The sequence below is a fragment of the Catenulispora subtropica genome, assembly GCF_039531675.1.
In the GTDB taxonomy this organism is placed as follows: Bacteria; Actinomycetota; Actinomycetes; order Streptomycetales; family Catenulisporaceae; genus Catenulispora; species Catenulispora subtropica.
On record NZ_BAAAQM010000001.1, the window covers coordinates 362570 to 420240 of the forward strand.

46 protein-coding genes, 1 tRNA gene and 1 pseudogene (2 of these 48 running past the window's edge) are annotated in these 57671 nt (G+C 71.3%); 19 read left to right on the forward strand and 29 right to left on the reverse strand.

The features are described from left to right. Positions 1 to 1359: the 3' portion of a phosphoenolpyruvate carboxylase gene (ppc, locus tag ABD466_RS01570; RefSeq protein ID WP_425558504.1), read on the forward strand. It extends 1419 nt beyond the left edge of the window; only the last 1359 of its 2778 coding nucleotides appear in the window; the start codon falls outside the window, past its left edge; its stop codon occupies positions 1357 to 1359. A gap of 129 nt (positions 1360 to 1488) precedes the next feature. On the opposite strand, the gene ABD466_RS01575 is transcribed toward ppc, so the two are convergent. Then, on the reverse strand, positions 1489 to 1614 hold the full coding sequence (locus ABD466_RS01575) for a hypothetical protein (RefSeq protein WP_344655055.1): 126 nt from the start codon (positions 1612 to 1614) through the stop codon (positions 1489 to 1491). A gap of 138 nt (positions 1615 to 1752) precedes the next feature. Between ABD466_RS01575 and ABD466_RS01580 the strand changes: the two genes are divergently transcribed. After that, positions 1753 to 2088: a DUF1330 domain-containing protein gene (locus ABD466_RS01580; protein WP_344655056.1), complete on the forward strand. Its 336-nt coding sequence runs from the start codon at positions 1753 to 1755 to the stop codon at positions 2086 to 2088. Here ABD466_RS01580 and ABD466_RS01585 read toward each other — a convergent pair. From ABD466_RS01585 to ABD466_RS01625, 9 genes are all read right to left on the reverse strand, one after another. Then, entirely contained in the window at positions 2081 to 2719 is a 639-nt protein-coding gene (locus ABD466_RS01585; protein WP_344655057.1) for a response regulator, read from the reverse strand. The two genes, ABD466_RS01580 and ABD466_RS01585, sit on opposite strands and share 8 nt — an antisense overlap. A 7-nt stretch (positions 2720 to 2726) precedes the next feature. Beyond that, the gene (locus ABD466_RS01590; RefSeq protein ID WP_344655058.1) at positions 2727 to 3935 is read right to left on the reverse strand and encodes a sensor histidine kinase; all 1209 of its coding nucleotides are present in this window, start codon (positions 3933 to 3935) and stop codon (positions 2727 to 2729) included. Continuing rightward, positions 3935 to 4750: an ABC transporter permease gene (locus ABD466_RS01595; protein ID WP_344655059.1), complete on the reverse strand. Its 816-nt coding sequence runs from the start codon at positions 4748 to 4750 to the stop codon at positions 3935 to 3937. Before ABD466_RS01595 ends, ABD466_RS01590 begins: the two co-directional genes overlap by 1 nt. Position 4751: 1 nt before the next feature. Beyond that, a complete protein-coding gene (locus ABD466_RS01600; protein WP_344655060.1) occupies positions 4752 to 5672 on the reverse strand; it encodes an ABC transporter ATP-binding protein in 921 nt (306 codons plus the stop codon). A gap of 120 nt (positions 5673 to 5792) precedes the next feature. Continuing rightward, the gene (gene pth / locus ABD466_RS01605; RefSeq protein ID WP_344655061.1) at positions 5793 to 6389 is read right to left on the reverse strand and encodes an aminoacyl-tRNA hydrolase; all 597 of its coding nucleotides are present in this window, start codon (positions 6387 to 6389) and stop codon (positions 5793 to 5795) included. Positions 6390 to 6416: 27 nt separating this feature from the next. Then, the gene (locus tag ABD466_RS01610; RefSeq protein WP_344655062.1) at positions 6417 to 7049 is read right to left on the reverse strand and encodes a 50S ribosomal protein L25/general stress protein Ctc; all 633 of its coding nucleotides are present in this window, start codon (positions 7047 to 7049) and stop codon (positions 6417 to 6419) included. 130 nt (positions 7050 to 7179) lie between these two features. After that, positions 7180 to 8160, reverse strand: coding sequence for a ribose-phosphate diphosphokinase (locus ABD466_RS01615; protein WP_344655063.1), 981 nt, complete (start codon positions 8158 to 8160; stop codon positions 7180 to 7182). Positions 8161 to 8223: 63 nt separating this feature from the next. Next, entirely contained in the window at positions 8224 to 9750 is a 1527-nt protein-coding gene (gene glmU, locus ABD466_RS01620; RefSeq protein ID WP_344655064.1) for a bifunctional UDP-N-acetylglucosamine diphosphorylase/glucosamine-1-phosphate N-acetyltransferase GlmU, read from the reverse strand. A 125-nt stretch (positions 9751 to 9875) separates the two neighbouring features. Next, positions 9876 to 9947, reverse strand: a tRNA-Gln gene (locus ABD466_RS01625). Positions 9948 to 10142: 195 nt separating this feature from the next. Here ABD466_RS01625 and ABD466_RS01630 point away from each other — a divergent pair. Next, the gene (locus ABD466_RS01630) at positions 10143 to 11099 is read left to right on the forward strand and encodes an acyl-CoA desaturase (protein ID WP_344655065.1); all 957 of its coding nucleotides are present in this window, start codon (positions 10143 to 10145) and stop codon (positions 11097 to 11099) included. Between the two features lie 965 nt (positions 11100 to 12064). Here the strand turns inward: ABD466_RS01630 and ABD466_RS01640 are convergent. The 8 genes from ABD466_RS01640 to ABD466_RS01675 form a co-directional block, all read right to left on the reverse strand. Then, entirely contained in the window at positions 12065 to 12826 is a 762-nt protein-coding gene (locus ABD466_RS01640; RefSeq protein ID WP_344655066.1) for an AMP-binding protein, read from the reverse strand. Between the two features lie 77 nt (positions 12827 to 12903). Further along, complete coding sequence (locus ABD466_RS01645) at positions 12904 to 14904, reverse strand: ATP-binding protein (protein WP_344655067.1); 2001 nt, start codon at positions 14902 to 14904, stop codon at positions 12904 to 12906. Positions 14905 to 15033: 129 nt separating this feature from the next. After that, positions 15034 to 16626, reverse strand: a complete 1593-nt coding sequence (locus ABD466_RS01650; protein ID WP_344655068.1) for an acyl-CoA carboxylase subunit beta — start codon at positions 16624 to 16626, stop codon at positions 15034 to 15036. 122 nt (positions 16627 to 16748) lie between these two features. After that, the gene (locus ABD466_RS01655) at positions 16749 to 19199 is read right to left on the reverse strand and encodes a cell wall-binding repeat-containing protein (protein WP_344655167.1); all 2451 of its coding nucleotides are present in this window, start codon (positions 19197 to 19199) and stop codon (positions 16749 to 16751) included. 111 nt (positions 19200 to 19310) lie between these two features. Then, positions 19311 to 20114 carry an SDR family NAD(P)-dependent oxidoreductase gene (locus ABD466_RS01660; protein ID WP_344655069.1) on the reverse strand — a complete coding sequence of 268 codons (804 nt, stop codon included), beginning with the start codon at positions 20112 to 20114 and terminating at the stop codon, positions 19311 to 19313. A 111-nt stretch (positions 20115 to 20225) separates the two neighbouring features. After that, entirely contained in the window at positions 20226 to 20867 is a 642-nt protein-coding gene (locus tag ABD466_RS01665) for a DJ-1/PfpI family protein (RefSeq protein WP_344655070.1), read from the reverse strand. A 10-nt stretch (positions 20868 to 20877) separates the two neighbouring features. Then, positions 20878 to 21858 (reverse strand): GlxA family transcriptional regulator, encoded by a 981-nt coding sequence (locus tag ABD466_RS01670; protein WP_344655071.1) that lies wholly within the window; start codon positions 21856 to 21858, stop codon positions 20878 to 20880. A gap of 72 nt (positions 21859 to 21930) precedes the next feature. Further along, complete coding sequence (locus ABD466_RS01675; protein WP_344655072.1) at positions 21931 to 23058, reverse strand: hypothetical protein; 1128 nt, start codon at positions 23056 to 23058, stop codon at positions 21931 to 21933. Positions 23059 to 23143: 85 nt separating this feature from the next. Here ABD466_RS01675 and hisC point away from each other — a divergent pair, with 85 nt between their 5' ends. Continuing rightward, positions 23144 to 24214, forward strand: coding sequence for a histidinol-phosphate transaminase (gene hisC, locus ABD466_RS01680; RefSeq protein WP_344655073.1), 1071 nt, complete (start codon positions 23144 to 23146; stop codon positions 24212 to 24214). Between the two features lie 61 nt (positions 24215 to 24275). Here the strand turns inward: hisC and ABD466_RS01685 are convergent, their stop codons facing one another. Both ABD466_RS01685 and ABD466_RS01690 read right to left on the reverse strand, forming a co-directional pair. Then, the gene (locus ABD466_RS01685) at positions 24276 to 25856 is read right to left on the reverse strand and encodes a multicopper oxidase family protein (protein WP_344655074.1); all 1581 of its coding nucleotides are present in this window, start codon (positions 25854 to 25856) and stop codon (positions 24276 to 24278) included. Continuing rightward, on the reverse strand, positions 25853 to 26260 hold the full coding sequence (locus ABD466_RS01690; protein WP_344655075.1) for a hypothetical protein: 408 nt from the start codon (positions 26258 to 26260) through the stop codon (positions 25853 to 25855). The genes ABD466_RS01685 and ABD466_RS01690 overlap by 4 nt, the downstream gene beginning before the upstream one ends. A 194-nt stretch (positions 26261 to 26454) precedes the next feature. Between ABD466_RS01690 and ABD466_RS01695 the strand changes: the two are divergent. The 8 genes and pseudogenes from ABD466_RS01695 to ABD466_RS01730 form a co-directional block, all read left to right on the forward strand. Beyond that, positions 26455 to 26963: pseudogene (locus ABD466_RS01695) on the forward strand (DUF501 domain-containing protein); the annotation flags it as partial. A gap of 15 nt (positions 26964 to 26978) precedes the next feature. Further along, the gene (locus ABD466_RS01700; protein WP_344655077.1) at positions 26979 to 27935 is read left to right on the forward strand and encodes a Ppx/GppA phosphatase family protein; all 957 of its coding nucleotides are present in this window, start codon (positions 26979 to 26981) and stop codon (positions 27933 to 27935) included. Positions 27936 to 28281: 346 nt separating this feature from the next. After that, complete coding sequence (locus ABD466_RS01705; protein WP_344655078.1) at positions 28282 to 29619, forward strand: NAD(P)/FAD-dependent oxidoreductase; 1338 nt, start codon at positions 28282 to 28284, stop codon at positions 29617 to 29619. Between the two features lie 326 nt (positions 29620 to 29945). Then, positions 29946 to 30344: a type II toxin-antitoxin system HicB family antitoxin gene (locus ABD466_RS01710; RefSeq protein ID WP_344655079.1), complete on the forward strand. Its 399-nt coding sequence runs from the start codon at positions 29946 to 29948 to the stop codon at positions 30342 to 30344. Positions 30345 to 30364: 20 nt separating this feature from the next. After that, positions 30365 to 31108 carry an alpha/beta hydrolase gene (locus ABD466_RS01715; RefSeq protein ID WP_344655080.1) on the forward strand — a complete coding sequence of 248 codons (744 nt, stop codon included), beginning with the start codon at positions 30365 to 30367 and terminating at the stop codon, positions 31106 to 31108. Between the two features lie 96 nt (positions 31109 to 31204). Next, on the forward strand, positions 31205 to 32476 hold the full coding sequence (locus tag ABD466_RS01720; RefSeq protein ID WP_344655081.1) for a class I SAM-dependent methyltransferase: 1272 nt from the start codon (positions 31205 to 31207) through the stop codon (positions 32474 to 32476). Between the two features lie 77 nt (positions 32477 to 32553). Then, entirely contained in the window at positions 32554 to 33066 is a 513-nt protein-coding gene (locus ABD466_RS01725) for a SigE family RNA polymerase sigma factor (RefSeq protein WP_344655082.1), read from the forward strand. Positions 33067 to 33144: 78 nt separating this feature from the next. Continuing rightward, a complete protein-coding gene (locus ABD466_RS01730; RefSeq protein ID WP_344655083.1) occupies positions 33145 to 34248 on the forward strand; it encodes a hypothetical protein in 1104 nt (367 codons plus the stop codon). Positions 34249 to 34326: 78 nt separating this feature from the next. Here ABD466_RS01730 and ABD466_RS01735 read toward each other — a convergent pair whose 3' ends face one another. Then, positions 34327 to 35610 (reverse strand): PP2C family protein-serine/threonine phosphatase, encoded by a 1284-nt coding sequence (locus ABD466_RS01735; RefSeq protein WP_344655084.1) that lies wholly within the window; start codon positions 35608 to 35610, stop codon positions 34327 to 34329. 205 nt (positions 35611 to 35815) lie between these two features. On the opposite strand from ABD466_RS01735, the gene ABD466_RS01740 reads away from it, so the two are divergent. Further along, on the forward strand, positions 35816 to 39208 hold the full coding sequence (locus ABD466_RS01740; RefSeq protein ID WP_425558505.1) for a HAMP domain-containing protein: 3393 nt from the start codon (positions 35816 to 35818) through the stop codon (positions 39206 to 39208). Beyond that, positions 39205 to 39825, forward strand: a complete 621-nt coding sequence (locus ABD466_RS01745; protein ID WP_344655085.1) for a response regulator — start codon at positions 39205 to 39207, stop codon at positions 39823 to 39825. Before ABD466_RS01740 ends, ABD466_RS01745 begins: the two co-directional genes overlap by 4 nt. 189 nt (positions 39826 to 40014) lie before the next feature. Here ABD466_RS01745 and ABD466_RS01750 read toward each other — a convergent pair whose 3' ends face one another. Beyond that, on the reverse strand, positions 40015 to 40962 hold the full coding sequence (locus ABD466_RS01750; RefSeq protein WP_344655086.1) for an EamA family transporter: 948 nt from the start codon (positions 40960 to 40962) through the stop codon (positions 40015 to 40017). Between the two features lie 39 nt (positions 40963 to 41001). Beyond that, on the reverse strand, positions 41002 to 42162 hold the full coding sequence (locus ABD466_RS01755) for a LacI family DNA-binding transcriptional regulator (protein WP_344655087.1): 1161 nt from the start codon (positions 42160 to 42162) through the stop codon (positions 41002 to 41004). A gap of 92 nt (positions 42163 to 42254) precedes the next feature. On the opposite strand from ABD466_RS01755, the gene ABD466_RS01760 reads away from it, so the two are divergent. The 3 genes from ABD466_RS01760 to ABD466_RS01770 are packed head-to-tail and all read left to right on the forward strand — an operon-like array spanning position 42255 to position 45327. Beyond that, on the forward strand, positions 42255 to 43415 hold the full coding sequence (locus tag ABD466_RS01760) for a Gfo/Idh/MocA family protein (RefSeq protein ID WP_344655088.1): 1161 nt from the start codon (positions 42255 to 42257) through the stop codon (positions 43413 to 43415). Between the two features lie 8 nt (positions 43416 to 43423). Further along, positions 43424 to 44500 carry a dihydrodipicolinate synthase family protein gene (locus tag ABD466_RS01765; RefSeq protein WP_344655089.1) on the forward strand — a complete coding sequence of 359 codons (1077 nt, stop codon included), beginning with the start codon at positions 43424 to 43426 and terminating at the stop codon, positions 44498 to 44500. Then, positions 44497 to 45327, forward strand: coding sequence for a sugar phosphate isomerase/epimerase family protein (locus tag ABD466_RS01770; RefSeq protein ID WP_344655090.1), 831 nt, complete (start codon positions 44497 to 44499; stop codon positions 45325 to 45327). Before ABD466_RS01765 ends, ABD466_RS01770 begins: the two co-directional genes overlap by 4 nt. Here the strand turns inward: ABD466_RS01770 and ABD466_RS01775 are convergent, their stop codons facing one another. Beyond that, the gene (locus ABD466_RS01775) at positions 45328 to 47193 is read right to left on the reverse strand and encodes a putative Ig domain-containing protein (RefSeq protein WP_344655091.1); all 1866 of its coding nucleotides are present in this window, start codon (positions 47191 to 47193) and stop codon (positions 45328 to 45330) included. A 269-nt stretch (positions 47194 to 47462) separates the two neighbouring features. On the opposite strand from ABD466_RS01775, the gene ABD466_RS01780 reads away from it, so the two are divergent. Beyond that, positions 47463 to 50453: a helix-turn-helix transcriptional regulator gene (locus ABD466_RS01780; RefSeq protein ID WP_344655092.1), complete on the forward strand. Its 2991-nt coding sequence runs from the start codon at positions 47463 to 47465 to the stop codon at positions 50451 to 50453. 32 nt (positions 50454 to 50485) lie between these two features. Beyond that, positions 50486 to 51565 carry a LacI family DNA-binding transcriptional regulator gene (locus ABD466_RS01785; protein ID WP_344655093.1) on the forward strand — a complete coding sequence of 360 codons (1080 nt, stop codon included), beginning with the start codon at positions 50486 to 50488 and terminating at the stop codon, positions 51563 to 51565. On the opposite strand, the gene ABD466_RS01790 is transcribed toward ABD466_RS01785, so the two are convergent. The 5 genes in view from ABD466_RS01790 to ABD466_RS01810 are tightly spaced (at most 14 nt apart) and all read right to left on the reverse strand, a layout consistent with a single transcriptional unit that may run on beyond the window. Continuing rightward, positions 51555 to 52331 carry a sugar phosphate isomerase/epimerase family protein gene (locus ABD466_RS01790; protein ID WP_344655094.1) on the reverse strand — a complete coding sequence of 259 codons (777 nt, stop codon included), beginning with the start codon at positions 52329 to 52331 and terminating at the stop codon, positions 51555 to 51557. The genes ABD466_RS01785 and ABD466_RS01790 overlap by 11 nt on opposite strands. Further along, on the reverse strand, positions 52328 to 54181 hold the full coding sequence (locus ABD466_RS01795) for a DUF2264 domain-containing protein (protein ID WP_344655095.1): 1854 nt from the start codon (positions 54179 to 54181) through the stop codon (positions 52328 to 52330). The genes ABD466_RS01790 and ABD466_RS01795 overlap by 4 nt, the downstream gene beginning before the upstream one ends. After that, a complete protein-coding gene (locus ABD466_RS01800; protein WP_344655096.1) occupies positions 54181 to 55890 on the reverse strand; it encodes a heparinase II/III domain-containing protein in 1710 nt (569 codons plus the stop codon). Before ABD466_RS01800 ends, ABD466_RS01795 begins: the two co-directional genes overlap by 1 nt. Positions 55891 to 55904: 14 nt before the next feature. Beyond that, the gene (locus ABD466_RS01805; RefSeq protein WP_344655097.1) at positions 55905 to 57575 is read right to left on the reverse strand and encodes a type 2 periplasmic-binding domain-containing protein; all 1671 of its coding nucleotides are present in this window, start codon (positions 57573 to 57575) and stop codon (positions 55905 to 55907) included. 13 nt (positions 57576 to 57588) lie between these two features. Continuing rightward, positions 57589 to 57671, reverse strand: the 3' end of a protein-coding gene (locus tag ABD466_RS01810; protein WP_344655098.1) for a carbohydrate ABC transporter permease. The gene runs 817 nt beyond the window's last position; 83 of the gene's 900 nt are visible here — the last part of the coding sequence; its start codon lies off the right edge, out of view; it ends in the stop codon at positions 57589 to 57591.

The window sequence follows — 57671 nt, forward strand, 5'->3', positions numbered from 1 at the left end:
GTGAAGACGTTCGGGGTGTTCACGGCGATCCGGTCCGCGTTCGAGAAGTACGGGCCGGACGTCATCGAGTCCTACATCGTCTCGATGACGCGGGGCGTGGACGACCTGTTCGCGGCCGTCGTGCTGGCGCGCGAGGCGGGTCTGGTCGACCTGCACGCGCGGACGGCGGCGATCGGGTTCGTGCCGCTGCTGGAGACGCCGGACGAGTTGAAGGTGGCCGGCCAGATCCTCGACGACCTGCTGTCGGATCCGTCGTACGCGGCGATCGTCGCGGCGCGGGGCGGCGTGCAGGAGGTCATGCTCGGCTACAGCGACTCCAACAAGATGGGCGGGATCGCCACCTCGCAGTGGGAGATCCACCGTGCCCAGCGCGAGCTGCGGGACACCGCCCTGCGGCACGGCGTCCGCATCCGCCTGTTCCACGGCCGCGGCGGGACCGTGGGCCGGGGCGGCGGTCCTTCGCACGACGCGATCCTGGCGCAGCCCTGGGGCACGCTCGACGGCGAGATCAAGGTGACCGAACAGGGTGAGGTCATCTCCGACAAGTACGCGATCCCGGCGCTGGCGCGGGAGAACCTGGAGCTCACGCTCTCCGCGACCTTGGAGGCGACGGTCCTGCACCGGGCGCCGCGACAGTCGGCGGAGGACCTGGCGACGTGGTCGGCGACGATGGAGGGAGTCTCCTCCGCGGCGCAGGACCGCTACCGGCAGCTCGTCGAGCACCCCGATCTGCCCGCCTACTTCTTCGCCTCGACCCCGGTCGACCTCCTGGGTGACCTGCACCTGGGTTCGCGACCGTCACGGCGCCCGGACTCGTCGGCGGGGATCGACGGACTGCGGGCGATCCCGTGGGTCTTCGGGTGGACGCAGTCCCGCCAGATCGTGCCGGGCTGGTTCGGGGTCGGGACCGGGCTCGCGGCGGTCCGGCAGAACCCGGAGTTCGCGGGCGTCGACTGGCAGGACATGTACGAGCGCTGGCATTTCTTCCGCAACTTCCTGGGCAACGTCTCGATGACCCTGGCGAAGACGGACCTGCGGATCGCCAGGCACTACGTCGAGACGCTGGTGCCGGCGGAACTGCACCACTTCTTCGAGACGATCACCGAGGAGTACGAGCGGACGGTCGCCGAAGTCCTGCGCGTGACCGGGGAATCGGAGCTGCTCGGACGGAACGCCACGCTGGCGCGCACCCTTCGAGTGCGCGACATGTACCTGGACCCGATCTCGTACCTGCAGGTGTCGCTGCTGAAGCGCCAGCGCGAGGCGATGCGGACGGGACTGGCCGTGGATCCGGATCTGGGGCGGGCGTTGCTGTTGTCCGTGAACGGGATCGCGGCCGGGCTGAAGAACACGGGGTGAGGCGCGGCGCACCTGGTGCGCCGAATGATGCAGCCGCCGGTCGGGGATCCGATCCGGCGGCTTCGTCGTGCGGTCGAGGGGGAGCGAGTGGGGCGAGGGGCGCCGAGGAGGCCGACCGGGGAGAGGTGGTTAGCGGCTCTGGACCTCCGAACGCGCCACGCGGCGCTCCCTGGTCCGCTTGAACAGCCCCGTTACGCACAGGCCGCCGACGGCGGCCGCGATGAATCCGTTGAGGACCGTTCCGAATGATGTCATGCAAGACTCCCAGGTAAAGCGCAACTGGCTTCCCCCCTGGCGACGGAATCTATTACCTCGGAGGTCATCGCGCCAGGTGTCACGGCCCTGCGATGATCGATCTCGTCAGCGAATACGACAGCTTGAGGAGTCGGTGAGATGGTCGCCTACGCGTTGGCCCACGTGCGGTCCGTCGAGTTCTGCCCGGACATCGTGGAGTACCTGGAGAAGATCGACGCCACGATGGATCCGTTCGGCGGGCGGTTCGTCTTCCACGGGGGCGAGAAGGACGTCGTCGAGGGCGCGTGGCCCGGGGACGTCATCCTGATCGAGTTCCCCGACCTGGACGCCGTGCGGGCGTGGTGGGAGTCGGACGCGTACCAGGAGATCAAGCACCTGCGCACCGACCACATGGAAGCGGACATCGTCCTGTTCGAGTCGCTGCCCATGGGGCACCGGGCCACGGACAGCCTGAAGAAGCTGCTGGCTAGCTGAGCAGACCCCGTTTGTAGGCCTCGGCCACCGCCGCCGCGCGGTCTCGGACGCCGAGTTTCGCGTAGACGTGCAGCAGGTGGGTCTTGACCGTGGCCTCGCTGATGAAGAGCTTGCGAGCGGCTTCGCGGTTGGTGGTGCCGGCCGCGATGAGGGTGAGGACCTCGAGTTCGCGGTCGGTGAGGGCCTCGGTGGCCGGTGGCGGCGCCGGGGCCTGGAGGCGGGTCATGAGGCGCTGGGCCACGGACGGGGACAGGACCGCCTGCCCTTCGTTCGCCGCCCGCACCGCCCGGATCAGGTCATCGCGGGGTGCGTCCTTCAGGAGATAGCCGGTGGCGCCCGCCTCGATGGCGGGCAGGACGTCCGACTCGGTGTCGTAGGTGGTGAGGACCAGCACGCGGGTGTCCGGGACCTCGGCGCGCAGGCGCTTGATGGCGTCGACACCGCCGAGGGCGGGCATGCGGAGGTCCATCAGGACGACGTCGGGGGTGAGTTCCGCCGCGCGGTGCAGGGCTTGGAGGCCGTCGGAGGCCTCGCCCACGACGGCGAAGCCGGGCTCGCCGTCGAAGACGCCGCGGAGTCCGTCGCGGACGATGGGGTGGTCGTCGACGATCAGGAGGCGGATGGTGTGCATCGCGTCATCATCCCGCGGTGGCGGCGGGGAGGGGAACCGCGGCACTGATGGCCGTGCCGTCGCCGGGCTCGCTCTCGATGGTGAGGGTGCCGCCGATCTGCGTCAGGCGGGTCCGCATGGCGCTGAGGCCGTAGCCCGTGCCGTTGGTGGAAGGGGTGAGGGCGGCGGGGTCGAAGCCCTCGCCGTCGTCCACGACGTCGAGGACGACGATGTCCGGGGTGTAGGAGAGCGTGACGCCGACGCGGCTGGCCCGGCTGTATTTGCCGGCGTTGGCGAGGGCTTCCTGGGCGGCGCGGAAGAGCACCACCTCGATGGCCGGGGGCAGGGTGACGGCGTCGCCGCTGATCTCCACGCGGGCGTCCAGGCCGGAACCGCGGGACCAGGTCTCGGCCAGGTCGGTGAGGGCTTCCGGAAGTTGCGCGGTCGCCAGCGGTCCCGGGCGCAGGGCCTGGACCGAACGGCGTGCCTCGGCCAGAGAGTCCCGGGCCAGATCGCGGGCGACGCCGATCGCGCGCCGTCGCTTCTCGGGGTCGGCGTCGAAGCGGTCGGCCACCTCCAGGTGCCGGACGATGCCGGTCAGGCCCTGGGCGATGGTGTCGTGGATCTCGCCGGCCAGACGCTGCCGCTCGTCCAGGACGCCCGCCTCGCGGGCCTGGGCGACCAGCTGGGCGTGCAGGCCCGCGTTCTCCTCCAGCATCTCGCGGAGGCGTTCGTTCGCCTCAGCCAGTTGGTGGCGGTGCTCCTGCTCCGCCACGCCGGAGAGGGTCATGCTGCCGGCGATCAGGAGGTTCACGGCGAACAGGCCGACGTAGACGTAGACGCCCGGGCCGTGGATGTTCTGGACACCGCCCATCTGCGTGGTGGCCATGACCGCCGCGGTGCCCGCGATGCCGGCCAGTTTGGCGCGGCCCGGGAGGACTACGGAGTGCAGGTAGCCGGTGAAGCCGAAGAACCCGAACAGAGGGTTGGTCAGGATGAGAGTGGCGATCAGCGCCAGCAGGCCGGCGTAGTAGACGGTGCCGCGGACGGCGCCGACCCGCTCGGCGTCCAGGCCGCGGATCGGCGGGCCCCAGTGCAGCCACAGCAGCGCCGCCGCCGAGCCGCCCAGGACCACGGCGTAGTACGCCGCGGTCCTCGGGCCGAGCACCAGCGCCAGGGTGAGGGACACGCCCAGGCCCGCGTACGGGATCCCGCGCTGGATCTTCGCCGACTCCATCACTCCCACTTGAAGAACCGGGCCGCGGCCAGCGAGCCGACGACCGTGTAGGCGGCCAGGACCAGCAGGTGCCGCCAGGCGGCGCCGGACCCGGACCAGGTGTCCACGATGGCACCGTACGGCACGAAGCCGCTGACGGTGCGCAGCACGTGCGGCAGTTGCTGGAGGGGGACGTAGACGCCGGCGAAGAAGAAGTTGACGATCATGGTGGGGACACCGAAGCCGGTGGCGATGCCGGCCGAGCGGGCCCGGGCCGCGATGACCAGGCCGAGGGAGATCAGCGCCGTCGTTCCGAGGACGTAGGAGGCCAGCATCAGGCCGATGTTCACCGGGAGGGCGGCGCCGAAGCCGGCGGTGCCGATCAGGACCACCAGCACAGCGGTGGAGGCGGCCGCGGTGGCGATCACGGTGACCTGCGCGGCGAGCAGCCCCGCGGCCGGGACCGGGGAAACCGCCAGCCGGCGGAGGACGCCGCGTTCTCGGAGGTCTGCGAAGGTCACCGGGAGCGCGGTCAGCGCCGTGAGGACCGAGGACAGCATCGCGAAGGTGGGGACGTAGACGTCCAGCGTCGTCTTGCCGCCGAGGGCGGCCGCCGGCTTGGAGAAGGACGGGATCGCGCCGAAGGCGGTGATCAGGGCCAGCGGGAGGACGATGCCGGACAGGACCACCGCGGGCTCCCGGCACAACAGGCGGGCCTGAGTGCGGACCAGGGTACGGAAACCGTTGCCGGTCATGCGGAATTCGGGCAGCAGGCGGGGACGCGGCCGGGGCCCCGGCAGCTGCGGGCGCTGTGCGGACAGAGTCCGGGTGGTCATCTCAAGCCTCCTGAGCGGCGGTGGCGTGGCTGGTGAGGGCGATGAAGGCGTCATCCAGGCTGCTCTGCTCGACGCGCAGTTCGGCGGCGATGATCTGGCGGCGCGCCAGGTAGGCGGTGACGGCGCCGATGACGTCCGCGTCGCCGGCGACCTCCAGGTGGGCGCCGTGGCGCTCGACGGACGTGACCCCGGGCAGGGCCCGGAGCTCGGCCACGTCGACGGCCTGCGAGGGCCGGAACCGCATCCGCTGAGCGGCGGCCGGGCCGCGGGCGGCCAACCCGGCGGGAGTGTCGAGGGCGACGACCCGCCCGCGGTCGATGACCGCGAGCCGGTCGCACAGCCGCTCGGCCTCCTCCATGAAGTGGGTGACCAGCAGCACGGTCACGCCGGCGGCGCGAACCTGCTCGACCAGTTCCCACGCGGTCCGCCGGGCATGCGGATCCAGACCGGTGGTGAGCTCGTCCAGGACCACCACACGCGGGTTGCCGACCATCGCCAGAGCGATGGCCAGCCGCTGCTTCTGACCGCCCGACAGTCTGCCGAAGCGGGCTTTGGCCTTGTCCGCCAGACCCCACTGCTCCAGCAGCTCGCCGACGTCGGCCGGATCACGGTAGAAGGAAGCGTAGAGCTCCAACGCTTCGCGCACCTGGATCTTGCCCGGCAGCTGACTCTCCTGAAGCTGCACCCCGAGCACCTGGCGCACTTCCTCGCGGTCGTGGCGCGGATCCAGGCCGAGTACCCGGACCTCGCCGCCGTCCGGCGTCCGCAGGCCGCTGATGCACTCGACCGTGGTGGTCTTCCCGGCGCCGTTGGGGCCGAGGATCCCGAAGATCTCGCCCGCGCCGACTTCGAAGGACACGTCGGCGACCGCGATGGTGTCGTCGTAGGTCTTCCTGAGGTGGCTGACTGTGATCGCTGGCATGCCTCAACTGTCGCCGCCGGACCCCTGGTGGCGGATCGACCGGTGAGCTCGACCGGGCCGCGATGCGGTGGAGGCGCGGCATCAACCGATCGGTGGACCCGGTCGCGCCGACGACTGCCGTCAGGCCGCGTGGTAGATGTTCTGTGCGTCGACCAGACCGCGCCGGACCAGGTCCTCGACCGCGTCGGCGGCGCGGTCCACGTGGTAGTCCAGGTCCTTCTTCTCCACCGAGGAGAAGTCCTTCAGGACGAAGTCCGCGGGGTCCTGACGGCCCGGGGGGCGGCCCACGCCGAAGCGCACGCGGTGGTAGTCCTTGGTGCCCAGCGCCGAAGTGATGGAGCGCAGGCCGTTGTGGCCGTTGTCGCCGCCGCCCAGCTTCAGGCGCAGCACGCCGTAGTCGATGTCGAGTTCGTCGTGCACGACGATGATCCGCGCCGGCTCGATCTTGTAGAAGTCCCGCAGCGCCTTCACCGGGCCGCCGGAGAGGTTCATGAACGTCTTCGGCTTGGCCAGCACCACGCGCGGCCCGCCGATGCCCAGGCGGCCCTCCACGACGTCGGCGCGCGCCTTGTGGGACTTGAACTTCCCGCCGAGGCGGGACGCCATCAGGTCCACGACCATGTAGCCGGCGTTGTGCCGGTTGCCGGCGTAGCCGGGGCCGGGATTGCCGAGGCCCGCGATCAGCCAGAGCTGATCGCGGGCCTCGGGGGTGGTCATGGTGACCAGGATACCGGGTGGGAGGGGTTACTCCGCCGACTCCTCGGCGGCTTCCTCGCCGGCCTCGGCCTCGGCGGCCTCCTCGCCCTCGGCGCCCTCGGCCGCCTCCTCGGCGATCTCGGCGCGGGTGACGGTGACGTGCAGGACCAGCTGGTCCCCGTCGGTCACCAGCTCGACGCCCTGGGGCAGTTCGAGGTCGCGGGCGAAGAGCTGGAAGCCCTCCTCCTTGCGGTCCACGTCCACCTCGATGCCGCCGGGGATGTGGGTGGCCTCGGCCAGCACCGACACCGAGGTCAGCGGCTGGTCCAGGACCGCGCCGACGACGACCTCACCGGTCGTGGTGACCGGGACGTCCACGGTGACCTTCTCGCCGCGGCGGACGAGCAGCAGGTCGACGTGCTCCAGGGTGCGCTTGACCGGGTCCTTCTGCACCTGCTTGGGCAGGGTCAGCTGGGACTTGCCGTCGCCGAAGTCCAGGTTCAGCAGGACGTTCGGGGTCCGCAGCGCGATCATCAGGTCGTGGCCCGGGAGGGTCACGTGCCGCACCGACTCGCCGTGGCCGTAGACGACGGCGGGCACCTTGCCGGCGGCCCGGGCGCGGCGGGCGAAGCCCTTGCCGAACTCGGTGCGCTCCTCGGCGCTTATGCGGATCTCAGACATGCGTTGTTCTCCTTGTTTCGTCGATAACGGCGCCGGGATGACCATCCCGCGCCCTCGCCGGACAAAGGTCCAGCTTAGCCTGCGCATAGCAGTGCTCCGGACCACGTGGCCCGGAGCACTGAACGTAGGACTAGTGCTTGTGGTCGTCGAACATCGACGTGACGGAACCGTCCTCGAAGACCTCGCGGATGGCCCGGGCCAGCATCGGCGCGATGGACAGCACGGTCATCTTGTCGAACCGCTTGTCCTCCGGGATCGGCAGCGTGTTGGTGAAGATCACCTCGCTGATCCGGGAGTTCTTCAGGCGGTCGGTCGCCGGGTCGGACAGCACCGCGTGGGTGGCGGCGATGATGACCTCGGCCGCGCCGTTCTCGAACAGCGCCTCGGCGGCCGCGCAGATGGTGCCGGCGGTGTCGACCATGTCGTCCACCAGCACGCAGACCCGGCCCCGGACCTCGCCGACGATCTCGTGCACCGAGACGGTGTTCGGGATGTTCGGGTCACGGCGCTTGTGCACGATGGCCAGCGGCGTGTTGAGGCGGTCGGTCCAGCGGTCGGCGGTCCGCACGCGGCCGGCGTCCGGGGACACCACGGTCAGCTTCGAGGTGTCGTACTTGCCCTTGATGTAGTCCACCAGCACGGGCAGTGCGAACAGGTGGTCCACCGGGCCGTCGAAGTACCCCTGGATCTGGTCGGTGTGCAGGTCCACCGCCATCAGCCGGTCGGCGCCGGCGGTGGCGAAGAAGTCGGCCATCAGGCGGGCCGAGATCGGCTCGCGGCCCTTGTGCTTCTTGTCCTGCCGGGCGTAGCCGTAGAACGGGGTGATGACGGTGATGCGCTTGGCGGAGGCGCGCTTGAGAGCGTCCACCATGATCAGCTGCTCCATGATGGAGTGGTTGATCGGCGAGGCGTGGCACTGGATCACGAAGGCGTCGCTGCCCCGCACCGACTCCTCGAAGCGGGTGTAGATCTCGCCGTTGGCGAAGTCGTGCGCCTTGGTGGGAGCGATCTCGACCCCCAGCTCGTCGGCGACTTCCTGGGCCAGCTCGGGGTAGGCGCGGCCGGTGAAGAGCATGAGCTTCTTCTCACCGGTGGTCTTGAGGCCGGTCACGGTGGGTTCTCCTAGGAGACGAGGGGCCGTAGCTATCTCATACTCTCAGACGTCACGGGCCGTTCAGACCGCGTCCCCCGCGCCGCCGGTCTCGCGACCTGTGGGATTCGTCTCATCCACGGAACCCTCGGCCGTCTCCAGGGCCCGCGCCGCGGCCCGCGCGGCCACCGAGTCCGGGCGCTTGCGGGCCACGTAGCCGGCGATGTTGCGCTGCCGCCCGCGGGCCACGGCCAGCTCCCCGGGGCCGACCGGCAGGTTGATCGCCGAACCGGCCGCGATGTAGGCGCCGTCGGCCACCTCGGCCGGGGCGATGAGCGTGGTGTTGGTGCCGACGAAGGCGTGGTCGCCGATGCGCGTCGGGAACTTGTCGTACCCGTCGTAGTTGGCGGTGATCACGCCGGCGCCGATGTTGCAGCCCTCGCCGATCGTGGCGTCGCCGATGTAGGCCAGGTGCGGCACCTTGGTGCCGTCGCCGATCGTCGACTTCTTCATCTCGACGAACCCGCCGGCCTTCGACCCGCGGCCGAGCTTGGTGCCCGGACGCAGGTAGGTGTACGGGCCGACGGTGGCCTCCGGCCCGATCTCGGCGCCGTCGGTGGTGGCGTTGGTGACCCGCGCGCCGGCCCCGACCACGGTGTCCTTCAGCGTGCAGTTCGGGCCGACGTCGGCGCCGGTGGCGATGTGGGTGGCGCCTTCCAGCTGGGTGTTGGGGCGGAGGGTGACGTCCGGTTCCAGGGTGGCGTGGACGTCGATCCAGGTGGTGGCCGGGTCGACGATGGTGACGCCCTCGACCATCCAGCGGCGGGTGATGCGCTGGTTCATCAGCCGGCGCAGGTCGGCCAGCTGCGCGCGGTCGTTGGCGGCCAGCACCTCGTGGTGGTCGGCGGCGACCACGGCGCCGACCGGCAGCCCGTCGCCGACGGCGATCGCCATCACGTCGGTGAGCAGCTCCTCGCCCTGGGCGTTGTCGGTGGTCAGGCGGCTCAGCGCGTCGCGCAGGATCTTCGCGTCGAAGGCGAAGATGCCGGAGTTGACCTCGTGGATGGTGGCCTGCGCGGGCGTGCAGTCCTTCTCCTCGACGATGCCGATCACCCGGCCCTCGGGGGTGCCGTCCGGCTCGCGCAGGATCCGGCCCAGCCCGGTGGGGTCCGGCACCACGGCGGTCAGGTCGGTGACCGCGTTGCCGGCCCTCTCGTGCTCGGCGATCAGGTGCCGCAGGGTGGCGCCGGTGACCATCGCGCCGTCGCCGAGCAGCACCAGCACCGTGCCGTGCGGCCCGTCGCCGGCCGGGTCGGCGGCGGCCAGCGCCTCCAGCGCCAGCCGGGCGGCCTGCCCGGTGCCGTTCTGCGGCTCCTGCACGGTCAGCAGCGCCTCCGGAGCGATCCGTTCCACGTGCGGGGCCACCAGATCGCGGCCCTTGCCCACCACGACCGCCAGCTGGCGCGGCGACAGCTCGCGCGCGGCGGCGACGACGTGCCCGAGCATGGTGCGCCCGCACAGTTCGTGGAGCACCTTGGGCTTGGCGGACTTCATCCGCTTGCCCTCGCCGGCGGCCAGGATGATGACGGTGGGAGCCTGCGGCTCGGTCATGGGGAGGACTCCTCGACGGTGGTGATCGGCTCCCTAGGGAGGGTAGCGACCACCGAGGGGGGTTGCGAGCGACGGGCCGTGCCGCCCCCGTCACCGCGGGTGCTCCGGGCGGAGGAGGAGAGCTGCTCCGCCACCAGGACTCGAACCTGGACAAGCAGATCCAAAGTCTGCCGGGCTGCCAATTACCCCATGGCGGATCGTCGTGGCCAGTTTCCCACATCCGGAGGCCCGCGCGCTCCGCTGTTTCCCTCCACCGGACGTCGCGCCGGTGAATGTCCGGCGCCACACGACGCCCGGTTCTTGTCGGCCGACCTACGGACGCGTAAGTTGCGACCAGATCAACCGATCCGCCCCGCCCCGGGCTGGGCTCCTCCCCTCAAGGCATGGTCGCGATGACAGCTACGTCCCTTCCCCCGGAATCCACCGTCACAGCCGCTCCCGCCCCGGTCCGGGGCACGCTCGGGGGCGATTCGCAGTCCCTGAGAGAACGCGTCGCGCTCGGCTTCTTCATCGGCGTGCCCTTCATCGCCCTGGTGGCGGCGGTCCCGGTGCTCTGGGGGTGGGGCCTGACCTGGACCGATCTGATCATCGCCGTGGTCATGTACGCGATCAGCGGACACGGCATCACCGTCGGCTTCCACCGGCTGTTCACCCACTCCTCGTTCCGCGCCGCGAAGGCCCTGCGGGTGGTGCTGGCGATCGCCGGCTCGCTGGCCGTCCAGGGCCCGGTGATCCGCTGGGTCGCCGACCACCGCAAGCACCACCGGTACAGCGACCGCGACGGCGACCCGCACTCCCCGTGGCGCTACGGCGAGACGATCCCGGCCCTGGTCAAGGGCATGTGGCACGCCCACATCGGCTGGCTGTTCAACGTGGAGCAGACCAACCAGCAGCAGTACGCGCCGGACCTGCTGAAGGACCGGGCCATCGTGCGCGTGTCCCGGGCCTTCCCCTGGCTGGTGCTGGCCTCCCTGCTGCTGCCGGCCGCGGTCGGCGGCCTGGTGACCTGGAGCTGGCAGGGCGCGCTGACCGCGTTCTTCTGGGGCTCCCTGGTCCGGGTGGCGCTGCTGCACCACACCACCTGGTCGATCAACTCGATCTGCCACGCGGTGGGCTCGCGTCCCTTCCGCTCCCGGGACCGCTCCGGCAACGTGTGGTGGCTGGCGGTCCTGTCGATGGGCGAGTCCTGGCACAACCTGCACCACTCGGACCCGACGGCGGCCCGGCACGGCGTGCTGCGCGGCCAGATCGACTCCTCGGCCCGGATCATCTGGGTGTTCGAGAAGCTGGGCTGGGTCCGCGACGTGCGCTGGCCGTCCCCGGAGCGGATCGCGATGAAGTCGGCCTGACCCCCGCACGAAGCCCTGCCCCCCCGACGGAACCGGACGACCGGACGAGCCGGGCGGTGCCCCGCCGAGCGCCGCCCGGCCCCGCTCAGCCCCGTCTCCGGACCACCACCACGGCCCCCAATCGCGACATGTCGCGAGAAACCTGAGAGGATGCCGTGGTGACTCCCCGAAGCCCGTCCTCAGCCTCCCGCACCCGGATGAGCGGCAAGGAACGGCGCGAACAGCTCATCGAGATCGGCCGGGCGCTGTTCGCCAAGTCGGATCGTAGCCATGTCGTTCTGTGAGCCAAGGAGTTGGATGATCCTTTTGTCTTCCTAAGACCGCTTGGCCTCCGACTTGGGCTCTACGCGGTCGTCGTCGACCGCGAGATGGCCCGCCTGCTCTCCATGGTGACCAGCGGCCTCACCGGCGAACACGCCCGCGAACTGCTGGAACAGGCGGCCTTCGCCCTGCTGGACTACATCGAGTCCAGCACCGACGGCTTCCGCATCCTGGTCCGCGACTCCCCGGTCACCACCTCCACGGGCAACTTCGCGTCGCTGATCTCCGACATCGCCAGTCAGGTCGAGGACCTTCTGGGAGTCCATTTCAAGCGACGGGGCTACGATCCCAAGCTCGCGCCGATGTACGCCCAGATGCTGGTCGGCATGGTCGCCCTGACCGGACAGTGGTGGCTGGACGTCCGGAAGCCTCCGAAGGCCGAGGTCGCCGCCCATCTGGTGAACCTGGCTTGGAACGGCCTCTCGAACTTGGAGGGTCAGCCGCGACTGATAGTGCAGGAACTGGCTGATGCGAAGGAGACGCGGACCGCGCGGCGGAAGGCGGAGCGGGCGGAGAGGTCCGTGAAGTCTGAGAGGGCTGAGAGGGCTGTGAAGTCCGAGAGGGCTGATCGGGCTGAAAGGTCCGAGGCCAAGCGGTGAGGGCGATGGTGGCGGTCGACCGACCACCACACCCGACCCCGACCCCTACCCCTCCCGCACCAGAACCGTCCCCGCCCCCGCCGACATGTTCGCCAGCACCCGCACCGCGGACTCGTGGAGCGTCATCGGCCCATCGATGGCCTCGATGTCACCCCGGCTCAGCGACTTGCGACGCAGCGTCTGCGACGCGGAAGCCAGAAGAGCACGATGCGTGTACTCACCACGAGTCGGCCCCTTCTTCCCCAGCGAGGAGTACAACCGCAGCACCGGGTCGTCAAGCCGTCCGGTACTGGCGGCGACCTCACGCGCGGAGGACATCAGCGACTCGTGCGTCTCATGCGTCTCCAGCCACTCTTCGTACTCGTCCTCGTGGCCGCCGACCGTGATGGTGCTGATCACCGTCGCCAGCTCCAGGCCGTAGTCCTCGACCTCGCCCACGAACTCGTCGCCGACGAACAGGATGCGGGCCTCGGACTCGTTCAGCGCGCGGATCACGTGCGCGCGGTCCAGGCGCCAGTCGATCCAGGTGCAGACCAGGCCCATGTTGGAGGCCGCGAACAGGGTCTCGATGTGCACCGGGTGGTTGCGGGCCAGGACCGCGACGCGCTGGCCGCGCTGCAGCCGGTCGCTGCGGATGCCGGTGACGCACTTGCGCATCCGCGAGTCGAACTCGGTCCAGGACCACTCGTCCCCGCCGTAGGCGAGGACCGTGCCGCGCGCGTTCTCGTCAAGATTCACGCGGACTATGTCGCCGAGCCAGTGGAACTCCACCGGGTCTCGGGTTTCAGGACTCTGCGTGGCAGGCATGCACCGATTCTGTTCCCAGTTGGCCGCGCGCGCCAGCACTAATAACCCGCGCGGCCACCGAGTCGCACACGCTCCGATCAGGCCAAACTCACCAAAATCTGGTGCGCGTCCACGAACTGCCCCACCGCGCAGTCCACCGACCGCACCACGCCGTCGCGGCCGGCCTTCACCTGGTGCTCCATCTTCATGGCCTCCATGGTGACCAGCACCTGCCCGGCCCGGACCCGCTCGCCGGCTGCCACGGCCACCGCCACGACGGTCCCGGGCACTTCAGCGGCCCCGTCGCCGCCGCCGGTGACGTCCGTGTCCTCCGGGAACCGCGGCGTCGGCTTCCACGCCGAGTGGCCGCCGTCGCTGTCGTCGACCCAGACCACGGTGTCGTCCGCGACCCGTACCCGGCACCGCAGGCCGACGCCGTCCACCGTCACCCGCACCGACTCCGGCCCGACGTCGCTAAGGGAAACCTCGTACTCGGCCCCGCCGTGGATCAGGTACAACGTCGAGCCGTCGAGCCGGTACGTCACCGGCGTCTCCGGCGCCCGCCGCACGTCCTGCCGCGTCCACGCCGCGTTGGCGCCGTCGTACGGCAGCAGCCGCCACCCGGCGGGCGCGAACGCCGTCGCCCCACCGGACGCACGGCGCCGGTGCACCGACACCGCGATGGCCGCGGCGAGATGCGCGGTCACGTCGACCCGGTCGGCCGGCGCGGCCAGCTCCGGGTGCAGGTCGAGGAAGTCGGTGCGAGTGGCCCCGGCCAGGAAGTCCGGGTCCCGCAGGACGGCGATGAGCTGGTCCCGGTTGGTCTTCAGCCCGTGGATCCGCATCCCTTCCAGGGCCGCGGCCAGCCGCGCGGCGGCCTCGGACCGGGTGACGCCGCAGGCGACCACCTTGGCCAGCATCGGGTCGTAGTAGTGCGAGACGACGCTGCCGGACCGGACGCCGTCCTCATAACGGATCCCGGGCACGTCAGCGTGCTCGTACAGGGCCAGCGTCCCCGGCGAGGGGATGTACTTGCGGGCCGGGTCCTCGGCGTACAGCCGGACCTCGATCGCGTGGCCCCGGCTGCTCATCGGGTCCGGCGGGGTCAGGAGCGCGCCCCGGGCGACCTCGAACTGCAGCCGGACCAGGTCCTCGCCCCAGATCTCCTCGGTGACCGGATGCTCGACCTGGAGCCGGGTGTTCATCTCCAGGAAGTAGAAGGACTGGTCGGTGTCGTCGAACAGGAACTCCACGGTCCCGGCGCCGACGTAGCCGAGCTGCATGACCAGCGCGCACGCCACCTCGCCCATGCGCGCCCGCGTCTCGGGCCGCACCGCGGACGACGGCGCCTCCTCGACCACCTTCTGGTGCCGTCGCTGCACCGAGCATTCCCGCTCGCCGAAGTGGATCGCGTTGCCGTCCGTGTCGCCGAAGACCTGGATCTCGACGTGCCGCGACGCGGTCAGGTAGCGCTCCAGGAACACGGTGCCGTCGCCGAACGCCGCGGCGGCCTCGCGGCGGGCCCCGGTGACCGCGTCCTCGAGCCCGTCCATGCCGGCGACCAGCCGCATGCCCTTGCCGCCGCCCCCGGCCGACGCCTTCACCAGCAGCGGGAACCCGACGGTCTCCGCGGCCTTGCGCCAGTCCTCCGGCTCGTCGGTGGTCAGCAGCGCGTCCGGCAGCGTCGGCACCCCGGCCGCCTTCGCGATGGCCTTGGCCTCGTGCTTGATCCCCATCTTCCGGATCGCTTCCGGCGACGGGCCGATGAAGGCGATCCCGGCCGCGGCGCAGGCCTCGGCGAACCCGGCGTTCTCCGACAGGAACCCGTAGCCGGGGTGGATCGCGTCCGCGCCGGTCTTGCGCGCCGCCTCCAGGATCTTGGCGACGTCCAGGTACGACTCCGCACTCGTGCTGCCGCCGAGCGCCACCGCCACGTCGGCCTCGTGAACATGCGGCGCGTCGGCGTCCGGGTCGGAGTGGACGGCGACGGTGCGCAGCCCCATCGCCTTGGCGGTCCGGAAGACCCGGCGGGCGATCTCGCCCCGGTTGGCCACGAGGACGGTCGAGAACGTGGAGGAGGACGGGGTAGACGTCGACATGGCGTCACTGTCTCACAGGTCGGACAGCCGGTCGCGGAGCTGTGACCGCCGTCACGACACAGCGGGCGGCCGGTCCGGCTGGAGCCGTGGTCGGGATCGCCTCCAGGGACCCGCCTCCCGGGCTCGGCCCTACATCCGGAACGGCGCGAACGTCCGCGTCCCGGCCACCGGCGCCGAGTCGATCGCCGACAGCGCGAGCCCGAGCACCGTGCGGCTCTGCCGCGGGTCGATGACGCCGTCGTCCCACAGCCGCCCGCTGGCGTACACGGCGTCGGACTGCGCGTCCACCATGGCCTCGACGAACTCCCGCGTCTGGGCGTCGGCCGCCTCGTCGTACGGCTGCCCGGCCTTCTCCGCCTTCTGGCGCTGCACGATCGACATCACCCCGGCCAGCTCCCGGCCGCCCATCACGGCGATCCGGTGGTTCGGCCAGGTGAACACGAACCGCGGATCGTACGCCCGCCCCGACATGCCGTAGTTGCCGGCGCCGTAGGACGCCCCGACCATCAGCGTGACGTGCGGGACCGTCGAGTTGGACACCGCGTTGATCAGCTTGCTGCCGTCCTTGATGATGCCGCCGCGCTCGTAGCGCGAGCCGACCATGAAGCCGGTGATGTTCTGCACGAACAGCAGCGGCACGTCGCGCGCGTTGGCCAGCTGGATGAAGTGCGCGCCCTTGTTGGCCTCCTCCGAGAACAGGATGCCGTTGTTGGCCAGCACCCCGACCGGGTAGCCGTGGATCGAGCCCCAGCCGCAGACCAGCGTGGTGCCGTAAAGCGGTTTGAACTCCGACAGCCGCGAGCCGTCCAGCACCCGCGCCAGGATCTCCCGCACCTCCACCGGCCGCCGCAGGTCCATCGGGGCCAGCGCCAGCAGGTCCTCCGGGTCGTAGAGCGGCTCGTCAGGGCTCTGCGTCGGACCGGGACCGGCCTTGCGCCAGTGCAGGTCGGCGATGATCTGCCGTCCGATCCGGATCGCGTCCCGCTCGTCGCGCGCCAGGTAGTCGGCGAGCCCGGAGACCCGGGCGTGCATGTCGGCGCCGCCGAGGCTCTCGTCGTCGGTGTCCTCGTTGATCGCCATCTTCACCAGCGGCGGCCCGCCGAGGTACACGGCGGCCTGGTTCTTCACCATCACCGTGTACTCGCTCATGCCCGGCACGTAGGCGCCGCCCGCGGTCGACGAGCCGAAGACGATGGAGAGCGTCGGGATCCCGGCCGCGGACAGCCGCGAGATGCCCTTGAACGAGGCGCCGCCGGGGACGAAGATGTCCGCCTGCCGCGGCAGGTCCGCGCCGGCCGACTCGGTGAGCGAGATCAGCGGCAGCCGGTTCCGCTCGGCGATCTCCAGCATCCGCAGCTGTTTGGCGACGCCCGCCGGGCCGACGGCGCCGCCCTTCACGGTCGGGTCGTTGGCGCCGATCATGCACTCGACCCCGGAGACCGTCCCGATGCCGGAGACGCCGCCGACGTGCTCCGCCGGGTCGTGGGCGCCGGCCAGCGCGGCCAGCTCCAGGAACGGCGCGTCCTCGTCCAGGAGCAGGTCGAGGCGCTCGCGCGCGAGCAGCTTGCCGCGGGCCCGGTGCCGTTCGGCGTACTTCTCGCCACCGCCGGCCAGCACCTTGCGCTGCAACTCGCCGATCCGCTGCAGCATGGCCAGCACCGCCTCCCGATCGGCGCGCGCCACGTCGGAGGCGGGATCGAGCTGCGAACGGAGCACGGGCATGGCGGCCTCCAGGACGGGCACCGGCGGCACCGGAGTCGGCACTACCGCCCAGTAACCTAAACCGCCGCGCGCGGTGCCGCAATCGATCACGGCACCGCGCGCGAGCTGTGCGGGGACGGCGCTCAGTACTGCTTCGCGACCCCGTGCACCGTCGCCACGATGCTGGTGAACACGTTCGGGGCGACGGCGGCGGGGCCGCCGAACACGAACACGGCGTTGGTGCGGCCGTCCCGCTGGGCCAGCTGGCCGGTCATCGCCGCCGACGGCGCCTTCGGGTCGGTGAGCAGCAGCGGGCCGCCGATCGAGGCCATGAACGCGCCGCCGGTGAGGGCGTCGGGGTAGGCCGTGCCGGTGGCGACGCCGACCAGCGTCGTCGGGTCGACTTGCAGGAACACGTCGGCCACCCGGCTCGCGGTCTGGTAGCGGTCGTCGCCGGAAAGCTGGCCGCTGTTGCGATCGGCACTGGTGCCGTCGAACCCGGGCACCGCGGTCAGCGCCCAGGCCGCACCGCCGCCCACCGCGATCACCGACAGCCCGTGGTTCGCGGTGAACCGGCCGTGCAGGTACGCCTTGGTGGCCGAGTTCAGCGTCTTGTTGTCGCTGAGCACGATCGCCGCCGGGACGTAGCCCGGACCGGATCCGGTCCCGAACAGGTCGGAGGCCAGCGGGCCGGCCGACAGCGCGTCGGCGAAGTCGTCTCCGCGCGCCACGACGGCGTGCGCCGGGTCGCCCATCGCGTGCGCGATCTCCAGCGCGGTGGAGTACCGGTCGGAGCCCGCGATGCGCTGGACGTGGTAGCCCATGCCGGTCAGCGCGCTGACGACGTTCGGGCTGAGCGCCGCCGTCCCGCCGAGCACGTACACGGTGTGCTTGGCGTCCGCGGGCAGGATGCGCTTGATCTCGTCGCGCACCTCACCGGTCAGCTGGTTGGGCTCGGTGAGCAGCAGCGCGCCGTTCTTGTAGACCGAGAACGGCACACCGGCCAGCGCGTCCGCGAACCCGCCCCCGGTGGCCAGCACGACGCTGTCCGGGTGCTGGTACGCGGGGCTCTTGGTGTCGGCGGCGTCGGCCCAGCGCTGCCGGGAGACGTGCACACCGGTGTCGTAGCGGTCGCCGCCGGACACGCGCTCCACGATGGTCGGGCCCTTCGGCGGGGGCGTGAGGTAGGTGTAGACCGTGATGGTCTGCTGGGACTGCGGCTGGTTGAGGCCGTCGTTGACGTCCAGCTTCAAGCTGTAGGTTCCGGCGGCGGGGAAGGTGTGCCGCACCTTGCCGCCCGCGGGCAACGTGGCCTTGGTGTACGTGTTCTGGGTCCCGTCGCCCCACGTGAGGGTGTAGGTGACCTTGGCCGGATCGGCGCGACCGTCCAGCACGACGCCTGACAGGTCCGCGACCGCGGTCAACGGCGTGGCCGGGTCCTGGCCGAGCGTCAGCCCGCCGAGCGAGGGCGAGAAGTAGGGCGGCCCCGAGTTGACGTTCACCAGCTGGGTCCGGCTGGTGTCCTCGTACCCGTGGTCGTCCTTGACCTTGACCTTGACCTGGTAGGGCCCGCCAGCGACGTAGGCGCAGGTGGCCTTGCCGGGATGCCCGGCGATCGGCTGCGCGGCCACGGTCGGGTCGCCGCAGTCGAACTGGTAGCCGGTGATCGTGGCGCCCCCGGGCAGCCAGCTCTTGGACGCACTGGCGTCGAGCGTCACGACCAGGGGGTTGATGACCGAAGCGGTGCCGGTCAGCGGCGTCACGGTCAGCTTCGCGTCGGCTGGGGTCATGTTCACGAAGACCGGCTGCCACGCGCTCAGGTTGACGCCGTCGGAGGCCGCGACCCAGGCGGTCCACCGGCTCCGGCCCTGCGGGTAGTTGTAGGTGTGGACGAACGTGCCGTCGCTGGAGCCGCCGGGAGTGACGTCGTGCGCCTCCTGAGGGCTGCCGTCGCCGTAGTCGATGACCACCTGCCACTTCGAGCTCCCGGTCGCGACATGCGAGCCGCCGAGAGTGAAGGTGAGCGGCTCCCCCGCCGGCACCAGTTCCGTGGGAGCGCGGTCGATCATCGCGGAGGGGGTGGCCGGGGCCGCGGTCGCGGTGCCGTAGTCGATGAGCGTCGAGCTGGACCGGGTGACGGTGGTGCCGGTGCCGTCCTGGTAGGTGAAGGTGATGGTCACCTTCCACGTTCCGTTGCTGCTCGCCGGAGCCGGGAACGTGTAGTGGTCCACGGGCTCGGGAACGGTGTTGCCGGTGCCGGTCTTCAGGTTCGCGCTCGGCGTCCCGCTCGTGTCCTGGACGTCCAGCGACCAGGTGGCCGTCGCCGGAACAGCCTCGTCCTGGCAGGTGGGCGACACCAGCGGGTCACAGCCGGGGCCGGCGAATCCGACCATGTAGTCGTTGTCGCCCCCGCCGACCAGGTGGCTGACCGTCGGGCTGAACGACAACGTGCTCGCCGGGGCCGGATCAGCCGCCTGAAGCGCGGGTGCGACCTGGACATGAGAGGCGGTCGCTGCGAACGAGGCCGGCACGGCACTGACGGTCACCGCGGTCGCGGCTATCGCGGTCAGCGCGAGGCGGGTCTTCCTGGGCATGGGCACGTAGGCCTCCCCGTGGGAACACAAAGAAATGCGAATGGACGAGAAAACGCTTCAGGTTACTGATGCGCCTTCCCGTCCACCACGCGGGGACTGCTGAATTCTTGACTACATCTCCTTCAACAAACCCCCATCGACGACGAAATCGGAACCGTTCGTGCTCCCCGAGCGGGGCGAGGCGAGCAGGACGACGGCGTCGGCGATCTCCTGCGGCTCGACGAAGCGGCCGGTGCTCAGCCGGAGCATCTCCGGCAGGGTCTTGTCGAGCAGGGTGTCCTTGTCGACGCCCATGGCGCCGGCGAACATGTCCGCGACGCCGCCCTCGTCGGTCCACCAGTTGGTGCGGACGACGCCGGGCGAGACGGTGTTCACCCGCACGCCGCGCGGGCCGAACTCCTCGGCCAGGCCCTTGGCCGCGTGGCTGAGCGCGGCCTTGGCGGCGGCGTACTCGTAGTTGTTGGTGGCCGGCTGGTGCGCCAGGGTCGAGGAGACGTTGACGATCGCGCCTCCCCGCTCCAGCAGGTGCGGCATCGCGACGCGGGTCAGCCGGAGGACGGCGAACAGGTTGAACTCGAAGATCGCCCGCCAGTCGTCGTCGCCGCCGTCCAGGAACGGCCCGCGCGGCAGCACCACGCCGGGCGGCGGGCCGCCGGCGTTGTTCACCAGGACGTCCAGGCCGCCGAAGGCCTCGACGGTGCGGGCCACCAGCTGCTCCGGGAATGCCGAGTCCATCAGGTCGCCGGCGACGTGCAGCAGGTTCGGCCCGTCCAGGGCGGTCAGTCCGGGCGAGGCGGACCGCGAGGCGGCGACGACGAACGCGCCCTCCTCGATCAGGGTTCTGACGACGGCCAGCCCGATGCCCTTGGAGCCGCCGGTGACGAGGGCGACGCGGCCGTGCAGGTTCAGGTCCATGGGGACTCCTCGAACGCGGATGGGGAATGCGGATCGCTATGTGGTTGAAATCTCAACCACATAGCGATCTTGGCGCGTTCCGGCGTCCCCCGCTGGCGGGTATCGGACGGCTCACTCCGGCCGGGCGGCGGCCCCCAGCAGCTCCCTCGTCCGCCGGGTCAGCTCCGGCCCGGCCTTGGCCACCGAACCGGTGTCGTGCGGCGGCTGCGGGTCGTACTCGATCCACAGCTGCACCGACTGCGCGTACTCCGCGCCGGCGATCAGCTCGACCAGCGTCAGCGCCATGTCGATCCCGGACGACACGCCCGCCGAGGTGACCACCTTGCCGCGCCGGACGATCCGCTCGGGCGTGTAGCGCGCCCCGAACGCCTCGAGGTCGGCGACCGCGCCCCAGTGCGTGGTCGCGTCCAGCCCGTCGAGGACCCCGGCGGCCCCCAGCAGCAGCGATCCGGTGCAGACCGACGTGGTCCAGGCCGAGGTCGCGTGCATGCGGCCGATCCACTCGATCAGGGGCTTGAGTCCCTCGTAGTCCCGGGTTCCGCCGCCGCCGGGGATCAGCAGGATGTCGCAGGAGTCGACGTCGTCGAGCGCGGCGTCGGCGTGCAGGGTGAGCCCGCCGCTGCCGCGGACCGGGCCGGCCTCGGCGGCCACGAAGACCGCCTCGGTGTCCGGCAGGAAGCGCAGGACGTCGTAGGGTCCGATGGCGTCGAGCGGCATGAAGCCGGGGAACAGCGGAATGGCCAGACGGGCCATCTTCGTCTCCTTATCTGGTCGGCCGCCGGTGGCTGAAGTGCCGCCGGTATTCGCCGGGCGTGACCCGCACAGCCCGGTTGAACGTGCGGTGCATGGTCTCGACGGTTCCGAAGCCGCAGGTGCGGGCGATCCGGTCCAGGCCGTCGCCGGTACTCTCCAGCAGTCGCTGCGCGGCCTCGACCCGGGCGGCCTCGACGTAGGCGGCCACGGTCATGCCGGTCTCGGCGCGGAAGACGCGGGAGAAGTGCCGTTCGCTCAGCGCCGCCCGGCGGGCCAGGGCCGCCAGGCTCAGATCCTCGCCGAGATGGTCGGCGATCCACTCCTGCACCTCCCGCAGGCTGTCCCGACCGGGACGCTGCGCGGCGAGCTGCGTGCTGAACTGGGCCTGGCCCCCGGGCCGTTGCACGAACACCACGAGCTGCTTCGCGATGCGTCGCGCGGTCGCGGCGCCGTGGTCGTCCTCGACGAGGGCCATGGCGAGGTCGAGTCCGGCCGTGACGCCGGCCGAGGTCCACACCGGGTCGGAGCGGACGAAGATCGGGTCGGACTCCACGCGGACCCGGGGGTAGGCCCGGGCCAGTTCCTCACAGTTGCTCCAGTGGGTGACGGCACGCCGGCCGTCGAGCACGCCGGCCGCGGCGAGCAGGAACGCGCCGGAGCAGACCGAGGTCACGCGCCGGGCGCGGGCGGCCATGTCGCGGACCCAGTCCACATAGATCGGATCCCGTGCCGCCTCCCGGACGCCGAACCCGCCGACGACCACCAGCGTGTCGACGGGCAGCGTCGCGGCCTCGGCCAGGGTGGCGTGCGGCACGACGGCCAGACCGTCGGTCGCGGTCACCGGTTCGCGGCCGAGCGCCACGACTTCGGTCCGGTACCGGCGCCGGGCCGGCTGGAACAGCGAGTCCGCCTGCGTGAAGACCTCCAGCGGTCCGGTGAGGTCGAGCATCTGGAAACGCGGGAAGACCAGGAAGACCACGCGGCGGCTCATGGCTCAAGCCTCGCCGCCGCGCCGCCGTGGCCGCAATGACGTCCGGGTGACGATTCCGGCCATGCGCGAAGGTCAGCCGGCCTCCGTCGTCCCGATCTCGTCAGTGTTGACCGCCCCGAGGATCGCCATCCCGACCTCGTTGCACGTCACCGCGGTGTGGCTGGGGATGTAGAGGCTCGACTCCAGGTTGTTGACCGCCCCGGCGGTGAACGCGTAGGCCTGGCCGCCGAACGTCCCCATCGGCGCCCACACCGACTCCGGCGTCGCCAGCGCGCCCGTCGCCCCGAGCGCGCCGAACTCGTCGTGCGGCCCGCCGAGCGGCCCGACCGCCGAGTCCGGCTGGTCGGCCAGCCGCGAGGCGAGGGCGTAGGCGACGCCGAGCACCTCGTCGTGGTGCGAGTACGTCACCACCATCGGCCCGGTGAGCCGGCCGCCGACCAGCGCCGGGCGGAACAGACCGTCGTGCGCGCCGTCCCATTTGCGGGAGAAGCCGTAGTGCGAGAACGCGCCCTGGATCAGGGTGGCCGAGGAGATCGGCAGCGGATCGCCGGCGGCCAGCGCCGAGGCCATCACGCGCGCGCCGAAGCTGTGCCCGGCCAGGTGCAGCCGCAGGTACGGCCGGGCCGCGCGAACCGCCGCGAGCACGGCGGCCAGCCCGCGGCCGACGGCTGCGGAGCGGGCCTTCATCTCGTAGTAGGTGGCGAGGTTCAGGACGTCGGACAGGCCGAACCCGAACTGGCCGAAGCGGTCCAGCAGCGCCTGGGGCTCCATCGCGAAGAAGGCGTCCTGTCCGTCGCCGGGATCGCCCCAGCCCGGGGCCGCGGGCAGCCGGCCGAGATCGGCGCCGAGCCGGTCGCGCACCCCGGCGACCAGGGCCGCGGCGGCGGGTCCGGTGGGGTCGGCGGCGACCGCGGCGGCCAGGGCGGGTGCGGCGCCGTAGCGCTTGGCGGGCCACAGGATCCCGAGGACCGCCAGCCCCGGAGGAGCCCCGCCGCAGCGGGCCATCGCCGAGGTCAGGCCGTCGTAGAGGGCGCGGGCGGTGGGCGCGTCGTCGTTCCATCCATGGGACAGCACGAGCAGGTCGGTCACGTCCGCGCCGAGCGCCAGGGGCGGGGCGGTGCGGCTCTGGGCGGGATCCGACGGCGTCCCGTCGGCCCCGAACGACAACTCGTCGTAAGCGAAGCCGTTCAGCATGGTCACGGGTCAAATGTCCTGCTTGGGGCGGTCCGCGGGAAGCCCCCATACGGTTAATCTGAGAGCGACCATCCAGAAGGAGATGTGAGCCGTGGCCGACGACGTCCAGACCCCCAAGCTCCGTGAAGCGCTCCGCGGCATCCCCGCCTACCGGCCGGGCAAGATCCCCGACGCTTCCGCGTTCAAGCTGTCCTCGAACGAGAACCCCTACCCGCCGCTCCCGGGCGTGCTGGAGCGGGTGCAGAAGAGCTGCGAGACCTTCAACCGGTACCCGGACATGGGGGTGTCGGTGCTGAGCACCGAGATCGCCAAGCGGTTCGGGGTGCCGGTCGAGCACGTGGCCACCGGCACCGGCTCGGTGGGCGTGGCGCAGCAGCTGCTGCAGGCCACGTCGGGCCCCGGCGACGAGGTGATCTACGCCTGGCGCAGCTTCGAGGCGTACCCGATCATCACGCAGATCTCCGGCGCGACGTCGGTGAAGGTGCCGCTGACCGCGGACGAGCGGCACGACCTGGACGCGATGGCCGGCGCGGTGACCGACCGGACCCGGCTGATCTTCGTGTGCAACCCGAACAACCCGACCGGCGCGGCCATCGGCCGGGACGAGCTGGTGCGGTTCCTGGACCGGGTGCCGAGCGACGTGCTGGTGGTGATCGACGAGGCGTACCGGGAGTTCGTGCGCGACCCCGGGGTGCCGGACGGCGTGGACCTGTACCGGGACCGTCCGAACGTCGCGGTCCTGCGCACCTTCTCGAAGGCCTACGGCCTGGCCGGACTGCGGGTCGGGTTCGCGATCGCGCACGAGCCGGTCGCCGAGGCGCTGCGGGCGACCGCGGTCCCGTTCGGCGTGAACTCGCTGGCGCAGGTGGCGGCGGTGGAGTCGCTGCGCGCCGAGGAGGCGCTGCTGGAGCGCTGCGAGGCGCTGGTGCGGGAGCGGACCCGGGTCACCGACGCGCTGCGGGAGCAGGGCTGGACGGTGCCGGCCAGCGAGGCCAACTTCGTGTGGCTGCGCCTGGGCGAGCGGACGGCGGACTTCGCGGCCAAGGCCGAGATGGCCGGCGTGGTGGTGCGGCCGTTCCCCGGCGAGGGCGCGCGGGTCACGATCGGCGAGGTCGAGGCGAACGACATCTTCCTGCGGGTGGCCTCGGAGTTCCGGGACTGAGCGGCGAACGGAACGGGCACCCGCGGATCCTCCGCGGGTGCCCGTTCCGTCTTCACGCCCTTCACACCACCTGGAACGCCGCCATCATCGCCATGTCCTCGTGCTCCAGGTTGTGGCAGTGCGCGACGTACCGGCCCCGGTAGGCGTCGAACCGCACCGCGAGGGTGATCTCAGAGCCCGGTGACAGTTCGACCGTGTCCTTCCAGCCCTCGTCGTAGTCGCCGCTTCCGGAGGCCCGCTTCAGCACCTGGAAGTGCGCGCCGTGCAGGTGCACCGGGTGCCGCTCGACGCTGGTGACGGTCCACTCCTCGACCTTGCCGAACTCGGCCTTCAACAACGGCTTGGCCGGGTCGAAGGACTTGCCGTTCACCTGCCACTCGCCGCCCTTGAGCGCGAAGACCAGGCGGCGCTTCTCGCCGTCGACGACGAGCTTCTCGATGGTGGACAGCCTGGCCGGGACGCTGGACTCGTCGGAGGCCTTGGACGTCACCTTGAACTGCATCACCTTCGCCGTGCCCCCGTCGCCGGCCGCGTTCTTCAGCGTCACGGTCGAGCCGACCGGGTACTTCGAGAAGTCCACGACCACGTCGAAGCGCTCGGCGGGGGAGATGTGCAGGGTGGAGTGCGTGACCGGGGCGGCGAGCAGGCCGCCGTCCGAGCCGACCTGGACGAACTCGCCGCCGCCGGGGCCGTCGAGCTTGAGCTCGTAACGGCGCGCGTTGGAGGCGTTGACCAGCCGCAGCCGGTACTTCACCGCGGCGACCTCCAGGAACGGCCACGGGGCGCCGTTCACCAGGATCACGTCGCCCTGCGCCCCGGCCTTGATCGACCCCTTCATGCCCGGCTTGCCGAGCAGCGTCGGGTCGTCGACCGGGTACAGCAGCTGGCCGTCGGCGTCGAAGGCGCGGTCCGCGATGAGCAGCGGGATCTCACGCTCGCCCTTGGGCAGCGGGAGCTTGTCGTCCTCGTCGTCGCGCACGACGCAGAGCCCGAACAGGCCCTTCCACACCTGCGCGCCGGTGAAGTCCATGCGGTGGTCGTGGTACCAGAGCGTGGCGGCGCGCTGCTTGAGCGGGAAGACGTAGTCGCGCTCGACCGCGGTCATGTGCGCCAGCGGATCGTGCATCGACGGCATGCCGCCCATGCCCGGCATGGACGCGGCCTTCGCCGGGTCGGCCATGTCCGCCAGCGCCTTCGGGAGGACGAAGTCGGTGGGGAAGCCGTCGTCGCTGGGCGGCGTCAGGCCGCCGTGCAAGTGCGTGACGATCGGCACCGGCAGCTGGTTGGTCTGGTGCACGACCATCGGCGTGCCGGCCCGGACGTCCAGGTACGGGCCCGGGAACGTGCCGTTGTAGCCGTAGATCGCGGTCTTGTAGCCGGGCAGGATCTCGACCTCGGCCTGCCGCAGGGTCATGGCGTAGTGCGCACCCTGCGCGTCGGTGCTCGTCGGCGCCAGCGGCTCCGGGATCGGCAGCGGCACGGTGAACGGCTGCGGCAGCTTCGCCTTGCTCTCCAGCGTCCCGGGGTTGATCCCGTCGTTGCCGGGCTTGGCGCAGGAGGCCAGCGCCGGGCCGAACGCCGCGGCCAGTCCGGCGCCGCCGGCCAGCCGCAACGCGCCGCGGCGGGACAGACGGACGGTCATTCGCCGGCCTCCGCGGCCGGCACGGCGGCCAGCGGGCCGGCGGCGGCGGGGCGCGGCTGCGGGCGCATCACCAGCGGCATGAAGGTGGCGATGCCGCCCATCATGATCACGCCGAGCGGGATGTGCAGCCACATGAGGTGCCCGAACCCGGCGATCATCTGCACCATCTCGGCGACCAGGAGCCCCGCCGCGGTGGTGAAGACCGCGCGCGGCACCAGCCCCCGGCGCCAGACGGGGAAGGCCAGGATGGTCATGACCAGGCACAACGTGGCCAGGATCATGGCGTTGGTGGCGTGCATGTCGATCGCCTGGTCCTGGCCGGACAGGAAGAACCCGGCCATGATCGGCTGCACCAAGAACGAAAGCGCGTGGAGCACGGCCACCACGCGCAGAGCCGGAAGCATCGTTACGTCCCCCTCGACGTCGTCTTCTTCTTTTTTTCCGAGATGACGGCACGATGCTGGCACAGGAAGTTGATCTATGCGTCCCTCGTGAGGAGTCAGGAGGCGTACTCCAGCGGAAGTACCCGGCCCGGCGTCCTGGGAGCGGCGCGGCCGGATCCGCCGTAGGCTGGTCCGAATCATGACGAACGACGCCGCCGCCCCCGACCCCGCCCCGCCCCCGGTGGACCAGATCGACCTGGCCGCCGTGGAGGCGCAACTGAACCGTACGCCGCGCGGCGTACGCCGCGTCGCCCATCGCTGTCCGTGCGGCAACCCGGACGTGGTCGAGACCGCGCCGCGGCTGCCGGACGGCGCCCCGTTCCCGACGCTGTTCTATCTGACCTGCCCCAAGGCGGCGTCGGCGATCGGCACCCTGGAGGCCTCGGGCCTGATGAAGGAGATGACCGAGCGCCTCGCGACGGATCCGGAACTGGCCGCGGCCTACCGCGCCGCCGACGAGGACTACCGGGCCCGGCGCGACGAGATCGAGGTGCTGGAGGGCTTCCCCACCGCCGGCGGCATGCCGGACCGGGTGAAGTGCCTGCACGTGCTGGTCGGCCACGCCCTGGCGGCCGGCCCCGGGGTGAACCCCCTCGGCGACGAGGCGCTGGCGCTGCTGCCGGAGTGGTGGAAGGCGGGACCCTGTGTGGAACCGGGGGCATAGCGGACGATGGAAGGCATGACCAAGCGCGTGGCCGCGATCGACTGCGGCACCAACTCCATCAGGCTCCTGATCGCCGACGTCCACCCCCGCACCGGCCGCGCCACCGACGTGGTGCGCGAGATGCGGATCGTCCGGCTCGGTGAGGGCGTCGACGCCACCGGCCGGCTCGCCCCGGCCGCCCTGGAGCGCACCTTCGCGGCCTGCCTGGAGTACCAGGACCTCATCGAGCGCAACAGCGGCGGCACGCCGATCCCGCTCCGCTTCGTCGCGACCAGCGCCACCCGCGACGCCGAGAACCGGCAGGAGTTCGTCGACGGCGTGAAGGGGATCCTCGGCGTCGAGCCGTACGTCGCCACCGGCGACGAGGAGGCCCGCTTCTCCTTCACCGGGGCCACCACCGAGCTCCCCCACGACCGGCACCACGCCCCGTACCTGGTCATCGACATCGGCGGCGGCTCCACGGAGTTCGTCCTCGGCGACGGCCGGAGCGGCGTCATCGCCGCCCGCAGCGTCGACATGGGCTGCGTGCGCATGTACGAGCGCCACCTGAAGAGCGACGGCGCGCCCACGCAGGGGCAGATCAAGGCCGCCCGTGCCGACATCGAGAAGCTCATCGACCGCGCCGCCGAGGCCGTCCCGCTGGAGGAGGCGCGCACCCTGGTCGGCCTGGCCGGCACGGTGACCACACTCGGCGCGATCGCGCTGGAGCTGGAGGAGTACGACTCCGAACGCGTCCACCTGTCGCACATGTCGCTGGGCCGCGTCCGCGACATTTCCGGCCGGCTGCTGGGCATGACCCCGGAGGAGCGCAAGGCGGTCCCCGCCGTGCACCCGGGGCGCGCCGACGTGATCGGGGCCGGCGCGCTGGTGCTGCTGGCGATCATGGAGCGGGTGGCGCCGAACCTGGTCACCCCGGAGGTCGTGGTCAGCGAGCGGGACATCCTGGACGGGATCGCGGCGAGCATCGCCTGAGGGCCGCGGGGCCCGGGAACACCGGGCTCCTCCCGCCCGTTGACCCCTCATCCTCGAAGTCCCGCGCACGGGCGCCGATTTTCTTCTACACTGTGTCGAAGGAACTTCTTCTACAGATTGTCGAATCGGTCTCACTACCTGACACATTGTCGCCATAGCTGTAACGTTCCTCACAGTGTGACCAGCGTCACGAGCGCAATCACCGCCAAACGCGCCCAAATCTCCTCGCCGGCACCGTCTCTTAACACCCGTCACACCGAGCACTAACAAAACGTCTCTACGCTTGAAGCAACCGAAAGAAGCGTCGAACAGGCGGCCTTGGACTAGGCGGCGGAGGCGAGCACAAGTGGGTAAGGCGAGCGGGAACGGCAAGGCGATCCCCCGGATTCTGATCGTTGGCGGCGGCTACGTCGGGATGTACACGGCGCACCGCATTCTCAAGAAGCTCGGCAAGGACGAGGCGCTGGTGACGGTCGTCGACCCGCGCTCGTACATGACCTACCAGCCGTTCCTGCCCGAGGCGGCGGCCGGCTCCCTGTCCCCGCGCCACGTCGTGGTGCCGCTGCGCCGGGTGCTCAAGCGCGCCGAGGTGCTCACCGCGCGGGTCACCGACATCGACCACGAGCGCAAGGTGGCGGCGATCGAGCCGATCGCCGGCGACCCGTACGAGATCGAGTTCGACCAGCTGGTGATCGCGGTCGGCTCGATCGCGCGCACCCTCCCGATCCCGGGCCTGGCCGAGCACGGCATCGGCTTCAAGCAGATCGAAGAGGCCATAGCCCTGCGCAACCACGTGCTGGGCCAGATGGACATCGCGGCCACCACCAAGGACGAGAAGATCCGCCGCCGGGCGCTCACCTTCGTCTTCGTCGGCGGCGGCTTCGCCGGCATCGAGGCCATCGCGGAGCTGGAGGACATGGCCCGCGACGCCTGCAAGATCTACCCGAACATCCGCCCCGAGGACATGCGCTGGGTGATGGTCGAGGGTTCCGGCCGCATCCTCCCCGAGGTCCGCCCCGCGCTCGGCGAGTACACCGTCCGCGAGCTGGAGAAGCGCGGCATCCAGGTCAAGCTGAACACCTTCCTGGAGTCCTGCGTCAACCGCCGCGTGCAGCTCTCCGACGGCACCAAGATGGTGGCCTCCACGATCGTCTGGACCGCCGGCGTCAAGCCGAACCCGGTGGTGCAGAAGTTCGGCGTCCCGCTGGGCGAGCGCGGCCACGTGATGGCGCAGCCGACCCTCCAGGTCGAGGGCTTCGACAACGTCTGGAGCGCCGGCGACGGCGCCCAGGTCCCGGACCTGACCAACCCCGGCAAGTTCTGCTCCCCCTCGGCCCAGCACGCGGTCCGCCAGGCCAAGCAGCTCGCAGACAACGTGGTCGCCCGCGTCCGCGGCTTCGAACCCCGCGAGTACAAGCACAAGCACGTGGGCTCGGTGGCCTCCCTGGGCCTGCACAAGGGCGTCGCCGACGTCTACAACGTCCGCCTCCGCGGCTGGCCGGCCTGGTTCATGCACCGCACGTACCACATGAGCCGCGTCCCCACCTTCAACCGCAAGATCCGCGTCATCGCCGACTGGACCCTGGCGCTGTTCTTCCGCCGCGAGGCCGTCGGCCTGGGCTCGATCGAGCGCCCGCGCGACGAGTTCGCCGAGGCGGCGGGGGACCTGCGCAAGGCCGCGTGACGTCCTGGCGCCTGCCGCACAGCTGAAGGGCGAGGCCCGTCGGAGGTTGTCCTCCGGCGGGCCTCGGCCTTTTGTCGCTCACCAGAGTGAAAGTTTCTAGCTAGGCTAGAAGGGTCCGCTCTAGCCTAGCTAGATTCAGATCATGAAACGGCGTGACCCGCTGAAGAGCCTCAACGAGATCGCAGAGGCCGCCTCAGTCGAGTTCGAGCTCGTCCGCCATGGCGCGAACCACGACATCTATCGTGTCGGCCAGTTCAGTTGACCATCCCTCGGCATGCCGAAATCGCCGAACTGCTGGCCAAGAAGATCCTCAAGGAGGCGAGTCAATGACGGAAGCAGAAGCCCCCAAGAGCTACCGGGCGATCGCCGAACTCGACGGCGACTGGTGGGTCGTCACCGTCCCTGAGCTGCGTGGGGTCTACACACAGGGTCGCACATACGACCAGGCCAAGAGCATGGCACGTGATGCCGTCGCCACAATGCTCGAAGTGGCCGCGAACCGGGTGGTGGTGACGATGGAAGTCCACCTGCCCGACCATGCTGAGACCGCCATAAGCCAGGTGGAACAAGCTCGGGCCGCCCGGGACGAAGCCGCTGCGGCCGAGCAACGGACGCTGGCGGAGTCCGCACGTCGGCTCAGAGCGGCCGGCGTCAAGGTCGTCGACGCCGCGGCTCTGCTCGATATCAGCAAGCAGCGCGTCTACCAGCTTCTCGCCGACTGCTAGCCGCCTGTACATTCGCTCCCGTGAGCAGGGAACTCGAACCCCGCCTCGACCCGCCGATCCGCCCGGTGCCCGGGACCGTGGCCGGCGTCGTGCTGCTGGCGCACGGCGGCAAGGAGCACTCGCATCGGCCGCCGCGCGCCCGGGGCGGGCCGGTGCAGCGGGTGCGGATGATCGCGCGGGCCGTCGCGCCGCGGTTGGGCGGGGTCGGGGTCGCGGTGCACACCATGCACTTCCGGTACCAGGGGTGGAACGACGACGAGCGGGCGCCGGTGCCGGACGTCCGCTGGGCCGTCGAGCAGCTCGGGAAGCGGTACGGGGACGTGCCGCTGGTGCTGGCCGGGCACTCGCTCGGCGGGCGGGCCGTGGTGAACGCCGCCGACGCCCCCGGCGTGGTGGGCGTGCTCGGGTTGGCGCCGTGGCTGCCGCCCCACGAGCCGACGACGCAGCTCACCGGCCGGCGGCTGCTCCTCGCGCACGGCACCCGCGACCGCGTCACCTCGCCCCGCTCCTCGTTCGAGTACGCCGTCCGAGCCCGCGCCGAGGGCCACGACGTGGCGCGGATCGTGCTCCCCGGCTCCGGCCACACGATGCTGGCGCGGGCGCGGGACTGGAACCGCCTCGTTCTGGCGTTCACCCATACGTGCCTGGTGGACGCGGATGCGGCGCCGCCCCGGTACGCCGACGTCATCGGTGGGGCGTTCGGGGCCGGCGGGGCCGATGGTTTACAGCGTGTTCTGATCTCAGATGGACGAGTCCGCACATAGCGTTCCGAACTGCGTGTTAGGTTACTAATGCGTTCAGTGCCAGTGCATTCAGTGCCAAGGCGTTCCATGCGACGAACCTGAGCTCGGAGCGGAGAGATGACCCAGCCGCCCATCCTGCTGATCGATGCCGACCGCTGGCCGGACCTCGCGCGGATTCCGGAGCACCCGGTGCGGGCACGGATCGCGCGCCGGCTGTTCACCCACGCGCTCAAGGACGTCCCGGTGACCGTGGTCGCGCCCAACGGCCTGGCGCTGGCCGGGGCCGGGGTGCCTGGCGGCGGGGGTCCGGTGCTGCGGGTGCGGCGGCCCAAGGAGTTCCTGAACCGGCTGGGCAGGGACGGCCTGATCGGGTTCGGCGAGGCCTACCAGACCGGCGCCTGGGACACCGAGACCGGCGACGAGCTGGCCGCCCTGCTCACCGAGCTGGCGCAGCGCCTGGAGCACCTGATCCCGCAGCCGTTGCAGCGGCTGCGCGGCGTGCAGATGCAGCACATGCCGCGCGAGCAGGACAACGACCGCCGCGGCGCCCGCCACAACGCGCACGCGCACTACGACCTGTCCAACGAGATGTTCGAGCTCTTCCTCGACCCCTCGATGACGTACTCCTCGGCGCTGTTCGACCCGGTCGCGGACGCCGACGGCGCCGGCGACCTGCACGCCGCCCAGCTGCGCAAGATCGACGCGGTCCTGGACGCGGCCGGGGTGCGCAAGGGCACGCGGCTGCTGGAGATCGGCACGGGCTGGGGCGCGCTGGCCATGAAGGCGGCCGGCGAGCGCGGCGCCACGGTGCTGAGCCTGACGCTGTCCGAAGAGCAGCGGGAGCTGGCCCGCCGGCGGATCGCCGCGGCCGGGCTGGCCGACCGGATCGAGGTCCGCCTCGCCGACTACCGCGAGGTGGCCGAGGACCTGCCGTTCGACGCCGTGGTGTCGGTGGAGATGATCGAGGCCGTGGGCCGCCGCTACCTGCCGGACTACTTCCAGGCCATCGAGCGCAACCTGGCCCCGGCCGGCCGGGTCGCGATCCAGGCCATCACCATGGCGCACCACCGGATGCTCGCGACCCAGGACTCGTACTCGTGGATCCACAAGTACGTCTTCCCCGGCGGCCTGATCCCCTCGATCACCGCGCTGGACCACGCCACCGGCACCGCCGGCCTGCGCCTGGCGGCCCGCCGCGACTTCGGCCTCGACTACGCCCGCACGCTGCGCGTCTGGCGGCACCGGTTCGAGGACAACTGGCCGCGGGTCGCCGCCCTGGGCTTCGACGAGGTCTTCCGCCGCACCTGGCGCTTCTACCTGGCCTACTGCGAGGCCGGCTTCGCCTCCGGCTACCTCGGGGTCTCGCAGCTCACCTACACTCGCCGCTAGCCGGGGCAACCTTCCCGCCCCACACTTCCGTATGACTCGTGCCGGCGCCGGCCCGGCATCTACGGAGGGGCACGGGGATGGACAAGTCGTACGAGGCGGAGTTCGCCGAAGTGGTCGCCGCCAAGGGCGCGGCCCTGCGGCGCACCGCCTATCTGATGTGCGGCGACTGGCACCTGGCCGAGGACTTGGTCCAGGGCGTGTTCGTCAAGCTCCATCTGCACTGGGCGCGCATCAAACGCGGCGAGACCTTCGACGCGTACCTGCGCACCACGCTCTTCCACGCCTTCGTCGACACCCGCCGCATGAAGTGGCGGAAGGAGACGCCCGCGGAGTTCGTGCCGGACGGTGAGGCGCCCGGCACCGCACCCCCCGACGACCGCGACGTCCTGGTCGCCGCCCTGCGCCGCCTGCCCCCGCGGCAGCGCGCGGTGCTGGTGCTGCGCTACTGGGAGGACCTGAGCGTCGAGGAGACGGCCGCAGCGCTCGGCTGTGCCGTGGGAACCGTGAAGAGCCAGGCCGCCCGCGGCCTGGCGGCGTTGCGCCCGCTGCTGGCGGGCACGGCCCTCGCACCGAGCAACGCGGACCGCTGACGGCCGCGCGTCGGCGCCCAGTCCCGGGCCGACGCCGGAACCGCCCTCGACACCGAGAACGGGAAACGGAATCGCACCATGACAGACATCGACCACACCGACGACGCCTGGGCCGGCCACGTCTTCGACCGCGCCCGCACCTCCCTCGACGAACCGCACTGGATCCCCGACGCCGCCGCGGCCGCGCGGATCGGCAACCGCCGCCGCACGTGGCACCGCGCCGGCGGCGCCGCCGGCCTGGCCGCGGTCGTGGGCCTGTCGGCGACGGTGTACGGGACGCTCGGCGGATCGGACCGGTCCGCGGACCGGTCCGGGACCGGCGCGACGCCCGGCACCGCGTCGACCAGCCCGTCCTGGCCGACAGCGCGCGAGAAGGAACTCGCCGAGACGATCGGCGACCATTTCTTCGTCACGATGGGCGGCGGGCCGGCCAACGGCGACTTCTCCCACCCCGGCACCGTCCGGATCCCCGACCGCGCCGCCGAGAATCTGGCGAGCCTGCTCAAGGTCCTCGACCCGGACGGCCGCCATCTGCGTCCGGTCGAGCGGGGCCCGAAGACGGTCGGGCCCTCCGAGAACTGGATGACCTCGAGCGTCTGGGCCGCCGGCGCCTGGACCCCGGACGGCAGCACCGACCTGCTGGCCCATGAGGACCCGCGGGCCAAGTCCACGGCGTTCGGCCAGGTCGGCGTCTACATCTGGTCGCCGGGCTCGCTCGGCCGCACCGGCAACGTCCCCTGCGACATCTGGGCCAACGGCGTCGATCCCGAGATGCACATCACCTGGTCCGCCTGCGACAAGCACGAGCTGGCCGACGGCTCGTACGTCGTCACGTCGCATTCCACGAATCTCCCGGCCCGGATCATCCTGGCCGACCGGGTCTTCGCGGACGGCGGAAGGGTGACCGTCGCCGTCTCCGACACCCAGGTCTACGACCACTCGGTCAACGATCACACCACCGCCCTCTGGGGGCTGCTGAACCCCGGGTTCGTCTGGGGCAAGTCGGTGGATCCCATGCCCTGGACCGAGAAGGGCCTCGCCGACGCGCTGGCCGCGCCGGACATCAAGGAGCTGCCGGTTCCCAAGCGGCCCGCCAACCCGCCGACTCCCCAGAAGCCCGCCGACATCGGGACCCTGCCCAGTTCTCTCGTCCTGGCCACACCGCCCAAGGCCGCGCACTGATCACTGATCACCGATCACCGATCACCGACAGGGCCCGGGACAGTGTTCCGGGCCCTTCGCAGCCTACGAGGACCCGCCTCAGCTCCGCGAAGCCCGCACCGCCAACAACGCCAAGTCGTCGCGCGTCCCCGACGACCCGAAGTCCGCCACGGCCTGCCGCACGCGGGCGACCACCCCCGCCGCCGTCATCCCCGAGCAGCCGGCCAGAGCGGCGGCCACACCCTCGTCGCCGAGCATCCGGCGGCCGTTGCGCCGCTCGCTCGCGCCGTCGGTGTAGACCAGCAGCACCTCGCCGGCGCCCAGCTCGACGTCCTCCGCGTACAGCGCGGGTTCGGGCAGCACGCCGAGCAGCGCCTGCGGGTTCGCGGCGGCGCGCACGGTGCCGTCCTGGCGCAGGATCAGCGGCAGCGGATGGCCCGCGCAGACCATCACCAGCTGCGCCGAGCCGTCCGGGCGCGGTTCCACCTCGCCGTACAACAGGGTGATGAACCGCCCGGCGTCGCCGGCGAGTTCGCCCTCTTCCAGCACCGCCTGGTTCAGGCGCTCCACCACCGACACCGGCGAGCGGCCCTCGCGGGCCAGCAGCCGCAGCGAGTGCCGGGCCAGGCCGGTCAGCGCCGCGGCCTCCGGGCCGGTGCCGCAGACGTCGCCGACCGCGAAGCCCCACACCTTCGGCGTGATCGGGAAGACGTCGTAGAAGTCGCCGCCGACGTGCACGCCGTCGCTGTTGGACGCCGCCTCGTAGACCACGCCGATGTCGAGCCCGTCGATCTGCGGCAGGGTCGGCGGCAGCAGCGAGCGTTGCAGGCCGCGCACGATCTCCAGCTGCTCCGCGTACAGCCGCGCGTTGTCCAGCGCGGCCGCGATGCGCGCGGCCAGTTCCACGGCCAGGGTCAGGGTCGCCCCGCCGAAGCCGCCCTTGCCCGGGCCGCCGAGCACCAGGGTGCCCAGCGCCGCGCCGCGCGCCGTCAGCGGGATCGGCAGCGCCTGGCCGAACGGCGAGGCGACCGGGACCGGCCATTCCGCGCCGGTGTGATGGATCCCACCGGTCGGCGGCGGCCGCCAGTCGGCCAGCGCCGCGGCCAGCGCGTCCAGCCGGCGCTCCTCGCGGTGCCAGAGGTGCTCGGCCGCCGGGGACGATGACACGTTCGAGTGATCCGCACCCCCCTGGAACCCCGGGGGCGGAAACAGTGCCACCCAGTCCGCCAGCCTCGGCACGATGAGCTGGGACGCCAGCGCGGCGAGCCGGCGCCGGTCGAGCGTGCCGGCCAGGAGTTCGCCGGCCTGGGAAAGGATCGTGAGCCGGACCGCTTCTTCGGGGCGGTCCCGGGAAAGAGACGGACGGGAGGTGCGTGAGGACATCGCTGTCGAGCCTAGCCCTGCTCGGGGCTCGCGTGCGGGCTAATCGTATGGTTCATCCGTTTCCGCCCGGACGATCTGCGACACTGTGACAGACCGAGAGAACACCGGGCGGCCGCCGCCGCACGTCGGGTGGCTCCGCGAGCGCCGTGAGCCACCCACGTCACGCAGCAGATGCCAGGCCGCCGACGCGCAAGGAGGCGCGGCGATGACGCTGCAATCGGACGTCGGGTCGGACGCCGAGCTGGACCGCCAGCTCGGCGCGATCTTGGAAGTGGCGCAGGCGGTGGCCCGCGGCGACCTGTCCAGGAAGATCACCCTGCCGGGGGGCGTCGACGGCCCGGTGCGCGAGCTGGCCGAGACCATCGACGCGATGGTCGGCCAGCTGTCCGGCTTCGCCTCGGAGGTGATCCGGGTGGCCCGCGAGCTCGGTACCGAGGGCCGGCTCGGCGGCCAGGCCACGGTGCCGCACGCCGAGGGCATCTGGCGCGACATCACGGACTCCGTGAACTCCGCGGCCCGCAACCTGACCGCCCAGGTCCGGGACATAGCGGGGGTCACCACGGCCGTCGCGCAGGGGGACCTGACCCAGAAGATCACCGTCGAGGTGGCCGGCGAGATGCTGGAGCTGAAGGACACCATCAACACGATGGTGGATCAGCTCTCAGGGTTCGCCGACGAGGTCACCCGGGTGTCGCTGGAAGTGGGCACCGAGGGCCGACTCGGCGGCCAGGCCCGGGTGCCCGGCGTGGCCGGCACCTGGAAGGACCTCACCGACTCGGTGAACTCCATGGCCGACAACCTGACGACGCAGGTGCGGAACATCGCGCAGGTGGCCACGGCGGTGGCCTCCGGCGACCTGACGCAGACCATCACCGTCGACGCGCGCGGCGAGATCCTGGAACTGAAGACCACGCTGAACAAGATGGTGGACCGCCTCGGCACCTTCGCCGACGAGGTCACCCGGGTGGCGCGCGAGGTCGGCACCGAGGGCAAGCTCGGCGGCCAGGCCACGGTGCGCGGCGTCGCCGGCACCTGGAAGGACCTCACCGACAACGTCAACGCGATGGCGAACAACCTGACCGGCCAGGTGCGGAACATCGCGCAGGTGACCACCGCGGTGGCGAACGGCGACCTGTCCAAGCGGATCGACGTCGACGCCCGCGGCGAGATCCTGGAACTGAAGACCACGATCAACACCATGGTGGCGCGGCTGTCCGCGTTCGCCTCCGAGGTCACCCGCGTCGCCCGCGAGGTCGGCATCGAGGGCAAGCTGGGCGGCCAGGCCACGGTCGAGGACGTGTCCGGGACCTGGCAGCGGCTCACCGAGTCGGTGAACGAGCTGGCCGGGAACCTGACCACGCAGGTGCGCGCGATCGCCGAGGTGGCCACCGCGGTCACCTCCGGCGACCTGACCCGGCTGATCACGGTCGAGGCCAAGGGCGAGGTCGCGGACCTGAAGAACAACATCAACCAGATGATCGGCAACCTGCGCGAGACCACCCGCCGCAACGACCAGCAGGACTGGCTGAACACCAACCTGGCGCGGATGAGCGGTCTGATGCAGGGCCAGCGCGACCTGGACGCGGTGGCCGCGATGATCATGAGTGAGCTGACCCCGCTGGTGAACGCCCAGTACGGGGCCTTCTACCTGGCCCGCCGGGAGGGCGGCACGAAGGTGCTGAACCTGGTCGCGTCCTACGGCGTGGACCGCGAGTCGGCGGACGTGGCGCCCGGCTTCCGGCTGGGCCAGGGCCTGGTCGGGCAGGCCGCGGTGGAGCGCAAGCCGATCATGATCCAGCACGCGCCGGCCGACTACATCCGCATCTCCTCCGGGCTCGGCTCGGCGCCGCCGTCCTCGATCGCGGTGCTGCCGGTGCTGTTCGAGAACGAGGTGATGGCGGTCATCGAACTGGCCAGCTTCCACCTCTTCGACGAGGTGCACCGGGCGCTGCTGGAGTCGCTGATGGAGATGGTCGGCGTCACCGTCAACACCATCACCGCCAACACCCGCACCGAGGAGCTGCTCGGCGAGTCCCGGCGGCTGGCCGACGAGCTCAAGGCGCGCACCGACGAGCTGCAGATGCAGCAGAAGGAGCTGCGCCGCTCCAACGCCGAACTGGAGGAGAAGGCCGAGCTGCTGGCCCGGCAGAACCAGGACATCGAGGTCAAGAACTCGGAGATCGAGCAGGCGCGGCAGGAGCTGGAGGAGCGCGCGAACCAGCTCACGATGTCCTCGCGCTACAAGTCCGAGTTCCTGGCGAACATGTCCCACGAGCTGCGCACGCCGTTGAACAGCCTGCTGATCCTCGCCCGGCTGATGGCCGACAACGCCGAGGGCAACCTGACCGAGCGGCAGGTGGAGTACGCCGAGACCATCCACGGCGCGGGCAGCGACCTGCTCCAGCTGATCAACGACATCCTGGACCTGAGCAAGATCGAGGCCGGGCGGATGGACGTGCAGCCGGCCCGGATAGCGGTCAGCCAGCTGGTGGACTACGTCGAGGCGACGTTCCGCCCGCAGACCGAGCAGAAGGGCCTGGACCTGAGGGTGCGGGTGGCGCCGTCGGTGCCGGCCCACCTGTTCACCGACGAGCAGCGGCTGCAGCAGGTGCTGCGGAACCTGCTGTCCAACTCGGTGAAGTTCACCGAGACCGGGCACGTGGAACTGGTCGTGGACACCGTCGACGACGTGGTGCTGGGCGGTCCGGAGGACAGCAACGAGGTGGTGCTGGACCGGGCGGTGTCGTTCGCCGTGTCGGACACCGGCATCGGCATCGTGGACGACAAGATCCAGACCGTCTTCGAGGCCTTCCAGCAGGAGGACGGAACCACCTCGCGCCGGTACGGCGGGACCGGGCTGGGACTGTCCATCAGCCGGGAGATCGCGAAGCTGCTGGGCGGCGGGATCCGGGCCGAGAGCCAGCGCGGCCGCGGGTCGACGTTCACGTTGTTCCTGCCGCGCGCGGTCGGGCCGGAGAGCGCGGTGCCGGCCGGCGCGGGGACGGGGCCGGCGTTCGGGACGCTCCCGCTGAGCCCGGGCGGCGCGACCGGCGGCCCGCGGGGCCCGGAACCGGCCCCGACCCTGCCGCTGATCCCGGACCAGCAGCCGCACCCGGACCTGTACCTGCCGGGCATGGCCGCGGCCGACCTCTACGCGGGCGGCGCGGACGTCGCCTTCGACGGCGAGAAGATCCTGATCGTCGACGACGACATCCGCAACGTCTTCGCCCTGACCTCGGTACTGGAGCAGCACGGCTGCACGGTGCTCAACGCCGAGAACGGCCGGGCCGGACTCGAGGCTTTGGAACGCGCGGACGACGTGGCCCTGGTATTGATGGACATCATGATGCCGGAGATGGACGGCTACGCCACCATGGCCGCGATCCGCGAGATCGACCGTTACAAGAACCTGCCGATCATCGCCCTGACCGCGAAGGCGATGCGCGGCGACCGCGAGAAGTCGATCGAGGCCGGGGCGTCGGACTACGTCACCAAGCCGGTCGACACCCCGCACCTGCTGACCGTGATGCGCGGATGGCTCGACGCCGACTCCGGCGTCCAGGGCGTCCAGACCTCCCCCGGAGGATCCCCGGCGTGAACGACACCCCGCACCGGACGCCGCCCTCCGGCGGCGACATCAAGATCCTGCTGGTCGACGACCGGCCGGAGAACCTGCTGGCCCTGGAGTCGATCCTGGGCTCCCTCGGCCACGAGCTCGTCACCGCCGCCTCCGGCGAGCAGGCGCTGCGCGCGGTCCTGCGCGAGGACTTCGCGGTGATCCTCCTCGACGTCCGGATGCCCGGCATGGACGGCTTCGAGGTGGCCGCGCACGTCCGCCTGCGCGAACGCTCCCGCGACACCCCGATCATCTTCCTGACGGCGGCCGGCGACGGCCCGCACCAGACCCTCCGCGGCTACGCCGCCGGCGCCGCCGACTACCTCACGAAGCCCTTCGACCCGTGGGTGCTGCGCGCCAAAGTCGGCGTCTTCGCCGAACTGCACCGCAAGAACCGCCAGCTGAAGGAGCAGGCCGAGATGCTCCGCGAGACCGCCGGCGTGACCCCGCGGATGCTGGAGGAACTGTCGAACCGCCTCGGCGCGATCGAGGGCACGCTGGCGCTGCTGATCGACCAGAGCGGAAGGGAGGGCCCGGTGGGGCGGTTGGAGCGGCGGGTCGTGCGGATGCGCGCGGCTCTGGACGCGGTGCGGATCTGAAGGGTCTGGGCGCTCCGGCGGTCTGAGAGGTCTGGCGGCTCTGGCGCGTCAGGCGGCTTTGGCGCGTCAGGCGGCTCTGGCGCGTCTGGCGCGTCTGGCGCGTCTGGCAGGTCTGGCAGGTCTGGCAGGTCTGAAGGGTCTTGTAGATATTGCAGATCTGGCAGGTCTGGCTGGTCTGAAGGATCCGGCCTAAGCCGCTTCGAGGATCAGGATCCCTCCCGCGATCGTCACCGCGGCGAAGATCCGGCACCGCCCGAACGGCTCGCGCAGGAACAGCGAGCCGAGCGCCGCTCCGAAGATCACGCTGGTCTCGCGCAGGGCCGACACCGCGGCGAGCGCGCCCCGGGTCTGGGCCCAGAGCACCAGGCCGTAGGCCAGCAGCGACAAGGTTCCGGCCACCACGCCGCGCAGTACGTCCGCGCGGCTCAGCCGGCTGAGAGCAGCGCGCAGCGCGCCGCCCTCGATGCCGTCGCCCTCGGTGCCGCCGCCCTCGGCCCCCTCCGGCTGCCGCCGCCGCGCGATGATCACCACGACCGTGGTCGTCATCAGCGCGCTCTCCAGGAGCATCATCCAGGCCGTGTAGCCCGTCGCCGTGCCCGAGTGCCGGACCGCGATGCCGTCGGTCACCGTGTAGACCGCGATCGACAGGCCGGTCATCACCGCCCAGAACATCGCCTTGCCCTGCGCGCGTTCGGGGCGGCCCGCCGAGAAGACCAGGATCGCCAGGCCGCCGCAGACCACGGCGATGCCCGCGGTCTGGTGCCGCGACATCGGGTCGCCCAGCAGCGTCGCGAACCCGGCGACCACGACCGGCGACAGTCCGCGGGCCAGGGGGTAGACCTGGTTGAAGTCGCCGATCTCGAAGGTCTTGGCCAGCATCAGGAAGTAGCCGACGTGCAGCACCGCCGAGACCACCAGCAGCGGCCACGACGAGCGGTCCGGCACGGCGGTGAAGAACGTCCCGGCCGCCGCGATCACGCCCCCGGAGACCGTCATCAGCAGCGAGCCGGTCAGCTTGTCCGGGACGAACTTCAGGATCGCGTTCCAGCTCGCGTGCAGGAGTGCCGCGAGCAGGACCACGGGCACGAGGATCGCGGGCGCGCCGGCCGAGGCAGCCGCCGCCGTGAGCAGATTCACCTGAGGTCCCCCCTCTATGTGCCTGTACTGCGAAGTCGATCAGGACACTGCCGGACCCGTGCTCCCCCGCACAATCAATTCAGTCGGGCTCTGAATGGTCGTCCGCTGTTCCGCGGTGACCGCGGCGTCGGCCGGGACGCCGTCACCGGCCGCGTCCCCGGCACCGGTACCGGCAGCGGCATCGGCATCGGCATCGGCATCGGGCCCAGCCTCCGCCTCCGGCCCGGCGGCGACCACCATCCGCATCGCCTGCTCCCCCATGCCCTCGGTGTCCACCCGCACCGTGGTCAGCGCCGGCGTCAGATCGGCGCAGATCGCCAGATCGTCGAACCCGATCAGGCTCACGTCGTCCGGCACCCGCCGCCCCGCCTCCCGCAACGCGGCCAGCGCCCCGACGGCCATCAGGTCGCTCAGCGCGAAGACCGCCGTCACCTTCGGGTGCTTCTCCAGCAGGCGTCTTGTGGCCTGGTACCCGCCGTCCCGCGTGAAGTCGCCCTGCAGCGCGGTCGTGTGGATGTCACCACCCGCCTCCAGCAGGCCCCGGGTGAACCCCTCCAGCCGGTCGGCGACCGTCACCAGCCCGGCCGGTCCGGTCACGACGCCGATCTCCCGGTGTCCGAGCCCGGCCAGGTGCAGCGCCGCGGCCCGCCCGCCGGCCGCGTTCTCCGGCAGGACCGCGTCGATGTCCGGCCCCTGATCGCCGATCGACACCACGCGACCGCCGCCGTGCACGTAGTCCACCAGCCGCTCGCGCAGCGCGGCGGCCGGGGCGGCGGCCACCGGCGGCGAGCCGGCCACCAGGATCGCCCGCGCCCGCTGGGCGTCCAGCCGGGTGATGTAGTCCAGTTCCAGATCCGGGTCGCGGTAGGTGTTCGCGACCATCACCAGCAGGTCGCGCTCGCGCGCCACCCGCATCGCGCCGGCGGCGATCGCCGAGAAGTACGGGTCGTTGACGTCGTGCACCAGCAGACCGACCAGCGACGTGGTGGCCCGGGCCAGCGCCTGCGCGGGGCCGTGCGAGACGTAGCGCAGCCGCGCGGCGACTTCCTTGACGTGCTCGCTCAACTCCGGGTTCACGGTGCGGGTGCTGCCGTTGAGGACGCGCGAGGCGGTGGCCAGCGAGACACCCGCCGCGTCGGCCACCTGTTGCAGGGTGGCCGCGCCGCGACGGGGCGTGGGTGTTGACCGCTGCGTGCGCACGCTCGTAACCTATCGCCTCAGGAGACAGCGGGAAAGCGCTTTCCAATCGCGGAGCGGTCCCAAGGTGATCACAGTCAGGGCAGGAGCGGGCGATGACGCGCGAAACGATCGGCATAGCCATGAACGGCGTGACCGGACGGATGGGCTACCGGCAGCACCTGCTGCGCTCCATCCTCGCCATCCGCGAGCAGGGCGGCCTCGCGCTGCCGGACGGCCGCACCGTGTGGCCGGAACCGGTCCTGGTCGGCCGCAACGCTGAGAAGATCGCGGCGCTGGCCGCGCAGCACGGCCTGGAGAAGTGGACCACCTCGCTGGACGAGGCCCTGGCCGACCCGTCGGTCTCCGTGTACTTCGACGCCCAGGTCACGCAGGCCCGCGTCCCGGCACTCACCAAGGCCGTCGAGGCGGGCAAGCACATCTACACCGAGAAGCCGACCGCCGAGACCCTCGACGAGGCGATCGCGCTCGCGCGCCTGGCCGACGCCGCCGGCATCAAGCACGGCGTGGTGCAGGACAAGCTGTTCCTGCCGGGCCTGCTGAAGCTCAAGCGGCTCGTCGACTCCGGCTTCTTCGGCCGCGTCCTGTCGGTGCGCGGCGAGTTCGGCTACTGGGTCTTCGAGGGCGACTGGCAGCCCGCGCAGCGTCCGTCCTGGAACTACCGCGCCGAGGACGGCGGCGGCATCATCCTCGACATGTTCCCGCACTGGCGGTACGTGCTGGACCACGTGATCGCGCCGGTCCGCAGCGTCTACGCCGAGGCGCGCACCGACATCCCCGTCCGCTGGGACGAGCAGGGCCGCGAATACCAGGCCACCGCGGACGACGCCGCCTACGCCATCTTCGAGCTCGAAGGCGGGATCGTCGCCTCGCTGAACTCCTCCTGGACCACCCGCGTCAACCGCGAGGAACTGGTCGAGTTCCAGATCGACGGCACCCACGGGAGCGCCGTCGCGGGCCTGCGCAACTGCAAGGCCCAGCACCGCGCCGCCACCCCGAAGCCGGTGTGGAACCCCGACATCCCGGCCACCGAGGACTTCCTCGCGCAGTGGCAGGAGGTGCCGGACAACGCCGTCCTCGACAACGGCTTCAAAGTGCAGTGGGAGATGTTCCTCGCGCACCTGGTCGCCGACGCGCCCTACAGCCACGACCTGTGGGCCGGCGCCCGCGGCGTGCAGCTGGCCGAACTCGGTGTGCAGTCCTGGCGCGAGGGCCGCAAGGTCGCCGTGCCGGAGCTGAACACGGCCGGCGAGTGAGCCCTCTGATGACCAGGTTCACATCACGCGTCGTCTACGCCGCCGCGCATGTCGTCGCCGATCCGAACGCCGACAACGGCGCCGGAAGGCCCGCGGTCCTGGACTGGGACGCCACCCTGCGGTTCCGCGAGCACCTGTGGTCGCTGGGCTTCGGAATCGCCGACGCGATGGACACCGCGCAGCGCGGCATGGGCCTGGACTGGCCGGCGACCCAGGAGCTGATCCGGCGCAGCGGGGCGGCCGCGCGGGCGGTGGGCACCGCGCCCGTGCCGTCCCTGCTGGCCTGCGGCGCGGGCACCGACCAGCTCGCCGCGGGCGCGCACACGCTCCCCGAGATCAGCGCCGCGTACGAGGAACAGCTCGGCGTCGTCGAGGACGCCGGGGCCCGCGTCATCCTGATGGCCAGCCGCGCGCTGGCCGCCTCGGCGACCTCCGCGGACGACTACCTGGCGGTCTACGGCCCGTTGCTGGCGCAGGCCTCGAACCCGGTGATCCTGCACTGGCTGGGCGACATGTTCGACCCCGCGTTGACCGGCTATTGGGGCTCGCAGGACATCCCGACCGCCATGGCCACGGTGCTGGAGCTCATTCACGCCGACCCGGAGAAGGTCGACGGCATCAAGGTCTCGCTGTTGAACGCCGACCACGAGATCGCACTGCGACGCCGGCTCCCGGCAGGCGTGCGCCTCTACACCGGCGACGACTTCAACTACCCGGAGCTCATCAAGGGCGACGAAGCCGGCCACTCGGACGCCCTCCTCGGCATCTTCGACGGCATCGCGCGCCCGGCTTCGCAGGCGTTGCGGGCGTTGGACGACGGCGACCTCGAGACCTACGACCGGCTGATGACGCCGACCATCGCCCTGTCGCGGCACATCTTCGAGCGGCCCACGTTCCACTACAAGACCGGTCTCGTGTTCCTCGCCTATCTGAACGGCCACCAGGATCACTTCCGGATGGTCGGCGGGCTCGAAACGGCACGCGACGCCGCGCACCTGACCGAGTTGTACCGGCTGGCGCGGATCGCGGGCGTCGTCGACGACCCGGACCTGGCCGACAAGCGGTTCCAGGCGGTGGTCTCATGAAGCTCGCGCTGAATCAGGCCACGGTGAAGCGTCTGACGCTCGCCGAAGCCGTGGACGGCTGCGTACGCCACGGGATCCCGGCGATCGGCCTGTGGCGCGACCGCGTCCAGGAGATCGGGATCGAGGCGGCCGGGAAGATCGTGCGCACCTCAGGGCTCGAGGTCACCAGTCTGTGCCGCGGGGGCTTCCTGACCGCCGGGTCCGCCGAGGAGCGTGCGGCGGCCCTGGCCGACAACCGGCGGGCCGTGCTGGAGGCCGCGGGCGTCGGCACCGACGTGCTGATCCTGGTGGTCGGCGGCCTGCCCGCCGGCTCGCGGGATTTGCCCGGGGCGCGCGGCGCGGTCCTGGACGGCGTCGCCGCCCTCGCTCCCTTCGCCGCCGAGCACGGCGTGAAGCTGGCGATCGAGCCGCTGCACCCGATGTTCTGCGCGGACCGGGCGGTGGTCTCCACCCTCGGCCAGGCGCTGGACATCGCCGAGCACTTCCCCGCCGAACAGGTCGGCGTCGTCGTGGACACCTACCACGTGTGGTGGGATCCGCAGCTGGAGGAGTCGGTCGCGCGGGCGGGACGAGGGAACCGCATCCACTCCTATCAGGAGTGCGACTGGATCCTGCCGCTGCCCGCCGACGTCCTGCTCGGCCGGGGGCACGTCGGCGACGGCCACATCGACTTCGCGCGGATGCGCGAGCTGGTGGCCGCCGCCGGGTGGCGTGGTCACGCCGAGGTCGAGATCTTCAACCAGGAGATCTGGGACGCGGACGGCGACCAGACCATCGCCACCGTCCGCGCCCGTCATGAGGCGCTCAGCGCCGCCTCAGGATATTGATCAACCGACGGTGACGTCGTCGTACAGGGTGTACGTCGGGTCGCCCGCGTAGTTGTCGTCGTGCGAGACCAGGGTCAGGGTGTAGCTGTGGCCGGAGGTCAGCGCCTTCGTCACCTGCTTCCACCCGGAGTCGGAGACGCAGGTCTTGGCCAGCACGGTCGTGGTGGTGCCGGTGGTGTTGTCCTTCAGCGTGGCCGTGGCCCAGTCGTAGGTGACGGTGTCGCTGCACACGACGCGGTACCAGAAGGACAGCGTGCCGCCGTTGGTAGCGGTGAAGGTCTGCGCGGCCTTGGAGTCGCCGTTGGTCGGCGAGGTGCTGCCGAGGTCGGCCGCGTAGCTGCCGGAGTGGACGGTGGAGCCGGTGACCGCGGCGCTGCCCGAGGTGGTCCAGCCGGACAGGCTGCCGGACTCGAAGCCGCCGTTCGTGACGACCGAGCCGCCGCCGACCGGGTTCACGGTCCAGCTGAAGCTCGCGGAGCCGGAGGCGCCGGTGCCGTCGGTCGCGGTGACGGTCACCGAGGAGGTGCCGGTCGCGGTCGGGGTGCCGGAGATCAGACCACTGGCGCCGTCGATCGCCAGGCCGGCCGGCAGGCCGGTGGCGGAGTAGGTCAGGGTCTGGCCCGAGGCCGAGTCCGACGCCGAGATCTGCAGCGAGGCCGCGGTGTTCACCGTGGTCGCCTGGTTCGCCGGCTTGGTCACGGTGACGGTGTTGGTGCCGGTGCCACCGTGGCTCAGGATCGCGTGCGAGATCGCGCAGGAGTTGGTGTCGTTGGACCAGCTGGCCTGCTCGGCGAAGGTGTCAGAGCCCATCGTCACGTTGGCCGCGCCGCCGGTGGTGCCGGGCGAGAGCCACGCGCACTCGTCGGAGTTCTCCTGCTGGTAGTAGGAGCTCGACGAGTCGTGGTTCGTCCAGCCGCCGGCCGGGTTCTGGTCCGACATCATCTCGTGCCACTCGTGGCCGAGGGTCATCGTGTAGCCGTCGAGGGTGCCCGCGCTGCCGGCGTTGACGAAGTTCGTGCCGCAGGTCTGGCCGACGTCGATGTTGTACGGCTGGTTGCTGAACGCGATGTCGCCGTAGTTGCTGGTGACGGCGCCGCCGGTGAGCGTGGTGTCGCCGTTGTAGTCGTGCCAGGCGCAGTATCCGGTGGTGGGGCTCTTGTAGTTGTCCGGGTTGGTGCCGTGCGGCGACAGGATCACGTAGTACGCGTCACGGTTCGATGCGGCGGTGGTGTTGCCGAAGTGCGCCGCGGCGTTGACCGCCTCCTGGCCGAGCTGGTGGCCGGTGGCCGCGGACGGCGAGGCCGCCGCGTTGTCGTACCAGACGCCGGCCAGGACGCCGTTGCTCTGGTAGGGGATGAAGTTCGCGTTGCTGGGACAGCTGGTGGCGCCGGTGGCGACGTTGGGGCCGTCGCACCACTGGGTGAGGTCCGCCGACCAGGTCTCGCCGCCGGTGCCGATGTCCTTGAACATCTTCTGGACCACCGGGGCGGCGCCGTTCGGGTCGCCGGTGAAGGTGGATATGCCGTTGGCGTCAGTGCTCTGCGAGCCCCATTGCGTACCGTAGAACACCAGGTAGACCTGGGAGTGGCCGGACTGCACGCCGATGCCGTCGACGCCGCCGCCGTAGGACAGGGTCTCGCTGCCGGACGTCGTCGCCTGCCTGGCGATGCGGTCGCACAGGGTCTGCTGCCTGGTGGGTTCGACTCCGTGCCGGTGCTGGTGCGGCGCGGTGCTGCAGGACGCCGGGTTGATGTCCCAGGCCTGCGCCGTCTGCGCCGAGAGCGCCAGGAGTCCCATGCCGGTCGCCATGGTGGCTACCGCCGCTCCTGCCGCCGCGGCGCGCCGCCGGGTGTACGTGGTCTTCATCTCCGCCTTCGTGGGGGTAGTGGGGTGATGGGTGGCGGAATGCAATCTGCTGAAGGCCGATCGGCGACGCATCGGGGGAAACCCTTGAACACCTTCGGCATGACCAGCTCTTTACCGAGGGCGCCGTGGCCGGGAACACAGCGCGAACTCCCCGGGAACTCTTGTGGCGACTCGTGTGCGCGGCGTAGCCTTCCCGCGAGCGGCCGCCGCGTCCCCACCGGGTCCGGGGGCCCAGCCGCCACCGGCATCTCGACCGCCAGGGACTTGACATGATGGGGCATGGGGTCCTCGCCGCCGCGCTGGCCGCGCGCGCCCACGACGGTGCGCCGACCGTCCTGGCCGCACCACCGGGGCGTGGCAAGTCCACCCTGCTCGCCGCGGTCGCAGAGCCCTGGCTGGCCGACGGCGGCCACGTGGTGTGGCTGACGGCGGCCCCGACGGACCGCACCGTCCCCTACGCGGCGATCGCGGACCTGCTGGCGGACGCCCCGGAACTGCCGGACGCCTGGCGTGAGGCCGTTCATCAGGCGCTGCGCCTGGCGCCGGGGGAGCCGGACCCGGTCGCGCTCCGGCTGGCCGCCCGCGCCTGCCTGGACGCCGCCACGCCGGCTGGCAAACGGGCCTTGGTCTTGGCGGACGACACGCAGTGGTGGGACCCGGCGAGCCTGGACCTGCTGGCCTATCTGGCCCGGCACGGAACCCCGGTGCTGGCGGCCACCCGGAACGGAGGCCCCGCCGACTTCCTCGGCCGCGACGCCTTGGAGCTGGCGGTGCCGCCGCTGTCCCGAGAGGAGACCGCAGCGATCCTCCAGGACCGTGCGATCGGCTACCGCGTCGCGGCCCGGGTGCACGCGGCGGCGGGCGGGAACGCGCGGCTGACGGTGGAGATCGCGCGCGGCCTGGACGAGGCCGCCGACGCGCTGGACGTGGTCACGATCCCGACCGCGGCACGCCGGTGCGTGCGCGCCTGGATCGACGAACTGCCCTCGCCGGACGCGGTGTGGCGGACGCTGCTGATCGCCGCCCTGGCCGCCGACGCGACGGTCCCGACCCTCCGCCGCACGGCCGGTCCGGACACGCTGGAGGCGCTGTCCCGCGCCGAGCAGGCCGGACTGATCGCGGTGGACATGCACGGCACGGCGTCGTTCCCGGCGTCGGCGGTGCGCGAGACCGTCCTCGCGGACGCCTCCCAGGAGACGATCCGCACCGCGCACCTGCTGCTGGCCGCGACCGCCACCGACGCGACGGACCGGCTGTGGCACCGCGCTTCGGCGGCCCGCGACCGTCCGGACGCGGAGGTCGCGACGGAGCTGGCGATCGCGGCCAGAGCGGTCCAGCGGCGCGGTGAGCCGGGACGCGCCGCGGAGTTGTGGTTGCTCGCCGCGGAGATGATGCCGGCGCGGGATGTCCTCAAAGTCCGGCCCGCCACCGACGCCCCGGTCCGCCGACCCGGATCAGACGCCGACGATCCGCTGCGCGCTGCCGACGGCCCGCTCCGCCAGCCCGGATCAGGCGCCGCCGATCCGCTCCCCGCTGCCGACGGCCCGCTCCGCCAACCCAGGTCAGCCGCCACCGGTCCGCTCCCCGCTGCCGACGGCCCGCTCCGCCAACCCAGGTCAGCCGCCGACAATCCGCTGCGCGCTGCCGACGAGGCGTCACCGGGCAAGACGCCTCTGCTCGGCGAGCACGCCGCACCGCCTTCAACGGCCCAGCCTTCCCGGCCCGCGGCCGTCTCCGCCCTCCTCCTTGCGGCGGCCACCGACGCGGCTTCGGCCGGCCGCCACGACCTCGCCCGCACCGCCGTGGCCCGTCTGGACCGCTCGGAGGCCGACCGCGCGGTCCGCGCCCGGGCCCGGCTGGCCGTCGTCGACGCGGCGGGGCAGGCGCTGGCCGGGCTCGACGACATCCTCGCCCGGGCCCTCGCCGACGCCGAGGCGGCGGACGATCCGGCCCTGCTGTCCGCCGTGCACCTGCGCGTCGCCTGGCAGGCGCACCTGGCGCTGGGACGCAACCGGCGTGCGCACGACGCGGCGCGGGCCGCGGTCCGATGCGCCGAGCTCTCGCAGGATCCTGAGTCGCGGGCCGTCGCCCTCGCGATGCTCGCCCGGATCGAGCAGCTGCGCGGCCAGCCCGCGCATCCGCGCATCCTGCGACGGGCCCTCGACCTCGCCCCGGACCCGGTGCCCGGCGCGCTGATCAACAGCCCTCGGTGGCTCGCCGTCCGCTTCGCCCTCTTCGACGACCGCCTCGACGAGGCCGCGCACCACTTGCGACAGCTCACGTCGTACGCCGAGCGCAGCGGCAGTCGCGGCGACCAGGCGATCCTTCTGCGGGGCGCCGTCGAGATCGACGCCCGGGCCGGGCGCGGGGCGGCCGCCGTGCGCAACGCCCGGCGCCTGGCCGAACTGCCCGGCGCCGAACGCGCCTCGCCCGGTCCCGTCTGGTTCACCGCGGCCCTCGCCGAGTCGGCCGGTGGCACGCTCGCGGAGGCGCTGCGGCTGGCCGAGCGCGGCAGCGCCGCCTCGACGCAGGAGGGCGACCAGATCTTCCTGACCCGCTGTCTGGCGCTGTCCGGCACGATCCGCCTCCTGCTCCGCGAGACCGCCGCGGCCGCCGAGGATCTGCGGCGCGTCCGCGCGATGGAGAACGACCAGGGCATCCGCGACCCCGCCACCATCCGCTACCACGCCGATCTCATCGAGGCCCTGACCGCGCAGGGGCAGCTCGCCGAGGCCACCGACGTCCTCTCCGAGACCCGGCACGCCGCCGAGCGTCTCCACCGCCGCGGGGTCCTGGCCTCACTCGACCGTGCCGAAGCGGTTCTCAAGGCCGCACAAGGCGACCACGCGCGGGCCGAGGCGCTGCTGCGCCGTGCCGACCACACCTTCAGCACGCTCGGCCTGCCCCTGGAGCGCGGCCGCGTCCTGCTCACCCGCGCGATGCTGGAGAAGCGTCAGCGCCGGGTGGCGAACGCCCGGACTCTGCACGGCCAGGCCGAGACGGTCTTCCGGCGGGCCCAGGCCCCGCTGTGGGAACCGGCCGCGAAGGCCCCCGAACCGGCGGCGACCACGCCGGCCCCCGATCTCACCGCCGCCGAGCAGCGGGTCGTCACCCTCGTCGCGGAAGGGCTGCCGAACCGGGAGATCGCCGCGACGCTGTTCCTGTCGATCAAGACGGTCGAGGCGGTACTCACCGGCGTCTACCGGAAGCTGGGCGTCCGGTCCCGCACCCAGCTGGCCGTCCTCTTGCGGGATGATTAGGGGAAACGCTCCAGTAACCGTATTCTTTCCGGGTGGCACGACGATCCGAGACCGACGACGCGTCGACCCCGCGCGCCGCGACCATCCGCGACGTCGCCACCCGCGCCGGCGTCTCGGTCGCGACCGTCTCGCGGGTGCTGACCGGCAACTACCCGGTGGCCGCCGCGACCCGCACCAGAGTGCTGCGCGCCGTCCGCGACCTGGACTACGTCGTCAACGCGCACGCCCGCGCGCTGGCCGGGAACCGCTCGAAGACCATCGCGGTGCTGCTGTCGAACTTCACCTCGCCCTTCTACAACCGCGTCGCCTCCGGCGTGGAGCAGCAGGCGACGGCCGAGGACCGGCTGTGCATGGTCAGCACCACCGGCGGCGACCCCGAGCGCGAGGTGAAGCTGGTGGAGACGCTGCGCGAGCAGAACGTCGACGCGGTCGTGCTGGTCGGCGGCGTGGTCGACACCCCCGAGTACCGCGAGCACATGGCGCGGCTGGCGCGGCTGCTGGACAGCGCCGGATCGCGGCTGGTGGTGTGCGGGCGCCCCTCGCCGGGCGAGAACCTGCCGGTGACGGTGGTCGAGTACGACAACGCCGGCGGGGCGTTCGCCGCGACCAGCCACCTGCTGTCCCAGGGGCATCGCAGGATCCTGTTCATCGGCGGCGACCCGGCCAACACCACGACCCGGGACCGGCTGGACGGGTACCGCCGCGCGATCGCGGCCTACGGCGTCGAGGAGGACCCCGGTCTGGTCATCGTGGGCAACCAGCTGCCCCAGTTCGCCTACGCCGAGCTCAAGAAGCGGCTCGCCGCCGGGCCGCCGGACTTCACGGCGATCTTCGCGTGGGACGACCACATCGCGGCGCGGTCGCTGGTGGCGCTGCGCGAGTCCGGGATCTCGGTGCCCGACGACGTCTCGGTGATCGGGTACAACGACGAGCGCGAGGCCCAGGACGTGTTCCCGGCCCTGACCACGGTGTCGATCCCGCACATGGAACTGGGCCGCGAGGCCGTTCGGCTGGCGCTGCACCGCGACGGCGCGGCCGCCCCGAACCAGCACGTCAGGCTGGGAACCCACATCGTGCTGCGGGATTCGGTGCGGCCGCGGATCAACCGGTGAAGGCCGGCTTCACCTTCAGCGCCTCGGCCAACCGCACCGCCTCCGGATGCCACTTGGACTCCCACTCCAGGGAAACCCAGCCCTGATATCCGAGTTCCCACAGGGCTGTGTAAAACTCCCCGAGCGGGACGGTGCCCGCTCCGAGGGGCAGCGGAGTCCGTTCGGTCGGCGACAGGACGTCCTTGACCTGCACATGTTTCAGGTACGGCGCGAGCAGATCCCGCGTCACCGCGATCGGCTCGCCGGTCCGCCACGGATGCATGACATCCCAGATGGCGCCCACTTTTTCAGAGACCTGAGACAAAACGCGAGCGATATCCACACCCTGTGGATGACTGTCGTGGGTCTCCAGCAGAACGCTGACACCATCGGGCAGCTCGTCGGCGATCGCGTTCAACCGCCGCACAGCCCGCGCGTCCGCCTCCCTGCCCGGCTCCTCGGCACCGGGGAAGACCCGCACGAACGGCGCCCCGAGGTCCCGCGCCAACTCGGCGTGGGCCACCGCGCCGGCGACGCACTCCTCGTCGCCGATCTCGCCGCGTGCCACTCTGACATACGACGCCACCGCCAACACGGTGACACCGCCGGACTCCAGGAGTTCACGGGCGGCCGCCCGCTCCTCCGGTGACAGCCCGACGTGCACGGGCTCGTCGTCAGCGGCGCGCAGCTCCAGCCCGAGCCAGCCGGTCGACCGCGCCAACGCGGTGACGTCGGCCAGCGGCATCCCCGAGCACCCCAGCGTGGAGAACGCCAGCGGCCAGTTCACTCGCCGTCCTCCTCGGGCAGGCGGTAGACCATGACTTTGGAGCGGTAGAACGCCGTGCCGCCGGGGTGCTCGGCCGTCAGGTACGGCGTCGCCGAGAACGCCCCGAGGGCGTTCGCCCCGAGTTCGTCCGCCACCCCGGCCGCGGTCCAGCCGCCGAGGTTCTCGATCCGCGACATCACACCGAGGTCGTTCATCGCGAAGGCGCCCGGCAGCTTCTCGTTCTCACCGCGCATCGGCTGCTCGGGACCGGCGACCGGGTAGCCGCCCTCGCGGACCGTCCAGCCGGCCGGCGCCGTCACCCGGTGGACGTGGATCTCGGCGCCGCCCTTCACGAAGGTCTGCGTCTCGATCTCCGCGCCCTCGACGCGCTCCAGCCCGGCGCCGGGCTCGGGCTCGAAGCCCGGGACGTGCCGCGAGCCGCCCCAGCCGTCGGCGACGCCGAGCGGCTCGATGGCACCGCGCGAGGTCACCCGGCCGTCCGGCGCGATCAGCGCGACGTGGTTGCCGATCCGCCGGGCCCACGCCTCCGGCGCGGTGTCCGGCGCGGTCACCGTGGAGAACGCCAGCGGCGAGTAGAAGACGTCGGTGTGCTCGTCGAACGGGGGCGTGTGGTGCCTCGCCTTATCGCTGCCGTGGTTCAGCAACCGCACCACACCGTCGTCCTCGGTCCCGCTCAGCAGCCAGCCGACCGGCGCGATCGACGACTCGAAGTCGCCGGTCTCGACCGGCAGCGGCGACTCAGGGCTCGTCCATACTCGGTGGTCGGCCGGAAGCAGCAGGCCGACGAAGCCCTTGGACGCCCAGTACGGCGAGGCGGGGCCGGAATAGTCCTGCACCATCGGCAGGAACGGGTCGTGCCAGCCCATGTTGAGCAGGCCGCGCGCGTCCGGGGCGCCGTGCTCGGCGAAGTGCTTCAGGATCCCGCTGGCCGCGCGCCGGGAAAGCCCGGCGTCGTAGGGGGAGCAGTCGAACATCTCCCCGATCCAGATCGGCGCGGCGGCCGCGAACCGGTAGGTCAGCGACCGGCCCTGGTGGACCGGTGCGCCGTCGGCGCCGAAGAAGTCGAAGTAGCGTTCCAGGAACAGGCGCAGCCGGTCCCGGTACACCTCGCGGGCGGCCAGCGCGCGGTCGTTGCGCGCCCCACCCTCGGCCATCTGCGTCCACAGCAGTGGATACAGGTGCATGGCCCAGCCGATGTAGTAGTCGAAGTTGCGTCCCGCGCCGTCGGTGTACCAGCCGTCGCCGACGTACCAGTCCTCCGTGGCGTCCAGGCCGCGCAGGATCTCGGACTCCTCGTAGCGGGCGCCGATGGAGGCGAGGAACTCCTCGGTGACGGTCTGGAAGAGCATCCAGTTGTTGGGCCAGGTGGGGTTGCCGACGAACTCGCCGAGCCAGTCGGCGACCAGGCCCTGGGTCCTGGGGTCGAGCTTGTCCCACAGCCAGGCGCGGGTGACGTGCAGGCCGAGGGCGATGGAGGCGGCCTCGACCATGGGCTGGCCGGGGCGGCCCTGCGGGATGCGGGGCCAGGCTTCGGGGTGGGCCGCGTCGGCACCGGCGGCCAGGCCCGAGGAGTAGCGCGCGATGAGGTCTTCGGCGACCGGCCCGCGGCCGGTGTCGGCGGCGATGCGCCACGCGGCGAGCAGGAAGGTGCGGGCGAAGCCTTCGAGCGCGTCGGAGTCGAAGCCGGAGCGGCTGGGCCGGCCCGGCAGCTCGTAGCGGGCGAAGGTCGGGGACCCGAACGGCTTGAGCGCGTCGAGCATGTGGTCGGCCTGCGCAAGCCAGTGGTCGCGGGTCCAGCCGGTGTATTCGGACAGCTTCCGGTCTTCGGGGACATCCAAGGCGCCGGCCATCAGGGCTCCTTGCGCTCGACGGTGAACACGGACTCCAGCCGGGTGGCACCGGCCTCGACCGAGCATCGTAGCCGAAGACGGAAAACGCTTTCCATCTCGCCGCGGTGTCCGGTCGTCTCGACGGTGTCCAGCTCCGGAGTCAGCACGACAGGCCCCTGCCAGGTGAGAACGCACCGCGCCTTCGCGCCTTCCCAGACCACCCGCCCGGCCTCGACCGTCGGCCGGATCCGGCTGATGTACAGCTCTTCGAGCGGCATGGCCCGGTCGGTCTGGAACCGGTCGACGACGACCAGGCTTCCATGGCGCTGCCAGGTGAAGCGGCGACCTACGGCGGTCAGGCCGGGCACCTCGTAGGCCGCGGTGAGATCCAGCGTGAGGATCGCGCCGTGGCCGGTCTCGGCGTAGCGCTCGACCTTCGCGGCCCGGTCGAGGCCCGGCAGCTGCCCTTGTCCGTCGATGAGCGGCAGCGAGTGGCCGTCGGCAGCGGTATGAATGTCCTTATACCGTGCCGCTCCGAAGTAGTCGGCGTTGTACTCGCCGGCGCCGAGATCCGCCAGCAGCGTCTCGCCTTCGGCACGGAGGATGAACTGGCCGACGTCCAGATGGTTGTGGAACTCGTCGTTGTGACCGCCCTTGGCAGCGAACTCCGCCGCTCCGCCGCGGTCGACGACCCAGGCCAGATCCGGCAGGTAGGCGGCGCCGGGTTCGGTACGCCGGCCGAGGACGCGCTCGGAGGTCCACTCGATGTTCCGCGCGACGTGCACCCATCTGTGGCAGAAGTCTGATGCGAAGCTCGGCACCGCGGCCAGGTAAGGCACCGTCACCCCCAGCCGCTCCACCAGACGGGACATCAGGCCGGTCGGGATGGCGGCGGTCTCGGAGCCGTCCGAGAAGCTCGGAAAGCGGCCGTCGCCGAACGCGACCCGGGCCGGGAACGCCGCGATCTCCCTGACCTTCTTGTCCAGCAACAGATCCGGGCCTCCGCGCTCGCGCCAGGCTTCGGCGAAGTAGGCGAAGTATCCGAACCCGTAGACCCAGTAGTCCATGCCCTCGGAGCATCCGCCGTCGTCCGGGAACTGCGCGAGGTAGCGGACCATGGACTTCTGCGCGCGCTTGAGGATCATCGCCAGCCGCTTGGCGTCATCCGGGAAGAACGCCAGTGCCGCCATACCGACGCCCCCGGCGACCACCGCGAGCCAGTTGTTCGTCATCTTCTCGAACGCCATCGGCCGCTGGTCGTCGGCGAACGGGATGAAGACGCGGTCGAGCAGCTCTTCGCGGCACCGCATCACGACGTCCTCGGGCAGCAGCGGCCCGAACCGCGCGATCAGCTCCGCGACCGTGTGCGCGGTCTCCGCGGCGAACAGGTCGACGCAGCGCCGCATGTCGTCGTCACGGGCGTGGTACGCGTGCGCGGGCAGCGCCCAGGTGTACTCGTCGCAGGTCCGCCACAGCTCGTCGGCGAGGACGCTCAGGATGTCCTCGCCGACGGAGCCGTCGCCGCCTTCCTTGCGCACGTCGAACAGCGCCGCAGCTCCGGCCGCGACCAGCCGCCCACGCCGTTCGAAGTAGGGGTGCTCGTACCCGTAGCGGTACCCGGTGTCCTGGTACTGGCGGTACAAGCTGTACGTCAGCTCGGGCGCGGCGGCCCCGGCCGCCCTCGCCACGACGTCGCGGACTTCGTCTTCCAGGGCGGCCAGGTAGGTCATGCGCCGATCATCTCTCAGCCGTGGGTCTTCGCGTATTCGGCACCGAGCTCCGCCGCGATCTGGTCGCCGCCGTTGCCCTTCCACTTCTTGATCACATCGTCCCAGGAGGACAACGGCGCCTTGCCGGTGATGATCTGGTTCAGCCCGTCCTGCATCTGCTGGAGGAGCGTCGGCCACTGCTTGTTCCGGGTCGCCGACTGGATGCCCAGGCTCGGGTCGGCCACGCCGAGCGGGACGATGTCCTGCTGCGCCTTGTAGCAGCGCTTGGCCGCCTCCGGCTGGCCGGCGATGTAGTTCACCAGCGGCGCCGCCATGACGTACTTGAACGGCACGTTCACCGCGTTCTCGATCTTGCCCAGCTCGGTCGGCACCGACGGTCCGCCGTCCTTGCCGCGCGTGAAGTGCGTGCCCTCGATGCCGTAGTTGATCAGCTCCCACTCCTTGGAGCCGAACGGCGCGGCCAGGAAGTTCAGGACGCCCAGCAGCATCTTGATCCGCTCCGGCGCCGCCTTCTTCAGCACGGTGTAGCCGAAGTAGCCCGGCGTCAGCCACGGCGTGGGCTTGGCGCCGGTGTCGAAGGGGCGGACGAAGTCGGTCTTGAACTTCTCGTTGACCGCGTTGGCGTAGCCGGTGAACCCGCCGAAGCCGTCGGTGGTGGTGACGTAGGTCCCGTTCTGGAAGTTCGTCTTGCACTGGGTGCTGGACACGGTCAGCGCCGCCGGGTCGTACAGGCCCTTGCTGTACCAGTCGGCCATGGTGGCGATGGACTGCTTCATACCGTCGGTGCCGTACGCCGTGGTGAACTGGCCGTTCTGCAACGACCACAGGTTCGGCGTGCCATGCGTTCCGGAGTGGTTCAGGTAGCCGAACGACGCCACCTTGTTGGTGCCGAGCGCGAAGTGTCCCTGGGTGTTCAGCTTCACCAGACCCGCCGTCAGCTCCTCCTTCTTCAGGCCGCCCGGCGTCGGGTTCCAGATCCCGGCCTGCTCGAAGAGGTCGGAGTTCGCGAAGAAGGAGTTGCCCAGACGCGGCCGGTGGATCGGGATGCCGTAGTAGTCGCCGCCGACACGGCCCATCGAGTCCCAGGAGAAGTGCGGGATCGCAGCCAGGTTCGGGAAGTCCTTGGCGCCCTTGTCCCCGGCCAGATACTGGCCCAGCGGTTCGCACTTGGCCTGGAGGAACTGCGCCTCGTTCGGCAGCTGGTACAGCCCGAGCATGATGATGTCGGGCAGGTCCGAGCCGGCCATCATGGCGCCCAGCTTGGTCTGCCAGTCGCCGTCGGTGACCATGGTCAGCTCCAGGTCGACGCCGACCGCGTCGTTGACCGCCTTCCACAGCTTGTTCTCGTCCGGCCCCTTGGGCTGGGTGCCGTAGGTGACGATCAGGGCCCGCACCTTCGAGCCGTCGCCGGGCTTCGTCGGCACCGACTGCACCAGGTTCGACGGGTATTGCAGGAACGTGTCCTGCACCCCGGCCGCCGTCCCGGGCATGTCCGGGTTCAGGCCCTTCACCGGAGTGTAGGTCGGCCACTCCACCAGCTTCTTGCCCACGTTGGACTGCGCGCCGCCGGAGGAACCCCCGGTCTTCGAGCTGCCGCAGGCGGCCAGAGCCGGGGCGGCTGCGGCGGCCACAGCGACCGCGCCGGTGGTGCGCAGGACGTTCCTGCGGGAGATCTCGTGCGACATGCGGTGCGTCTCCTTAACTCTTGACGGCGCCGGTCATGACGCCCTTGGTGAAGTAGCGCTGCAGGAAGGGGAAGGCGGCGGCGATCGGCACGATCG

Coding starts and splice junctions, on each gene's coding strand:
- ABD466_RS01600 (WP_344655060.1), bottom strand. CDS start 5,672: ATGCCAGCGATCACAGTCAGCCACCTCAGGAAGACCTACGACGACACC.
- ABD466_RS01650 (WP_344655068.1), bottom strand. CDS start 16,626: ATGCCCGTGCTCCGTTCGCAGCTCGATCCCGCCTCCGACGTGGCGCGC.
- ABD466_RS01720 (WP_344655081.1), top strand. CDS start 31,205: ATGACCCAGCCGCCCATCCTGCTGATCGATGCCGACCGCTGGCCGGAC.
- ABD466_RS01775 (WP_344655091.1), bottom strand. CDS start 47,193: ATGAAGACCACGTACACCCGGCGGCGCGCCGCGGCGGCAGGAGCGGCG.
- ABD466_RS01655 (WP_344655167.1), bottom strand. CDS start 19,199: ATGCCCAGGAAGACCCGCCTCGCGCTGACCGCGATAGCCGCGACCGCG.
- ABD466_RS01795 (WP_344655095.1), bottom strand. CDS start 54,181: ATGGCCGGCGCCTTGGATGTCCCCGAAGACCGGAAGCTGTCCGAATAC.
- ABD466_RS01590 (WP_344655058.1), bottom strand. CDS start 3,935: ATGGAGTCGGCGAAGATCCAGCGCGGGATCCCGTACGCGGGCCTGGGC.
- ABD466_RS01595 (WP_344655059.1), bottom strand. CDS start 4,750: ATGACCACCCGGACTCTGTCCGCACAGCGCCCGCAGCTGCCGGGGCCC.
- ABD466_RS01735 (WP_344655084.1), bottom strand. CDS start 35,610: ATGTCCTCACGCACCTCCCGTCCGTCTCTTTCCCGGGACCGCCCCGAA.
- ABD466_RS01670 (WP_344655071.1), bottom strand. CDS start 21,858: ATGAGCCGCCGCGTGGTCTTCCTGGTCTTCCCGCGTTTCCAGATGCTC.
- ABD466_RS01725 (WP_344655082.1), top strand. CDS start 32,554: ATGGACAAGTCGTACGAGGCGGAGTTCGCCGAAGTGGTCGCCGCCAAG.
- ABD466_RS01770 (WP_344655090.1), top strand. CDS start 44,497: ATGAAGCTCGCGCTGAATCAGGCCACGGTGAAGCGTCTGACGCTCGCC.
- ABD466_RS01730 (WP_344655083.1), top strand. CDS start 33,145: ATGACAGACATCGACCACACCGACGACGCCTGGGCCGGCCACGTCTTC.
- ABD466_RS01805 (WP_344655097.1), bottom strand. CDS start 57,575: ATGTCGCACGAGATCTCCCGCAGGAACGTCCTGCGCACCACCGGCGCG.
- ABD466_RS01580 (WP_344655056.1), top strand. CDS start 1,753: ATGGTCGCCTACGCGTTGGCCCACGTGCGGTCCGTCGAGTTCTGCCCG.
- ABD466_RS01710 (WP_344655079.1), top strand. CDS start 29,946: ATGACGGAAGCAGAAGCCCCCAAGAGCTACCGGGCGATCGCCGAACTC.
- ABD466_RS01760 (WP_344655088.1), top strand. CDS start 42,255: ATGACGCGCGAAACGATCGGCATAGCCATGAACGGCGTGACCGGACGG.
- ABD466_RS01665 (WP_344655070.1), bottom strand. CDS start 20,867: ATGGCCCGTCTGGCCATTCCGCTGTTCCCCGGCTTCATGCCGCTCGAC.
- ABD466_RS01575 (WP_344655055.1), bottom strand. CDS start 1,614: ATGACATCATTCGGAACGGTCCTCAACGGATTCATCGCGGCCGCCGTC.
- ABD466_RS01645 (WP_344655067.1), bottom strand. CDS start 14,904: ATGTCGACGTCTACCCCGTCCTCCTCCACGTTCTCGACCGTCCTCGTG.
- ABD466_RS01780 (WP_344655092.1), top strand. CDS start 47,463: ATGATGGGGCATGGGGTCCTCGCCGCCGCGCTGGCCGCGCGCGCCCAC.
- ABD466_RS01610 (WP_344655062.1), bottom strand. CDS start 7,049: ATGTCTGAGATCCGCATAAGCGCCGAGGAGCGCACCGAGTTCGGCAAG.
- ABD466_RS01765 (WP_344655089.1), top strand. CDS start 43,424: ATGACCAGGTTCACATCACGCGTCGTCTACGCCGCCGCGCATGTCGTC.
- ABD466_RS01660 (WP_344655069.1), bottom strand. CDS start 20,114: ATGGACCTGAACCTGCACGGCCGCGTCGCCCTCGTCACCGGCGGCTCC.
- ABD466_RS01585 (WP_344655057.1), bottom strand. CDS start 2,719: ATGCACACCATCCGCCTCCTGATCGTCGACGACCACCCCATCGTCCGC.
- ABD466_RS01690 (WP_344655075.1), bottom strand. CDS start 26,260: ATGCTTCCGGCTCTGCGCGTGGTGGCCGTGCTCCACGCGCTTTCGTTC.
- ABD466_RS01800 (WP_344655096.1), bottom strand. CDS start 55,890: ATGACCTACCTGGCCGCCCTGGAAGACGAAGTCCGCGACGTCGTGGCG.
- ABD466_RS01640 (WP_344655066.1), bottom strand. CDS start 12,826: ATGCCTGCCACGCAGAGTCCTGAAACCCGAGACCCGGTGGAGTTCCAC.
- glmU (WP_344655064.1), bottom strand. CDS start 9,750: ATGACCGAGCCGCAGGCTCCCACCGTCATCATCCTGGCCGCCGGCGAG.
- ABD466_RS01740 (WP_425558505.1), top strand. CDS start 35,816: ATGACGCTGCAATCGGACGTCGGGTCGGACGCCGAGCTGGACCGCCAG.
- pth (WP_344655061.1), bottom strand. CDS start 6,389: ATGACCACCCCCGAGGCCCGCGATCAGCTCTGGCTGATCGCGGGCCTC.
- ABD466_RS01630 (WP_344655065.1), top strand. CDS start 10,143: ATGACAGCTACGTCCCTTCCCCCGGAATCCACCGTCACAGCCGCTCCC.
- ABD466_RS01700 (WP_344655077.1), top strand. CDS start 26,979: ATGACCAAGCGCGTGGCCGCGATCGACTGCGGCACCAACTCCATCAGG.
- ABD466_RS01685 (WP_344655074.1), bottom strand. CDS start 25,856: ATGACCGTCCGTCTGTCCCGCCGCGGCGCGTTGCGGCTGGCCGGCGGC.